The sequence below is a fragment of the Vicinamibacterales bacterium genome (assembly GCA_036504215.1).
Lineage (GTDB): Bacteria > Acidobacteriota > Vicinamibacteria > Vicinamibacterales > Fen-181 > FEN-299.
Window position 1 is genome coordinate 57,672 of the sequence record DASXVO010000040.1, and the last position, 57,671, is coordinate 115,342.

General features: G+C 67.6%; 47 protein-coding genes and 1 tRNA gene (2 of these 48 cut by a window edge). 22 read left to right on the top strand and 26 right to left on the bottom strand.

Translation table 11 applies throughout. The features are described from left to right. A protein-coding gene (locus VGK32_12265; GenBank protein HEY3382539.1) for a TonB-dependent receptor crosses the window boundary here: on the top strand, positions 1–2,225 show its 3' portion. 637 nt of this gene lie to the left of the window's left edge; only the last 2,225 of its 2,862 coding nucleotides appear in the window; the start codon falls outside the window, past its left edge; the stop codon is at positions 2,223–2,225. 72 nt (positions 2,226–2,297) lie between these two features. Then, on the top strand, positions 2,298–5,111 hold the full coding sequence (locus VGK32_12270) for a M14 metallopeptidase family protein (protein HEY3382540.1): 2,814 nt from the start codon (positions 2,298–2,300) through the stop codon (positions 5,109–5,111). 65 nt (positions 5,112–5,176) lie between these two features. On the opposite strand, the gene VGK32_12275 is transcribed toward VGK32_12270, so the two are convergent. After that, positions 5,177–6,901: a hypothetical protein gene (locus tag VGK32_12275; protein HEY3382541.1), complete on the bottom strand. Its 1,725-nt coding sequence runs from the start codon at positions 6,899–6,901 to the stop codon at positions 5,177–5,179. Between the two features lie 847 nt (positions 6,902–7,748). Here VGK32_12275 and VGK32_12280 point away from each other — a divergent pair. The 4 genes from VGK32_12280 to VGK32_12295 are packed head-to-tail and all read left to right on the top strand — an operon-like array spanning position 7,749 to position 14,174. Beyond that, complete coding sequence (locus tag VGK32_12280; protein ID HEY3382542.1) at positions 7,749–8,393, top strand: TetR family transcriptional regulator; 645 nt, start codon at positions 7,749–7,751, stop codon at positions 8,391–8,393. Positions 8,394–8,416: 23 nt separating this feature from the next. Continuing rightward, positions 8,417–9,586 (top strand): efflux RND transporter periplasmic adaptor subunit, encoded by a 1,170-nt coding sequence (locus tag VGK32_12285; protein ID HEY3382543.1) that lies wholly within the window; start codon positions 8,417–8,419, stop codon positions 9,584–9,586. A gap of 11 nt (positions 9,587–9,597) precedes the next feature. After that, the gene (locus VGK32_12290) at positions 9,598–12,780 is read left to right on the top strand and encodes an efflux RND transporter permease subunit (GenBank protein HEY3382544.1); all 3,183 of its coding nucleotides are present in this window, start codon (positions 9,598–9,600) and stop codon (positions 12,778–12,780) included. Positions 12,781–12,782: 2 nt separating this feature from the next. Continuing rightward, positions 12,783–14,174: an efflux transporter outer membrane subunit gene (locus VGK32_12295; GenBank protein ID HEY3382545.1), complete on the top strand. Its 1,392-nt coding sequence runs from the start codon at positions 12,783–12,785 to the stop codon at positions 14,172–14,174. Positions 14,175–14,262: 88 nt separating this feature from the next. Here the strand turns inward: VGK32_12295 and VGK32_12300 are convergent, their stop codons facing one another. Further along, complete coding sequence (locus VGK32_12300; GenBank protein ID HEY3382546.1) at positions 14,263–15,024, bottom strand: class III extradiol ring-cleavage dioxygenase; 762 nt, start codon at positions 15,022–15,024, stop codon at positions 14,263–14,265. Beyond that, positions 14,978–15,997: a LysR substrate-binding domain-containing protein gene (locus VGK32_12305; protein ID HEY3382547.1), complete on the bottom strand. Its 1,020-nt coding sequence runs from the start codon at positions 15,995–15,997 to the stop codon at positions 14,978–14,980. The genes VGK32_12300 and VGK32_12305 overlap by 47 nt, the downstream gene beginning before the upstream one ends. A 77-nt stretch (positions 15,998–16,074) precedes the next feature. Here VGK32_12305 and VGK32_12310 point away from each other — a divergent pair, with 77 nt between their 5' ends. Further along, a complete protein-coding gene (locus VGK32_12310; protein ID HEY3382548.1) occupies positions 16,075–17,061 on the top strand; it encodes a putative sulfate exporter family transporter in 987 nt (328 codons plus the stop codon). Positions 17,062–17,135: 74 nt separating this feature from the next. Then, complete coding sequence (locus tag VGK32_12315; protein ID HEY3382549.1) at positions 17,136–19,694, top strand: ABC transporter permease; 2,559 nt, start codon at positions 17,136–17,138, stop codon at positions 19,692–19,694. 47 nt (positions 19,695–19,741) lie between these two features. Here VGK32_12315 and VGK32_12320 read toward each other — a convergent pair whose 3' ends face one another. From VGK32_12320 to VGK32_12395, 16 genes are all read right to left on the bottom strand, one after another. Next, entirely contained in the window at positions 19,742–22,204 is a 2,463-nt protein-coding gene (locus VGK32_12320) for an ABC transporter permease (GenBank protein HEY3382550.1), read from the bottom strand. Between the two features lie 367 nt (positions 22,205–22,571). Then, on the bottom strand, positions 22,572–22,703 hold the full coding sequence (locus tag VGK32_12325; protein ID HEY3382551.1) for a hypothetical protein: 132 nt from the start codon (positions 22,701–22,703) through the stop codon (positions 22,572–22,574). Continuing rightward, positions 22,700–24,544 (bottom strand): ABC transporter ATP-binding protein, encoded by a 1,845-nt coding sequence (locus VGK32_12330; GenBank protein HEY3382552.1) that lies wholly within the window; start codon positions 24,542–24,544, stop codon positions 22,700–22,702. The genes VGK32_12325 and VGK32_12330 overlap by 4 nt, the downstream gene beginning before the upstream one ends. Beyond that, entirely contained in the window at positions 24,541–25,308 is a 768-nt protein-coding gene (locus tag VGK32_12335; GenBank protein ID HEY3382553.1) for an NTP transferase domain-containing protein, read from the bottom strand. Before VGK32_12335 ends, VGK32_12330 begins: the two co-directional genes overlap by 4 nt. Beyond that, entirely contained in the window at positions 25,280–26,725 is a 1,446-nt protein-coding gene (locus VGK32_12340; protein HEY3382554.1) for a glycosyltransferase family 4 protein, read from the bottom strand. The genes VGK32_12335 and VGK32_12340 overlap by 29 nt, the downstream gene beginning before the upstream one ends. Continuing rightward, positions 26,725–27,588 (bottom strand): CPBP family intramembrane glutamic endopeptidase, encoded by an 864-nt coding sequence (locus VGK32_12345; GenBank protein ID HEY3382555.1) that lies wholly within the window; start codon positions 27,586–27,588, stop codon positions 26,725–26,727. The genes VGK32_12340 and VGK32_12345 overlap by 1 nt, the downstream gene beginning before the upstream one ends. After that, positions 27,585–28,925: a DUF6365 family protein gene (locus VGK32_12350; protein HEY3382556.1), complete on the bottom strand. Its 1,341-nt coding sequence runs from the start codon at positions 28,923–28,925 to the stop codon at positions 27,585–27,587. The genes VGK32_12345 and VGK32_12350 overlap by 4 nt, the downstream gene beginning before the upstream one ends. Continuing rightward, positions 28,922–30,328, bottom strand: a complete 1,407-nt coding sequence (locus VGK32_12355; GenBank protein HEY3382557.1) for a radical SAM protein — start codon at positions 30,326–30,328, stop codon at positions 28,922–28,924. The genes VGK32_12350 and VGK32_12355 overlap by 4 nt, the downstream gene beginning before the upstream one ends. Then, complete coding sequence (locus tag VGK32_12360) at positions 30,325–31,806, bottom strand: radical SAM protein (GenBank protein ID HEY3382558.1); 1,482 nt, start codon at positions 31,804–31,806, stop codon at positions 30,325–30,327. Before VGK32_12360 ends, VGK32_12355 begins: the two co-directional genes overlap by 4 nt. 6 nt (positions 31,807–31,812) lie before the next feature. Then, positions 31,813–32,139, bottom strand: coding sequence for a hypothetical protein (locus VGK32_12365; protein HEY3382559.1), 327 nt, complete (start codon positions 32,137–32,139; stop codon positions 31,813–31,815). Then, entirely contained in the window at positions 32,114–33,106 is a 993-nt protein-coding gene (locus VGK32_12370; protein ID HEY3382560.1) for a radical SAM protein, read from the bottom strand. Before VGK32_12370 ends, VGK32_12365 begins: the two co-directional genes overlap by 26 nt. A gap of 10 nt (positions 33,107–33,116) precedes the next feature. Continuing rightward, positions 33,117–34,034: a radical SAM protein gene (locus VGK32_12375; GenBank protein HEY3382561.1), complete on the bottom strand. Its 918-nt coding sequence runs from the start codon at positions 34,032–34,034 to the stop codon at positions 33,117–33,119. A gap of 149 nt (positions 34,035–34,183) precedes the next feature. Beyond that, on the bottom strand, positions 34,184–34,702 hold the full coding sequence (locus tag VGK32_12380; protein ID HEY3382562.1) for a hypothetical protein: 519 nt from the start codon (positions 34,700–34,702) through the stop codon (positions 34,184–34,186). Positions 34,703–34,796: 94 nt separating this feature from the next. Beyond that, the gene (locus VGK32_12385) at positions 34,797–35,150 is read right to left on the bottom strand and encodes a hypothetical protein (GenBank protein HEY3382563.1); all 354 of its coding nucleotides are present in this window, start codon (positions 35,148–35,150) and stop codon (positions 34,797–34,799) included. Between the two features lie 158 nt (positions 35,151–35,308). Next, the gene (locus VGK32_12390) at positions 35,309–38,044 is read right to left on the bottom strand and encodes a protein kinase (protein HEY3382564.1); all 2,736 of its coding nucleotides are present in this window, start codon (positions 38,042–38,044) and stop codon (positions 35,309–35,311) included. After that, entirely contained in the window at positions 38,037–38,636 is a 600-nt protein-coding gene (locus VGK32_12395) for a sigma-70 family RNA polymerase sigma factor (GenBank protein ID HEY3382565.1), read from the bottom strand. The genes VGK32_12390 and VGK32_12395 overlap by 8 nt, the downstream gene beginning before the upstream one ends. 210 nt (positions 38,637–38,846) lie before the next feature. Between VGK32_12395 and VGK32_12400 the strand changes: the two genes are divergently transcribed. After that, on the top strand, positions 38,847–39,371 hold the full coding sequence (locus VGK32_12400; GenBank protein HEY3382566.1) for a hypothetical protein: 525 nt from the start codon (positions 38,847–38,849) through the stop codon (positions 39,369–39,371). 46 nt (positions 39,372–39,417) lie between these two features. Here VGK32_12400 and VGK32_12405 read toward each other — a convergent pair whose 3' ends face one another. Continuing rightward, positions 39,418–40,023 (bottom strand): GNAT family N-acetyltransferase, encoded by a 606-nt coding sequence (locus tag VGK32_12405; protein ID HEY3382567.1) that lies wholly within the window; start codon positions 40,021–40,023, stop codon positions 39,418–39,420. A gap of 179 nt (positions 40,024–40,202) precedes the next feature. On the opposite strand from VGK32_12405, the gene VGK32_12410 reads away from it, so the two are divergent. The 13 genes from VGK32_12410 (at position 40,203) to VGK32_12470 (ending at position 52,691) form a co-directional block, all read left to right on the top strand. Continuing rightward, entirely contained in the window at positions 40,203–41,078 is an 876-nt protein-coding gene (locus VGK32_12410; protein ID HEY3382568.1) for a nuclear transport factor 2 family protein, read from the top strand. Positions 41,079–41,194: 116 nt separating this feature from the next. Further along, positions 41,195–43,183 carry a CocE/NonD family hydrolase gene (locus VGK32_12415; protein HEY3382569.1) on the top strand — a complete coding sequence of 663 codons (1,989 nt, stop codon included), beginning with the start codon at positions 41,195–41,197 and terminating at the stop codon, positions 43,181–43,183. Between the two features lie 215 nt (positions 43,184–43,398). After that, positions 43,399–44,643, top strand: a complete 1,245-nt coding sequence (locus tag VGK32_12420; protein ID HEY3382570.1) for a PAS domain S-box protein — start codon at positions 43,399–43,401, stop codon at positions 44,641–44,643. Continuing rightward, a complete protein-coding gene (locus VGK32_12425) occupies positions 44,615–45,247 on the top strand; it encodes a response regulator transcription factor (GenBank protein HEY3382571.1) in 633 nt (210 codons plus the stop codon). The genes VGK32_12420 and VGK32_12425 overlap by 29 nt, the downstream gene beginning before the upstream one ends. A 132-nt stretch (positions 45,248–45,379) precedes the next feature. Beyond that, positions 45,380–45,859: a response regulator gene (locus VGK32_12430; protein ID HEY3382572.1), complete on the top strand. Its 480-nt coding sequence runs from the start codon at positions 45,380–45,382 to the stop codon at positions 45,857–45,859. A 41-nt stretch (positions 45,860–45,900) separates the two neighbouring features. Next, positions 45,901–47,274 carry a sigma-54 dependent transcriptional regulator gene (locus tag VGK32_12435; GenBank protein ID HEY3382573.1) on the top strand — a complete coding sequence of 458 codons (1,374 nt, stop codon included), beginning with the start codon at positions 45,901–45,903 and terminating at the stop codon, positions 47,272–47,274. An 81-nt stretch (positions 47,275–47,355) separates the two neighbouring features. After that, positions 47,356–47,778, top strand: a complete 423-nt coding sequence (gene nikR / locus VGK32_12440) for a nickel-responsive transcriptional regulator NikR (GenBank protein ID HEY3382574.1) — start codon at positions 47,356–47,358, stop codon at positions 47,776–47,778. A 14-nt stretch (positions 47,779–47,792) separates the two neighbouring features. Beyond that, positions 47,793–48,131, top strand: a complete 339-nt coding sequence (locus VGK32_12445; protein HEY3382575.1) for a DUF2007 domain-containing protein — start codon at positions 47,793–47,795, stop codon at positions 48,129–48,131. Then, positions 48,128–48,601, top strand: a complete 474-nt coding sequence (tadA, locus tag VGK32_12450; protein HEY3382576.1) for a tRNA adenosine(34) deaminase TadA — start codon at positions 48,128–48,130, stop codon at positions 48,599–48,601. The genes VGK32_12445 and tadA overlap by 4 nt, the downstream gene beginning before the upstream one ends. Positions 48,602–48,742: 141 nt before the next feature. After that, positions 48,743–50,782: a radical SAM protein gene (locus tag VGK32_12455; protein HEY3382577.1), complete on the top strand. Its 2,040-nt coding sequence runs from the start codon at positions 48,743–48,745 to the stop codon at positions 50,780–50,782. Continuing rightward, the gene (locus VGK32_12460; protein HEY3382578.1) at positions 50,779–51,195 is read left to right on the top strand and encodes an SPASM domain-containing protein; all 417 of its coding nucleotides are present in this window, start codon (positions 50,779–50,781) and stop codon (positions 51,193–51,195) included. Before VGK32_12455 ends, VGK32_12460 begins: the two co-directional genes overlap by 4 nt. 93 nt (positions 51,196–51,288) lie before the next feature. Next, positions 51,289–51,379 (top strand) — tRNA-Ser (locus tag VGK32_12465). A gap of 79 nt (positions 51,380–51,458) precedes the next feature. After that, entirely contained in the window at positions 51,459–52,691 is a 1,233-nt protein-coding gene (locus tag VGK32_12470) for a site-specific integrase (protein ID HEY3382579.1), read from the top strand. Here the strand turns inward: VGK32_12470 and VGK32_12475 are convergent. From VGK32_12475 to VGK32_12500, 6 genes are all read right to left on the bottom strand, one after another. Further along, a complete protein-coding gene (locus VGK32_12475) occupies positions 52,688–52,978 on the bottom strand; it encodes a hypothetical protein (protein ID HEY3382580.1) in 291 nt (96 codons plus the stop codon). The genes VGK32_12470 and VGK32_12475 overlap by 4 nt on opposite strands. Before the next feature lie 95 nt (positions 52,979–53,073). After that, on the bottom strand, positions 53,074–53,388 hold the full coding sequence (locus tag VGK32_12480; protein ID HEY3382581.1) for a hypothetical protein: 315 nt from the start codon (positions 53,386–53,388) through the stop codon (positions 53,074–53,076). 56 nt (positions 53,389–53,444) lie between these two features. Then, the gene (locus tag VGK32_12485) at positions 53,445–53,840 is read right to left on the bottom strand and encodes a hypothetical protein (GenBank protein ID HEY3382582.1); all 396 of its coding nucleotides are present in this window, start codon (positions 53,838–53,840) and stop codon (positions 53,445–53,447) included. Positions 53,841–54,292: 452 nt separating this feature from the next. Next, entirely contained in the window at positions 54,293–55,399 is a 1,107-nt protein-coding gene (locus VGK32_12490; protein HEY3382583.1) for a DUF932 domain-containing protein, read from the bottom strand. An 859-nt stretch (positions 55,400–56,258) separates the two neighbouring features. After that, positions 56,259–57,434, bottom strand: a complete 1,176-nt coding sequence (locus VGK32_12495; protein HEY3382584.1) for a hypothetical protein — start codon at positions 57,432–57,434, stop codon at positions 56,259–56,261. Next, a protein-coding gene (locus VGK32_12500; protein ID HEY3382585.1) for an SAVED domain-containing protein crosses the window boundary here: on the bottom strand, positions 57,431–57,671 show its 3' end. The gene runs 917 nt beyond the window's last position; 241 of the gene's 1,158 nt are visible here — the last part of the coding sequence; its start codon lies beyond the right edge, outside the window; it ends in the stop codon at positions 57,431–57,433. The genes VGK32_12495 and VGK32_12500 overlap by 4 nt, the downstream gene beginning before the upstream one ends.

Here is a 57,671-nt window from a genome sequence, read left to right on the forward strand (position 1 = left end):
ATGGCTCGGCGCAGGAGATCTCGGTTGACACCGCCGCGATGGGGGCGGACATCGGCGGCCCGGGCGGCGCGAACATCAACGTCGTGCCCAAGTCGGGCAGCAACCGGTTCGCGGGCTCGCTCTTCTACACGACCACCGGCACCGGCCTGGGCATGGGCCTGGTCGGTGACAACGTGGACGACGCGCTGCGCAATCAGGGGATCGCGCAGGGCACCCGGGTCAAGAAACTGCTCGATGTGAATGCCGACATCGGAGGCCCGATCAAGACCGATGCGATCTGGTTCTACCTCTCGGTGCGCCGGTACGACACGAAGGAACAGATCATCAATTACAAGAAGGACTTCGAAACGGGCCTCAGCAACTACCTGCTGAACACGACGTTCAGGTTGTCGACCAACAACAGCCTGTCGGTGTTCTGGACCTTCAACCGCAAGAGCCAGCCGAACCGCGGCGCGGCGGCGAACGTCCCGCCAGAGTCCACCTGGAAGCAGTTGTCGGACAAGAACCTCGAGAACGTGAACTGGAGGAACGTCCTCGGCCAGAACACGTTCACGGAGGTCTCGGCCAGCATGTTCCGGATGTACTGGCCGACGTGGTACTCCGACGAGTGGTACGCGTTGCCGAAACCGATCCCCCCGAGCTACGACACCACCACCGGGAACTACTGGGGAGCCCAATTCTCGGGGGAGCGTTTCCGTGACTCGCGCCGCCTGCAGGTGAACGGCGGCGTCACGCACTACGTCGACCAGTGGCTCGGCGCCAACCACCAGATGCGGGTTGGCTTCGAGAATTGGTACGGCTGGGGCAGCGACGGCCTCGACGTCTACAACGACACGGCCTACCGGTACCGCAACGGCGCGCCGTACGAGATCCGCGTCTTCAACACGCCGCTCTCGCAGCGGACGCACATGAAGAACATCTCGATCTTCGGCCAGGATCGCATGACGTTCGGGCGCTTCACGCTGAGCCTGGGCCTGCGATACGCCAGTTACGACGGCTTCCTGCCCGAGCAGACCGGCGGTGGCGGCGAATGGCCGGCGCTGTTTCCGCGGACGACGTATCCGAGGATCGACCCGGGGTTCACCTGGAGGACCTGGGCTCCGCGCACCGGGTTCATCTACAAGCTGACCGCCGACGGTCGAAACGTCATGAAGGTGAGCTACAACCGCTACTTCAATCACATGTACACGTGGCACTTCTCGGACGTCATCAACCCGAACGTCCTCCGGACGTCCGGGATGAACGTCTACACGTGGTCTGGCGATGCCAACGGGAATGGCCGCGTCGACCCGGGCGAGTACAACCCGAAGGCGAAGAGCGTGTTCAAGCCGAAGAACAACTCGATTGACCCGAGCTTCAACGCCCCGAAGAACGACGAGATCGTGCTCGGCTACCAGCGGGACCTGTCGCACAACATCGGGCTCACGGTGTCGTGGATCCAGCGGTGGTTCACCGACAGCTGGGCGGATGTGAACCAATTTCCAGACGGCGCCTACGACCCGCGGGCGTTCACAGATCCCGGGCCCGACCAGGTCCTCGGCACGGGTGACGACAAGTCGATCACGGTCTACGCCCTGAAGCCCCAGTACGTGGGCACGGAGGCCTATGTCCGGCAGAACGTGCCGGGGACGGTGACGTACAAGGGCCTCGAGTTGTCGATCAACAAGCGGATGGCCAACCGGTGGCAACTGCAGATGTCCTACGTCTGGTCCCGGCTGACTGGTCCGGTGTGGAGCGACAGTGGCGGCCGTGAGGCGTACGACCCGAACAACCCCAATCTCCAGACCAACATCGATGGGCGGGGGGTCTACGATCAGCCCCACGCATTCAAGGTGATTGGCAGCTACATGGCGCCGTGGGACATCAGCCTGGGCATCAACTACCAGGCGTTGAGCGGCTATCCCTACAATCGGCAGATCAGCGCGTCGCTGCCGCAGGGCGGCACCACCATTCGTCTGGATCCGCTCGGCACCTATCGCACGGATTTCTTCAACCTGTTGTCGGTGCGGGCCAACAAGAGGTTCACGCTCCCGGGCCGGGTCCGCGTCAGCGCGTTCGTCGAGTTCCACAACCTGCTGAACAGCAGCGCCGCGCAGTCCAAGTTCGAGACGAATCAGGCGTTCGCGTCGGCGGGCGCCTTCGACTACACGACGAGCTATTTCGGGAAGACGTCGGAGATCATCGCTCCACGCGTGATCAAGTTGGGAGCCAAGATCGAGTTCTAGTCCGGTACCATGCGCGGGGATCTCCGGCCGCGGAGGTCCCTGCGCCCCTTCTTCTCTCGAGAGGATCCTCCGATGACTACCAGGAGAATCGGGACGTGGCTGTCCGTGCCGCTGGCCGTCCTGCTGCTCGCCGCATCCGTCCAGACGCAGAGCCCGGCGCAAAGCGCAGCCATCCCCGCGATCGCGCCGCCGACATTCGGCCAGTACACCGTGGGCGACGACTACTTCCTCGCCAACTACACGCAGTTGCAGGAGTACTTCGCCAGACTCGCCAGCAAGTCCGACCGGATGAAAGTGGTCGAGATCGGGCGGACGGCGGAGGGACGCCCGATGATCATGGCGATCATCACCTCGCCGGAAAACCACAAGAACCTGGCGCGCTACAAGGCTATCTCGCAGCAGCTGGCCCGCGCCGAAGATCTGACCGACGAGCAGGCCCGCGTCCTGGCTGCCGAGGGCCGGGCCGTCGTCTGGATCGACGGTGGGCTCCACGCCACCGAGTGCATCAACGCCCAGGGTCTGTTCCTCTTCGCGCACCAGATGGTGACCCGGAACGACGCCGAGACCCGCCGAATCCTCGACAACGTCATCCTGCTGCTGGTGCCCGCCAATCCTGATGGCATGGAACTCCTCTCGAACTGGTACATGCGCGAGCCGGAACCGACGAAGCGCTCGACCTCGGGACTGCCTCGGCTGTACCAAAAGTACGTCGGCCACGACAACAACCGCGACTCCTACATCGCCAACCAACTCGAGACCGCCGCGATCAACCGCCAGATGTACGTGGAGTGGATCCCGCAGGTCATGTACAACCAGCACCAGTCCGGCCCGGCCGGGCAGGTGCTCTTCGTGCCGCCGTTCAGGGACCCGTTCAACTTCAACATGGATCCCCTCGTGCCGATGGGCATCGACCTGGTGAGCGCCTCCATCCACAACCGGTTCGTGACCGAGGGCAAGGGCGGCGCGGGGATGCGATCCGAGGCCTCCTATTCCACCTGGTACAACGGCGGAGAGCGGACGATGACCGGCTTCCACAACCAGATCGGGATCCTCACCGAGATCAACGGCAATCCCACGCCGATGGAGATCCCGCTCGTGCTGGACAAGCAGCTGCCGCACCAGGACCTGCCGTTGCCGATCCCGCCGCAGAAGGTCTGGTGCCAGCGGCAGGCGATCGACTACATCCTGTCCGCCAACCGCGCCATCCTCGATATCGCGTCGAGGTTGCGCGAGGACTTCCTGTTCCGGATCTACCGGATGGGGAAGAACTCCATCGAGCGCGGCAGCCGCGACACGTGGACGATCCAGCCCGCCTGGATCGACGAGGCGAAAGCGGCGGCGGCGAAGGAGAGGGCCGCGACGCCTGGTCGCGGGCGCCGCGGCTTCGAGGTGGCGACGGTGTCGTCGAAGTTCTACGACATGATGAGGACACCCGCGCGGCGCGATCCCCGGGCGTATATCATCCCGGCGGACCAGCCGGACGTCCCGACCGCCACCAAGTTCGTCAACGCGCTCATCAAGGGAGGCATCCAGATCCACAGGGCGACGGCGGACTTCGAGGTCGCCGGCAAGAAGTATGCGTCAGGCTCCTACGTCGTCAAGGCGGCGCAGGCATTCCGGCCGCACCTCCGCGACATGTTCGAGCCGCAGAATCATCCGAATGACTTCGTCTACCCGGGCGGGCCGCCGCGGGCGCCGTACGACGTGACCGGTTACACGCTGGCCACGCAGATGAACGTTCGGTTCGATCGGATCCTGGATGCGTTCGACGGGCCGTTCGCGGCGCTGCCGATGACGCCGATTGCTCTGGCTCCAGGCAAGGTCGTTCCCGCCAGGAGAACCGCGGGCTACCTGCTCAGCCATCGTCCGAACGACGCGTTCACGGCGACCAACCGGCTGCTGGCGGCCAACGAGGAGGTCTTCTGGCTGAGCACGCCGTTCACCATCAGCGGGAAGGCCTGGGAGGCCGGTACGATCTACGTCCCCGCCCGGCCGAAGACCAAGTCGCTCGTCGACAAGCTGGCCGCCGACCTCGGCCTGACGTTCGAAGGGGTGCCGGACGCGCCCACCGGGAATGCGCTCAAGCTGCGGCCGGTGCGCGTCGGGCTCTGGGATCAGTACGGCGGGTCGATGCCGTCCGGCTGGATCCGGTGGATGTTCGAGCAGGCCTTCCCCACCGCGTTCGAGGTCGTCTACCCACCGGCGCTCGACGCAGAAGACCTCTCCGCGAAGTACGACGTCATCATCCTCCCCACCGGGGCTGTGTCGGGGCCTGAGGGTGGAGGCGAACGGATGCCGTCCGTCGTGCCCGTCGAATTCGCGAACAGGGCCGGAAGCATCACGGTCGCCAAGACGCTGCCCCGGCTTAGAACGTTCGTCGAGAACGGCGGCACGCTCGTCCTCATCGGCAACTCGACGCGTCTCGCCTACGAACTCGGTCTGCCGGTGACCGACGCGCTCGTCGAGACCGTCAACGGCGTGGAGCGGCCGCTCGGGACCGAGAAGTTCTACGTGCCAGGATCCCTGTTGACCGCCGCGGTCGCCGTGACGAATCCGCTGGCGTACGGCCTGGACGGCAGCGTGGACGTCCTGTTCCTCGAGAGTCCCGCGTTCCGCCTGCAGCCGGACGCGGCGCTGAAGGGGATGCAGGCGGTGGCCTGGTTCCCGACGGGCGAACCGCTCGACAGCGGGTGGGCGTGGGGCCAACAGTATCTGAAGGGGACGGTGGCGATCGCCGAAGGGGCAATGGGAAAAGGGAAGGTGTGCCTGTTCGGCCCCGAGATTACCTTCCGGGGACAGCCGCACGGGACATTCAAGTTCCTGTTCAACGCCATCTACTACGGTGCGGCGAAGCCTGTCGTGCTGGGCCGCGGCGCCGCGCGATAGGGGGCAACGGATCGCGGGCTCCGTGGGGGTCGGGAACACGTTCGTCGGCGACGTCGGCGACGGGCCTATGATCCCGGCTGCACGGCGAAACTCCACGGAGCCGACGCCCCCGCTGGCGTTGTAACGCGCAGGCTGTAGTTGCCGGACGTCGCGAAACTCACGACGATCTGGAACAGCGTCGCCGTCACGTTCTGCACCTGCGACGGACTGAGTGTCGTCGTCGAACCGTTCGGCAACGTCAGCGCCACGGTCAGACCAGGCGCGAAGTTGCCGCCCGCGACCATGACGGTCTGGCTCGCGGTGCCCTGGACCGGCGAGCGGGGTGACAAGCCGATCACGACCGGCACCGCCGAGTCCGCCGCGATGACGGTGAACGACGATGCTTCCGAGGCCGGCCCGGACGGGTTGGACACCCGCAGGCTGTAACTGCCGACCTCCGACAGGACGGCGTAAATCTGGAACAGCGTGCTCGACGCGGCCTGGATCGCCGACCCAGCGAACGTCGCGGTCGCGCCGCTCGGGCTCGTCAGGACGGCTGTCAGGGTGCTCTGGAAACCCGTTCCCCTGACCGTGAGCAACTGGGCCACGGAACTCCGGGTCGGCGAACCGCTCGCGATGGGGCTCACGCTGGAAATCACCGGGCGTGGCACGTCGGGCGCCTTGACGGTGAATGTCCACGGCTCCGATGTCTGCCCGCCCGGGTTGACAACGCGCAGGCTGTAGCTGCCGGACTGCGCCAGCGTGACCATCGTCTGAAACACGGTAGACGACCCGAACGTGATGGCGGACGGACCGACGGTCGTCGTGGTGCCGTTCGGCAGCGTCACCGTCACGCTCAGCCCTGACTGCAGATTCGTACCCGCGACGTAGATCGGCTGCGGCGCCGTGCTCATCGTCGGCGAGGAAGGCGACAGCCCTGTCACGGCGGGCCGCACGGGCGGGTCGAGCGCGTTGACGGTGAACGCCCACGGCTCCGACGTCTGTCCGTCCGGGTTGACGACGCGCAGGCTGTAGCTGCCGGACTGCGTCAGCGTGACCATCGTCTGAAACACGGTAGACGACCCGAACGTGATGGCGGACGGACCGACGGTCGTCGTGGTGCCGTTCGGCAGCGTCACCGTGACGCTCAGCCCCGACTGGAAGTTCGTGCCCGCGACGTAGATCGGCTGCAGGGCCGTGCTCATCGTCAGCGAGGAGGGCGACACGCCCGTCACGGTTGGCCGGGCCGGTGTCTCGACGGCTCTGACCGTGAAAGCGAAGGGCTCGGACGCCTGACTCCCCGGGTTGACGACGCGGAGGCTCCAACTTCCTGCTTCCGCCAGTGTCACCACAACCTGGAACGTCGTGGCGGTCACGTTCTGCACGTTCCCGCCGCCGACCGTCGACGTCCCGCCGGGCCCGGTCAGCTCCACCGTGAGACCGGGGTGAAACTGCGAGCCGCCGACGTAGATCTTCTGGCTCGCGGTGCCTTGCGTTGGTGTGCCCGGTGAAATGCCGACAACCGCGGGGCGGGGCGACGTCGCTGGTGCCGCCGTGAGCGTGACGGGCGGCGACGGCAGCGAGGCGGGATTCGTCACCGACAGGCTGTACGTTCCGGCGTCTGGAACCATCACGTCGAGTTCGAACGACGTCTCGGTGAGATTCTTGATCGCGGTGCCCGAGAACGTACTCGTGTCGCCGGTGGACTTCGTGAGCAGCGCGGACAGGCCAGGCCTGAAATTTGAGCCTGCCACGAGGATGGTCTGATCAGTCAGGCTTGGCGCCAGCGACGCAGGCAGCAGACCGGTCACCGTTGGCGTCGTCGCAGTCGGCGACGCGGGCGGCGTTGCCGCGGTAACGGCGGTTGCGGAAGGACCCGCCGGATTCGAACTGCCGCACGCAGTCAGTACCAGCGAGAGAATGACTGCACATGTTGACGCGATTATCCTCGCGCCGCTCCGGGTGACCATCGTGATGCTCCTTCAGGGGGCGTGTACGCACGGTGGCTGGTCAGCAAGCCGCGTACCGTCGGACCGATCTGGCGGTGATGCGAGCCGTTGAGATCCGCCGCGGTGACTTCGGCGTTCTTATTGATCGCGTCCCGACACACGCGTCACCGCACACATGGTGCGGGGCGCACCGCGCGTGTCGGCATGACTGAAACGTGTGGATCTTCATGGGGCGGCGCACACAGCCGCGACGCGCTGCCGGAGTCGGCATGTGCGACGAGGACGACCGACTCGGTCCAGATGGTCAGAGAGACACGGTCGCCCCGAGGGGTGCTTCCGAGTCCGACAACTGACAATTCGTGTCCGGCTGAGTGACGGACTTTGTCGGACGACGGCGCGGGCTCGGGGTACGGCGTGGTTGCGTTCGAGTTCACGGCGTTCTCGGTGCGGCGACCGGAACCTCGCCGAAAGAACCTCCCGTCCGGGTCCGCCGGAGGCGGAGGCGTGTCCGGGCCGGCTGTGCGTGTGGGGACGAGGCTTCGCAGAATACCGGACAGAACCCGGAGATGGCAGACCCACGCCGACGCGATGGCCGGTACTGGCCGGCGATTGGATACCGGGGCAGGCCCTCGGGAAGCCCTGCGCCGGGCGCACGTTGACAGGTCGGCGTCTTCTCGACTATATTCATACGAGTGTTTGATACATACGTATGACGCTGAAACACACCGAACCGTCCCCGGGCACCCGCGAGCGGATCCTCGACACGGCCGAGCGGCTGTTTGCCGTGCACGGGTTCGCCGGAACGTCCGTCCGTGAGATCACGGATGCCGCGGAAGCCAACCTGGGCGCGGTCAACTACTACTTCCGCTCCAAGGAGAACCTCTACACCGAGGTCTTCATGCGTCGCGCGGCGCTCCTCAGAGGGCCGGTCGAGGCGGCCGGCCGGGAGGCCGCGGGCCTGGCGCGCACGAGCCCTGAGCGGGCGCTCCGGACCCTCGGTCGCGCCTTCATGGTTCCGCACGAGGACCACGGCGCTTCCCAGTACCTGATCGGGCTCTTCGCGCGGGAGGCCGTCGAGGCATGTCTGCCGCCGGGCCTCCTCGTGCGCGAGTTCCTCGTTCCGATCATCGAGACGACGACCGGCGTCCTGCGGCGCGCGTGGCCCAACCTGCCCGAGACCAAGGCGAGGGCATGCGCCCACTCGTTCTTCGCGCAACTCATGCACATCGTGAAGGGTGCCGGGCACGCCGCGACGCCCGTGGACGACCAGTTCGAGCATGCCGTGCGCTTCACGGTGGCGGCAGTCCGGCACATGGCGGGAGATCAGTCCGGCCCATCACGCCGCAACTCATAACCTGGACCCTCGTGGAGAGAGTAATGGAAAGGGAAAGACTCGTTGGCCTCCTGGCTGGCGCGGCGATGATCGCTGGTTGCGGGAAGGCGCCGACGCCCCCGCCATCCGGCCCCGTCGAAGTCGGAGTCGTCGCGATGCACGCCGAGCGTGTCGTGCTGACGACCGAGCTGCCGGGCAGGACGGCGGCGTACTTGATCGCCGAGGTACGGCCGCAGGTGAACGGCCTCATCCAGCAGCGAAAGTTCGTGGAAGGATCCAGCGTCCAGGCGGGCGCACTCCTCTACCAGATCGATCCGGCGCCGTACCAGGCGACGTTCGAGCAGTCGAAAGCCGCGCTCGCCGTTGCGGAGGCCAACCTGCCGCCGGTGCGGTCGCGCGCCGAGCGGCTGAAGGGACTCGTCGAAATCCGGGCTGTCGGCCAGCAGGATTACGATGAAGCCGCCGCCGCGGTCCTCCGGGCCGAGGCGGGCGTCGCTTCGGCTCGTGCCGCCGTGGAGAGCGCACGCATCAACCTCGCGTACACGCCGCTCAAGGCGCCAATCTCGGGTCGGACAGGCAAGTCGTCGGTGACGCCGGGCGCGCTCGTGACCGCCTACCAGCCGACGCCCCTCGTCACGATCCAGCAACTGGATCCCATCTACGTCGACGTGACGCAATCGAGCGCCGATCTGTTGCGCCTTCGTCGGAGTCTGGCGAGCGGGCCCTTGACGCGCTCCGGCCCGGTCGAGAGCAAGGTCAAGTTGTTGCTCGAGGACGGAACTCGGTATGCGCGCGAAGGCAGGCTCCAGTTCCGCGATGTCACGGTGGACCCGACGACGGGCTCGGTGGTCCTGCGCATGGTCTTCCCGAATCCCGATGCGCTGCTGCTTCCCGGCATGTTCGTCCGCGCGATCGTCGAGGAAGGCGTGCTCGGACAGGCCATCCTGGCACCCCAGCAGGGCGTGACCCGCGACGCCAAGGGAAACGCGAGCGCCCTGGTGGTGGACGCGTCGGGCAAGGTGGCCGTGCGGCCGATCGTCGTGGACCGGGCGATGGGCGACCGGTGGCTCGTGACCTCGGGCCTCGCCGACGGCGATCGCGTGATCGTCGAGGGACTCCAGCGGATCCGCCCGGGCGTTCTCGTGAAGGCCGTTCCGTTCTCCCCGGCGGGGGCGCGTGCGGAGAGACCAACCGCCGCCGCTCCTTCGAAGTAGGGGGACGCCATATGCTGTCCAGGTTCTTCCTCGATCGTCCGGTCTTCGCCTGGGTCATCGCGCTCGCGATGATGCTGGCGGGCGGCCTCGCCATCTACAGCCTGCCCATCTCGCAGTATCCACCGATCGCCCCCCCTTCAATCAGCATCCGCGCCATGTATCCTGGCGCCTCGGCCAAGACGGTCGAAGATAGCGTCGTCCAGATCATCGAGCAGAAGATGACGGGCCTCGACCGGATGCTGTACATGAGTTCCACGAGCGACTCGGCGGGATCCGCGGGGGTGACGCTCACCTTCGCCCCCGGCACCGATCCGGACCTGGCCTGGGCGAAGGTGCAGAACAAGCTGCAACTCGCGTTGCCCTCGCTGCCCGACGTGGTTCAGAGCCGGGGCCTGACCGTGAGCAAGTCCACCCGCAACTACCTCCTCCTGGTGGGTCTCACCTCCGACGATCCGGGCACGACCCAGCAGGACCTGAACGACTACGCCGTCTCGCAGATCGAGACCGTCGTTGCCCGCGTGCCAGGGGTGGGGGAAGTGGAGGTCATGGGGAGCGGGTACGCCATGCGGATCTGGCTCGATCCGGACCGGCTGACCAAGTACGGGATGACTCCGAGCGACGTGATCGCGGCCGTCCGGACCTACAACGTAGAGGTCTCCGCGGGCCAACTGGGCGGCGCCCCCGCCGTGCAGGGCCAGCGCCTGAACGCTTCGATCCTCGTCCAGTCGCTGCTGGTGACGCCGGAGGAGTTCGCGGCGATCCCCTTGCGGACCAACGCGGACGGGTCCGTCGTGCGGGTCAGTGACGTCGGCCGCACCGAACTCGGGACCGAACTGCCCGACATCAGGCCCCAGTACAACGGCCACCCGGCAGCCATGCTCGCGATCCGGCAGGAGGCAGGCGCGAACGCCCTCGACACCGCCGCCGGCATCAAGACGGCGATGGCCGACCTGTCGAAGTACTTTCCGTCGGGCATGAAGGTCGTCTACCCGATGGACACCACGCCGTTCGTGAAGGTGGCGATCGGCGAGGTCGTCAAGACCCTTCTCGAAGCGGTGGTCCTCGTCTTCTTCGTCATGTACTTGTTCCTCGGGAACCTCCGGGCGACGCTCATCCCCACGATCGCCGTGCCGGTCGTCATCCTCGGAACCTTCGGCGTCCTCAGTGCGCTCGGCTACTCGGTGAACATGCTGACCATGTTCGCCATGGTCCTCGCCATCGGCCTCCTCGTCGATGACGCCATCGTCGTTGTCGAGAACGTCGAGCGCGTGATGAGCGAAGAGGGCCTGCCCCCGCGAGAGGCCACGCGAAAGTCGATGGACGAGATTTCGAGCGCGCTCATCGGCATCGGTCTCGTCCTGGCGGCCGTGTTCGGGCCGATGATGTTCTTTCCCGGCTCGACCGGCGTCATCTACCGCCAGTTCTCGGTCACCGTCATCGCCTCCATGCTCCTGTCGGTCATGGTCGCTCTGATCCTGACGCCCGTCCTCTGTGCCTCGCTGCTGCGACCCGTGGCGAAGGGGCATGAGGCTGCAGAGACCGGTTTCCGCCTGTTGCGACCCTTCTTCCTCTGGTTCGACCGCGTGTTCTATCGCGCACGCGACTGGTACGAGGGCGCAGTCGGTCACATCCTCGCGAGGAAGATCCGCTACGGCGTCGTCTTCGTCGTGATCGCCGCCGGCATGGTGGTCCTCTTTTCGCGGATGCCTACCGGATACCTGCCCGACGAGGACCAGGGAATGCTGATGGGCATCATCCAGCTGCCGGTCGGCTCGACACTGGAGCAGACCGACGCGGTCATGGACGAGATTCGTCGCCACTTCATGGAGAACGAGAAGGACGCTGTCGATGCCTTCATGGGCGTCTCGGGCGTGGGCTCGGCTGGTCGCGGTCAGAACCAGGCGATGGCCTACATCAAGCTCAAGGACTGGGATCTCCGCAACACCGAGGGTCTGCGGGCGAAGGCCGTGGCGAGAAGGGCGATGATGGTCCTCTCGCGCATCAACGAAGCGAGTGTCTACATCGTGCCGCCGCCGCCCGTCACTGAACTCGGGAACGCGACCGGGTTCGATTTCATGCTGCAGGATCGGGGCGGGCTCGGGCACGAGCGGCTCTCGCAGGCGCGCGATCAGCTCCTCCAGATGGCCGCCAGAGACCCCCGCCTCGCCCGGGTGAGACCCAACGGGATGTCGGACGTGGCGCAGTACAAGCTGGACATCGACTGGGGAAAGGCCGGCACGCTCGGCGTCCCGATCAGCTCGGTGCAGAGCTACCTCGCCGCGGCGTTCGGCGGCTCGTACGTCAACGACTTCGTGCAGGGTGGGCGGGTCAAGCGCGTGTACGCCCAGGCCGACGCCCCCTTCCGCATGCTTCCGAGCGATCTCGACCGTCTCCAGGTCCGCAACAACCGGGGCGGTCTCGTCCCGCTGTCGGCGATCGCATCCGGCCGCTGGGTCTACGGCTCGCCGCGTCTCGAACGCTACAACGGCGTCCCCGCGATGAACATCCAGGGTGAACCCGCACCCGGGTACAGTTCCGGGGACGCCATGAACGCGATGGAGAAACTCACCACGAAACTCCCGGCAGGGGTCGCCTTCCAGTGGACGGGTCTCTCGTACCAGGAGCGCATGGCCGAGTCGCAGGCCGGGCTCCTCTACGCGTTCTCCGTCCTCGTCATCTTCCTGGTGCTCGCCGCACTCTACGAGAGCTGGACGGTGCCGATTGCGATCCTGCTCGCGCTTCCGCTCGGCGTCATCGGCGGTGTCGCGGCTTCCAGCCTTCGTGGGTTGCCAAGCGACGTCTACTTCCAGATCGGCCTGCTGACGGTGCTCGGCCTCACCACGAAGAACGCCATCCTCATCGTGCAGTTCGCTCAGGGCCATCTCGAACAGGGGATGGGCCTTGTCGAGGCGACGATCCAGGGGGCGAGACTCCGCCTCCGCCCGATCGTCATGACCTCGCTCGCCTTCGGTTTCGGCGTCTTGCCCCTGGCCATCGCCCGGGGAGCTGGGGCGGGCGCCCAGGCGGCCATTGGCACGAGCGTCCTCGGCGGAATGGTCACCGCGACGTTCCTGGCGATCTTCTTCATTCCGCTGTTCTACGTATTCGTGGTCAAGGTGTTCGGCAGGAAGGCGAAGGAGACGCCGGCGAAGTCAGCCGCTCCGGGCGCCGCACCTTCACCGGAGGGTCTCTGATCATGCCTCGATGCCGCGCGTATCTCCTCTGCGGAGCGGTGCTGGCCCTCGGTGGCTGCTCGCTCGCTCCGAAGTACGCCCGCCCCGCCGCTCCGGTTCCGCCCACCCTTCCGAGCGCCGGGATGGTGGCCGGTGCGCCCCAGGTGACGGAGGTTCCCTGGCGGGAGTTCTTCACGGACGGACGGCTCCGGGCGGTGGTCGAGAAAGCCCTCGCCAACAACCGTGACCTGCGAATTGCCACGCTCAACATCGAGCGGGCGAGGGCCCTGTACCGCGTGCAGCGTGCCGATCTCTTCCCAACGGTTGCCGTCGCCGCCAACGCGTCGAACCAGCACATTCCGAGCAAGGTCTCAGGCACCGCCGACGGGTACACGGCGACACAGTACACGGTGGCCCTTGGCGTGTCCGCCTGGGAGATCGACGTGTTCGGCCGCGTCCGCAGCCTCGAGGCGGCGGCCCTCGAGCAGTACCTCGCCACCGAGCAGGCGGGCCGCGCGGCGCAGATGGCCGTCGTCGCCGCCGTCGCGCACGCCTACCTCACGCGGGCGGCGGATGAGGACGGCCTCCGGCTCGCCACGGGGACCCTCGAGGCGCAGCAGGCATCCCTCGCCCTCATCCAGAAGACGCGCGATCTCGGCATCGCCTCCGACCTCGAGCTCAGCCAGGTGCGAAGCCAGGTCGAGGCGGCGCGCGCCGACATCGCCCGCTATACGTCGTACCTGGCCGTGGACCTGAATGCCCTCCAGGTCCTCGTCGGTACCTCGGTCGGTCCCGATCTCCTGCCCGCCAGCCTGTCGGCCGTGAGTCCGCCACGCCCGATCTCGGCCGGCGTCTCCTCCGACGTGCTCCTTCGCCGGCCGGACATCCTCATGGCCGAACACCAACTCCGTTCGGCGAACGCGAACATCGGCGCCGTGCGTGCCGCGTTCTTCCCCCGCATCGCCCTGACGATGGGTGTGGGATCGGCAAGCGCAGAGCTGACATCACTGCTGGGCGCCGGGACAGGCATCTGGAGCTTCGCCCCGCAGCTCGTGCAGCCGCTCTTCACCGCGGGCGCGACGAAGGCGAGGCTCGAGGCGTCGAAGGTGGATCGCGAGATCGCCGTCGCGCGCTACGAGCAGGAGATTCAGCAGGCCTTCGCCGAGGTCTCGAACGCGCTGACGCTCCGCCGGACTCTCGTGAGCCAGCGGGAAGCGCAGGAGGCGCTTGTCTTGTCCCTCGAAGAGACGCTTCGCCTGTCCGATGCCCGCTACAAGGCGGGCCTCGACGGCTACCTCGGCGTGCTCGTCGCTCAGCGGGCGCTCATCGCGGCGCAGCAGGCGCTGGTCGCCGTGAGGTTCGCCGAGCAGGCCAACCTCGTCACGCTCTACAAGGTCCTGGGCGGAGGGGTGTGAGCGGCCAGCGTGCGCTCCTGCTCCACACCGTGGCGCCTGGCATCCTGCGCGAGGAGCTCGGCCGACGGCAACAATGTCCGGGCACGCGTCAGCCGAACTGGACCGACCTCTTGGTGAATGCCCCATCCATCCACCAGCCCGTGATGGGAAACGACGTCCGCGGCGGCTCGTCGGCCACTGCGCCGGCCGCGACGAGAAGCGGCGCGTAGTGCTCCCACGTCGGGAGGGCCGTCCGGGCCGCAGGCGCGCGGACCTGGAAGTCCATCAGCGCGTCCACGTCGAAGCGCGAGAGCGCGTCGGCTGCCCAGGCATCGAACTCCTTCGCCCATTGAGGGATGCCGGGGCGGAACGCGTACCGCATGTTGTGCGTCAGGAATCCGCTGCCGAACACGAGCGTCCCTTCGTCGCGAAGCGGCGCGAGCGCCTGACCGAGCCTGAAGAGTTCCTGAGCGTCGAGGCCAGGCATCGACACCTGCAGCACGGGGACATCGGCGTCCGGGTACATGGCCACGAGGGGGACGTAGGCGCCGTGGTCGAGCCCTCGGTCCGGATCGTCGGCCACAGCGATGTCTTTCTGATGCAGGAGGGCGCGGACGCGCGTGGCGAGCTCGGGCGCGCCCGGAGCGGGGTATTGGGTCAGATAGTACCGCTCGGGGAACCCCGAGAAGTCGTAGATCAGGGGCACCGCCCGGGTCGCGCCGAGCGAGGTTGGACGCTCCTCCCAGTGGGCCGAGACCATGAGAACGTCCTTCGGGCGTGGCATCGCCTTCGCCCATGAGGCGAGTTCAGCCATCCACGCTTCGTCATCGAGCAGGACGGGCGCCCCGTGCGCCGCGAAGATGACGGGCATCCGACCGACCGATCCGCTCCACCTGGTTTCCATGCACTCTCCCTCCTGCAAGATCGACGACGAGCATGTCGGCGTCGCTGCCCGAGCGCCGCTTGACCGCCGCCTCGAGCAGCACGAGGAAGGCGCCGACCGCCTTCGAGACGCTTCGGTCCCGGGCCTGGACCAGATGTAACGACCGGCGCATGCGGCAATCACGAAGCCGAAGACCGACCAGACGCCGATCGTGCAGCTCCTGCTGGATGGTCAGGGCCGAGACGAATGCCACGCCGACGCCAGCCGCCACCGACCGCTTGATCGCCTCGGTGCTCCCCAGGTTCATCATCGGCCGCACCACCACGCCCTTCCGGCCGAGCGCCTCCTCGATGACCTCGCGCGTGCCCGAACCCTGCTCGCGCATCAGTAGCGGCTCGGTGCAGAACTGGCGGAGGGTGATGGGTCTTGCGGACGCGAACGGGTGCCCGGCAGGAACGATCGGCACCAGCTCGTCCACGAGGAACACACGGGCCTCCAGTTCCGGCCAGTGGACGAAGCCCTCTGTCACGGCGACGTCCACCCGGTGCTCCGTCAGGTATTGCTGGATCACGTGCGTGTTCGATACTTCCATGTGCAGGTCGACCTGCGGGTAGCGCCGCCTGAACCGCGCCAGGATCTCCGGCAGGAAATAGACGCCGATGCTCGTGCTGGCTCCGATGGTGAGGCTGCCGCGCTTCAGCCCCTGCAGCTCGGCGACCGCTCGATCGGCCTGATCGGCCAGGGCGAAGAGTCGGCGGGCGTAACCGGCCAGCAGTTCGCCGGCGGCGGTCAGCCGAACGCCCTTTGGCAGCCGATCGACGAGGGGTGCGCCGACGGCGCGTTCGAGGAGCTGCAACTGCTTCGACACGGCGGGCTGGCTGATCCGGAGCCGCTCTCCGGCCCGCGTCACGTTGCCTTCGCGTGCGACCGCATCGAAGATCGCGAGGTGGTTCAGGTTCATGGCATAACTTCAGATTATCACCGCAATCAGCATTATGCATTGGAATTATGTCTGAAGCATCCGCTACAGTGCAAGACATGGCTGCCGCACGCCGTTCGATCGTGACGAAGATCCTCTTCCCGCTGGCGGTTCTCTTCGCGCTGACACCGTTCGCGTCGCCCGGAATCGCGCTGGCCGTCGGCCTCGCAATCGCCCTGAGCGCCGGCAATCCCTGGCCGGCCGCGACCCGCCGGATCAGCCGGCCGCTCCTTCAGGTGTCCGTCGTGTTCCTCGGATTCGGCACCAATCTCATCGCGGTGCTGGCCGCCGCGCGTCACGGCGCGCCGATCGCCATGGCGACGATTGCCTTCACCTTCCTGCTTGGTGCCGTCCTCCGGCGCCTGCTGCGCCTTCAGCAATCGACCGCCATGCTGCTCGCCGCGGGCACGGCCATCTGCGGAGGGTCTGCCATCGCGGCCGTGGCCCTCGCCACGGCGGCCGCCGAAGCGGAGGTCTCGGTGGCGCTCGGAACGGTCTTCCTGTTGAACGCGGTGGCGCTCTACGCCTTCCCCCCGTTGGGCCACGCGCTCGGCCTGTCGCAGGTGCAATTCGGCACCTGGGCCGGCATCGGCATCCACGACGTGTCCTCCGTGGTCGCGGCGGGTTCAGCCTATGGGCAGGTCGCACTCGAGACCGCCACCATCGTCAAGCTCTCGCGCACGCTGTGGATCGTCCCGGTGGCGCTGGTGGCGCGGTTTGCCGTGCTTCGTGGCGAGGAGAGAGCCGCGGGCGCCGACGCGCCGGCGTCCTCATCGCCGCGGCGTCGGATTGCGATCCCGTGGTTCGTGGGGTTCTTCCTGATCGCCTCAATCGCAGCCACGTTCATCCAGCCGGTTCACGATCTGGCGCCATTCCTCCTGGCGCTGGCGAAGGCGGGCATGACCGTCACGCTGCTGCTGATCGGGATGAGCCTGTCACGTTCGTCGCTGCGCGCGGTCGGCCTCAGGCCCTTGCTGCACGGCGTCACCCTGTGGCTGGCCATCAGCGTCATGGCACTCGCGGCCGTGCGTTGGGCGGGGATCTGAGGGCTGGACCAACTAGCCGCAGTCCTGGGGCAGCGCGGCAACCCTCCGGACGCTCGTGCCGTCTAACGATTCACATGACGAGCCTTGCGAGTTCGATCCGCTACGCCATCCGTCAATTCCGGCTGTCGCCCGTCTTCACGGCTGCGGCTGTGCTGACGCTGGCCCTGGGCATCGGCGGTACCACGGCGATATTCACGCTGGTCCACGCCATCATGCTGCGCTCGCTGCCGGTCTCCGACCCGGCACGGCTGTACAGGATCGGCGACGGCGACGACTGCTGCGTCGAGGGCGGACCCCAGGACCGCTGGGGCCTGTTCTCCTTTCCGCTCTACGAGCGGCTCGAGGCCGAGGCGCCGGAATTCGAAGAAGTGACCGCGTTCCAGGCCGGCGGAGCGCGAGTGAGCGTGCGCCGCCAGGGCGTCGACCACGCAGCTCGACCGCTGCGGTCCGAGTACGTGACCGGACGCTACTTCTCGACGCTTGGGATCGGCGCGTTCGGTGGGCGTGTGTTCACGACTGCCGACGACAGGCCGTCGGCACCACCCGTTGCCGTGCTCAGCCATCACGCGTGGCAGGCCACGTACGGCGCCGACCCGTCGGTTGTAGGATCCACGTTCGTCATCGAAGGCCACCCGTTCACGGTGATTGGCGTGGCGCCACCGGGGTTCTTCGGCGAGACGCTGCGGCCAAATCCGCCCGATCTCTGGCTCCCGCTGCAGCAGGAGCCGCTCATCGACGGCGACGGCGCGTTGCTGCATCAGTCCGTCTCCGCCTGGCTGCGCGTCATCGGCCGCCTGAAACCTGGCGCGTCTACCGACGGCATGGCTTCGCGCCTGACCGGAGTGCTCCGCCGGTGGATGCGATACGACTCCGGCTATCCCTCCAACTGGATGCCGGACGTGATCCGCATGCTCCCCAAACAGGCGATCGCCGTCGTCCCGGCGGGTGCAGGCGTCGGCGTCATGAAGGAGCAGTACGGACGCAGCCTGCAGATCCTGCTGGCTGTCTGTGGCCTCGTGCTCCTCGTGGCGTGTGCGAACGTCGCAAACCTGCTGCTGGCCCGCGCCGCCGCCCGCCGCGGACAGACGGCCCTACGTCTCGCGATTGGCGCGACCGGGCGGCAGATTGTCGCGCAGGCGCTCGTCGAAAGCGTGCTCCTTGCGTTGGCGGGCGGGCTGGTTGGCCTCGCGGTGGCTGTCGGCGCTGCCCGCCTGCTGCTCGCGCTCGCCTTCCCCAGCGCCCGCTTTCTCCCGATTGGCGTTCGGCCGTCGTTCGTTGTGCTGGTCTTCGCCTTCGGCCTGGCGCTCGTGACCGGTGTCGCGTTCGGTGCCGCTCCCGCCTGGTTTGCGACGCGCACGAACCCGATCGACGCGCTGCGCAGACTGGGTCGAAGCAGTGGCGACCGCTCGTCGCTCGCCCGGACCGGGCTGCTCGTCGTGCAGGCGATGCTGTCGGTCGTGCTCGTGGCGGGCGCGACGATGCTGGCGAGGAGCCTCGCGAACCTGGAACAGCAGGATTTCGGCTTTCGGGTATCGCAACGCGTGGTCGTGTCCCTGAACAGACCGCCCGCGACCTACTCGCTTCCGCGCCTGACCGCGCTCTACCGCGAGATCGAGCTGCGCCTCAATCGTCTACCCGGCGTGCAAGGCTCGGGGTTGGCGCTCTACAATCCGCTCACCGACAACTGGGGCGAGATGATTCTCGTTTCGGGCCATCCGCCGCCGAAGATGGATGGGCAGTCGGGTGCGTCGTGGGATCGGGTGAGCGCCAACTACCTCCAGAATCTCGGCATGCCAATCGTGCGCGGCCGGCACTTCCGTGCTGCCGACAACGAAACGGGAGCGCTCGTAGCCGTCGTGAACGAGGCGTTCGTGAAGCGGTTCTTCAAGGACGGCGAAGATCCGCTCGGTCAGCACTTCGGGCTCGACCTGCCCGAGAACGCGGGCACGTTCGAGATCATCGGGGTGGTGCGCGACGCGAAATTCGCGGGGTTCGCGCTCGACGGGCCGGCGCGTCCGATGTTCTACGTGCCGCTCACCCAGAACGTCCCCTACAAGGACGATCTCATGGCACGAGTCGAGCTGCAGTCCCACTTCGTCGGCGGGATCATGCTGGTGACGAATGCCTCGCCCGGCGCGCTCGAACCGGTGCTGACCAGGACGCTGGCGGAGGTGGACCCGAACCTGACGATCATCAGCGTGAGGACCCTTCAGCAGCAGGTCGACCTCTCGTTCGATCAGGAGCGCGCGGTGGCGAGCCTCGCCGGCTTGTTCGGGATCGTTGCCCTGCTACTGGCCGCTGTCGGGCTGTACGGCGTGACGGCCTACACCGTCGCCCAGCGGACGGGCGAGATGGGCATCCGCATGGCGCTCGGCGCCGGCCGGGGCAAGGTGATTGGGTTGGTGCTCGGTTCCGCGTTCAAGCGCGTCGGGGTGGGGCTCGCCCTGGGCCTGCCGCTGGCCGTCGGCGCCGGACGGCTCATCTCCGCGCAGCTCTACGGTGTGTCGTTCTGGGACCCGATCGCGCTGGCGCTCGCCGTCGCATCCCTTGCCGCGTGCGCGTTGGTCGCGGCGATCGTCCCGGCCGGCCGCGCCGCGGCCGTTTCGCCGATGACTGCGCTCAGAACGGAGTAGCGCCAGCCCAGCCTCGCCCGCACATTGACCTCGACGCTGCGCCGCGACTACTCCTGTCGAAGCGCGAGGGCAGGGTGAAGACGGGCAGCGCGGAGCGCCGGCACATAGCAGGCAACGACGCCCGTGACGATCAGGACGAACGTCGTCGCGGCGAGCACGACGGGGTCGTAGGGTGCCACGCCGAACAGCAGGCCGCGCGCCAGGCGGGCGAACACGCCGGACACGACGAGACCCGCGGCCGCGCCGCCCATCACGACCACCACGCCCTCGCGCAGCACGACGCGGAGAACCTGCAGGCGTGTGGCGCCGAGCGCGACCCGGATGCCGATCTCTCGAGTGCGGCGAGCCACCGAAAATGCGGCCACGCCGTAGACACCAACGGCTGCGAGCGCCATGGCGAGCAGCGCCATGACGCCGAGGACCGAGGCGGCGAGCCGGACCGGCATGATCGAGACGCCGACCTGATCCTCGAGCGATCGTACGTCGAAGATCGGCACGTCGCGATCGATTGAGCCGAGTCGCGCAACGATCGACCGCGCCATGACGTGCGGATTCCCGTCCGCCCGCACGTGAAGGACCACTGAGGAGACGTTGTGCTGGCCGAGCGGCAGGTAGACATATGGCGTCGGCTCCTCGTTGACCGTCACGTACTTTCCGGTTCCCGCCACCCCGATCACCTCGAGCCAATCGGGCGCCCGCTCGAGCCGGATGCGCCGGCCGATGGGATCCCGCCCGGGCCAGTATCGGGCTGCAAACGTCTGGTTGACGATTGCCACAGTGGGAGAACCTCCGCGGCTCTCCGGGCCGAACGATCGGCCCCGCAGGATCGGAATTCGCATCGTATCGAAGTGCTCGGACGTGACGATGTTGTACGCGACATCCGGCGCGCCGTCGCGGTCCTGGCGGTCGCCGACAACCACCTGTTGGCGCTCAGACACGACGCCGAGTGGGACGAACTGCGCGAGGCTCGCGCTCCGCACGCCGGGCAGCGTGGCCATCGTCGTCATGACACGGTCGTAGAACTCACGGGTCTTCGATGCGCTCCCGTACCGCGACCCTGGTTCCACGCTGAGAATCAGCACGCCGCGAGGATCGAACCCGAGGTCGAGACGCTCCGCCTGCTGAAGGCTCCTCAACACGAGGCCGGCGGTGGCCGAGAGCAGGACGCCGGCGGCCACCTGCGCGGCCACGAAAGTCTGACGCACGCGCCGCCGCCGCCGCACGGATCCCGCCTGTCCCTTGAGCACGGCGGCCGGCCGGAGGCCAGAACTGGACCAGGCTGGTGCCAGGCCGACGAGAATGCCAGTCCCGATCACGAGCAACACGGCGACGCTGAGCACCATGCGATCCATGGATGCGTCGACGCCGACGGGAACGGAGGCCGGAGGGCGAAACGCGGACAGCGCCCCGGTGAGCCACTGAGACAGCGCGAGGCCGACGAGGCCGCCGCCGACCGACAGGAGCAGGCTCTCGACGAGGACCTGCCGGACGATCTGCCAGCGCGTCGCGCCGAGCGCCAGCCGCATCGCCATCTCCCCTGCGCGGGCCGCGGATTGCGCGAGCATCAGGTTCGCCACGTTCACGCACGCGACGAGCAGCACGAGCAGGACCACGAGCGCCAACAGCGTCATGAAGGCGACCACCGGCGCGCGAGCCGCCGGGAAGATGCGGAACTGGCTCTCGGACAAGATGCTGACCACGCGGGCCCGGCCATTCGCATCTCGCCACGTGTCGGGGTGATCCTGGTACAACCGCCCAGCAATCGTCCAGAACTCAGCCCGAGCCTTGGACACCGGGACGCCGGCCCCCAAACGGCCCAGCAGGAGCAGCGTCCGCGTGCCGCGCACCTTCGTCCACCCTGTTGTCCGGAGTTCGGGCGGCATCAGTGCGCTCGACTGCAGGATCGGAATCCAGACATCGACGATCAGGCCCCGCAGCGTGCCACGGAACGACGGAGGAGCAACGCCGGTGACCACGAAGGGGTGCCCGTTGAGCTGTACCGTGCGGCCCACGATGGCCGTCTCGGCCCCGTATTTCCGCTTCCAGTACCCATGACTGATGACGGCGGTCGCCGTTGGCGCGTCCTCGCGATCGTCGTCGGGAACCAACGTGCGGCCCAGCATCGCGTTGACGCCAACCGTCTGGAAGTAGTTTCCGCTGACGAGCTCCGCAAACACGCGTTCGCTCTCGCCGCCGCCTCGCATGGTGACCGCCATCGGGGAGGAGGCGGCCAGTCCCGACAGCGACCTCGTGCGGTCACGGAAGTCGCAGTAGTCCGGGTACGAGTTGGGCCCGTAGAACAGAGCGCCGTCACGGCCGCTCGTGTAGACGCCGACGACGCGTTCCGGCTGGTGGAACGGGAGAGGCCGAAACAGGAGCGCGTCGATGAAGCTGAAGACGCTCAGGCTCGCGCCGATGCCGAGGCCGATCGACAGAATGGCGACGAGTGTCGCGCCCCTGTGTCGAACCATCGTTCGCGCGCTGATCCGCAGTTCCCGCCACCATTCCATGGTGCCCTCCGATCGGCAGGTCGCTCAACTATCCGTCGCGTCGCGTTCGCTCGCGCCGTATCTCGTCGCCGAGTTCGCCGAGGGCCGGCTCGGTGACGTGATTCCAGGTCCACCCCGTTGCACGACCGAGCGAGGCACAGGGCGGGTCGGGATCCGTGAGAATCCGGGACGCCGTGATCAATCCGCGATTGACTTCCATTGTTCACCTCCATCGCTGCGCAACGGCCCCCGTCCGATCGGGGGCTGCGCCGGGTGGCGCGTCGTCGGGACCTCCACCCGGCGTCGGTGATCGCACGCCTCGATCGATGGCGCCGGCCCAGGTCGAGGGCCGGCGCATCGTCATCTTGTCCGTCTGGCTCTCGCCGGACTAGGTCGCCTCGGCTTCCTTCGTGTGGCTGTGCTCGAAGTCCCACCCTGCGTAGTAGCACAGTGACGCGCAGCCGGGGTCCGGCTCTGGTCTGATCGACGAGGCGGTGATCAACCCTTCGTTCTTCTTCATCGTGACCTCCAGTCTCCGAGGTGATGCGCGGCCGGTCGAGGGCCGCGCGGGGTGGTGGGGCAGCCGAAAGACCGCCCCGGGTGCAGTGGACGATTCCCTTCGCCAAGCCGGGCGTGTGCGGCTGCGAAGAGCTGGCTGTGGATCGCCGGCGCGGAAGGGCGGAACGACTCGTCGACGTCGGCCTCCACAAACGGAACGCGCAAGTCGCAGACCCGGTCCGCAATCGCCACGACCGCCGGGTCGTGCGAGATGACGATTGCGGTGCGGCCGCGCAGGTAGCTGTCCAGGTGTGCCAGGACCGCGGTCGCGGTCTGCTCGTCGAGCCCCTTGGTTGGCTCGTCGAGCAGCACGATCGGCGCGTCTTTGAGCATCGCGCGGGCGATGCCCAACCGGAGTCTCTGGCCGTTCGACAGGGCGATTCCGCCCTCGCCGATTCGGGTGTCGAGACCGCGAGGCAGTGCGCGGATGAACTCGCTGGCACACGCGAGCGAGACAGCCTCCTCGATCTGTTGACTCGATGCGCTCCGCCTCGCGAGGCGGAGGTTCTCTTCGACCGTGCCGCTCAGCAGGTACGGATCTTCGAACACCACGGCGAGATGAGATCGGTACTGTGCGATGTCGAGCTGGCGCACGTCGATTCCGCCCAGCAGGATGCGCCCGCTCTCCGGATCGTAGAACCGCAGGAGCAGGCGTAGCACGGTCGACTTGCCGCAGCCGCTCGCGCCGACGATCGCGAGCCGCTCCCCCTGGTCGACGTGAAAGGAGAGCCGGTCGAGGACGGGGGGGCCGGAAGGATAGCGGAAGACGATCGACTCGGCACAGAGGTCGAACCGGTGCGGAACCGGCCCCACCCCGGTGCGGCGTTCACCGGGGAGGTTCCGCAGCTCCACCAGCCGCCGAAGTGAAACGAGTGCGCTCTGCACGTCGACGTTCTGGCTCAGCACAGCCTGAAGCGGAGAGAAGACGTAGCTGATGAACGCCTGGAAGGCGACCAGTTGACCGACCGACATGCGGCCGGCCAGACACTCGGCGGCCCCGAACCACAAGACGACGAACGGCGCAACGGTGCTGACCAGGTACGTCGAGCGCCGGGCCGCTGCCGACGTCATCTCCTCGCGGACGACCGTGTTCACCATATGGAGGAGTTGCGACCTCTGGCGCAAACGGCCGTCCCACTCGGCCCCGAACGCCTTGACGACGGGCACCCTCGCCAGCACTTCCTGAAGCCCCCACCCGACCTGCGCGCGGGCGTCCTGCGCGAGCTGCGCGCAGGCGCGAATCCTCCGGTTGAACACGATGATGGTCAGGGCGAACGCCGGCAGCGTGGCCAGGCACACGAGAGCGAGCTTCCAGGACAGCAGCGTCAGGCTGAGGGCTCCGCCCACGAGCAGAATCGCACTCTGGAGGATGCCGAGCAGCGGGCCGGCCAGGATGGCGTTGAGGCGAACCAGATCGGCACGCACGCGGGACGCCAGGAACCCCGGCGGGTGATTCTCGAGCGCGATCAACGATGCGCGCTGCAGCCGCTCGAGGATCTCCAGATGGAAGCTCCCGAGAACGTGCTCGCGCAGCATGACGACGACCAGCGTGTGCGCCATCGTCACGATCGCGTTGAACGCCAGGATCGCGAACAGGCCGACGACCACGATGGAGAACAGGGAGAGGTCCCGCGCTTTCACGAGGCGATCGACGATCACCATCGTCAGGAACGGGAGCGGGAGCTGCACGGCAACGGTCAGCAGCATCGTTGCGGCGGCCAGCCACAGGCGCCGTCGATGCGGCGCGACGAAGCGCCAGAAGGTCCTGAGATCGGATCGCTCCTGGAGTCCGAGTTGCGTCACGACACCCTCGCCCGCGCGGCCAGCCGCGCCTCGCACCACGCCAGGTCTTCCGGCGTGGTCAGGTTGACGTCGAAGGTCGAGACGCACTCCGCGCGCACGCGGGCACCGCGGTCGATCAGGGTCTGGATGGCGTCGGTGATGCCGAGTTCGCCGTTCGCGGCGCGGGGCGTCCGTTCGAGCGCCTCGAAGATGGCCGGAGTGAACGAGTAGACGCCGCATCCCTTGAGCCCGGTCTCCCCCATCGGGGGCTTCTCGATGACCCGCGTCACGCGCCGGTCAGGGCCGAGCACCACCCGGAAGTTGCGGTGGAACCGCATGGGATCGCGTTCCTCGACGATGGCGACGACGGCGTCGCTCGTACCGTCGAGCACGGGGTCCAGCAAGCGGGACCCTCGAGCGGGCACGAAGAAGATGTCACCGAGGAACAGCGCAAAGGGACCCCTCACGTGCGGCTGGAGACAGAGAACCGCATCACCCGATCCGCGTGTGCTCGACTGTTCGATGACTTCGATCGTGCCGGGCTCCGGCCGGACGACCGACAGGTAGTCAATCACGCGCTCCCTTCCGCAGCCGAGGACCAGCAGCACCCGGGAGATCCCGAGCCCGTGCATCGCGTCGAGCTGGTGGAGGAGCACCGGACGACCGCCCACCGGAAGCAGCGTCTTGGGCAGGCCGCGGAACGCCCCATTCATCCGGCTGCCTCGGCCTGCGGCGATGATCGCGCCGGTCAGCGCGTCACGAGCAGAAGAAGTCGCGGTAGCCATCGTGAAGCACCTTCCAACTGAAGTGCGCGACCATGTAGTCGCGGTGATCGACGAACTCGTCCGAGTCGAGAAGCCCCAGGATCTTCCGGCCCATCTCCGGCAGGTCCTGGCACAGGTGGACCAATGGGGCGCCATCGACGCGCGATCGTTGCCAGTGATACGACGGCAGGTCGAGGTTGACGCACGTCATGCCGCAGGCCAGCGCTTCCGCCGTGACGTAGGAGTAGAAGTCGGCGATCGACGGCAGGACGTGAATCCGGCACCGGGAGTACTCGGCGACCACATCGTCGCCCTCGCGACGTCCCGCGAACTCGACGTGATTCGTCAGGCCGAGCCGTTCGATCGCCGCCCGAAGGCAACCGATTTCCTGCCGCTCGACCGGCGCAGACGACTCGATGTCGCCCACGAGCCGCAGTCGTAGTGCCGGACGGTGGTCCACCATCCCCCGGAAGGTCTCGAGGAACGCCCGCACGCCCTTGTTCGCTGTCAGGCGACCGACGAACAGCAGCGTCTCCTTGTCACGTTCGACGGGAAGCGGCCTGAACCGATCGGTGTCGACGGGGTACGGAAGCTGTACCAGCTTCTGCCGCGGAATGCCCCACGCCAACGCGTGCCGGTAGTCGGGCTCCTGCAACACGAGCAGCTTGCCGATGCGTTCGGCGTCGTACCAGCACCGGTCGCCGCCACGAAGGCCTGGCGGCTGGAAGAAGGACGGCACGAGCAGCCACTGCCGCGATGGGAAGAACTCGACCACGTCCTGAGCGAGGACCTGCGGGTAGAAGTAGGTGACGATGGCGTCGGCGTTCGACTGCTGAAGCGCGCCGAACAGATCGGAGGATCCGACCGTGTAGTTGCAGAGCGCCTCGGCGTCGCCAGCACCAGCCGCACCGAATGTTGCCACCCGCCGCCGAAGCCGGCACACGTCGGTCCACCGGGGAACCGTGAAGCGCGCGACCGGAACCCCGTCGATGACCGCGTGCGCCGGCAGGTCCGGGCGCCTGTCGTAGGTGAAGACGAGGTGTTCGAGCGGCTCGGACAGGTGAGCGCAGATGTCCGCGATCTGGCGCTGCGTGCCGGACAGGTGGGGCAGATAATCGGACGTCACGTGGACGATGCGCTTCTTTGGCCTCCGCGCGACGAGGACTTTCGACCGAACCATCGCGGACAGTGTCCGAGGGCTCTGCAGCGTGTCCGGTCGAAGCTCGCCGTTTTCGACCCTCACGCCCAGTGCGTCCTCGAGGTCGGTGAGCAGCCCGCACACGCCGTCGGCCGTGATGCCCAGGACGCCGAAGGGTGAATCGAACCACGGTGGCGGCGCCGGCAGCTCGTTCTCCCGTCCCGCGGCCAGCCTCATGGCGTGCTCGATGCCGCCAGCGTCCGGGACGGTCGCCGCGGTGAGAGAACCGTCCACGCGCATCACGCGGCCTCCCGCACCGGTGCCGCCCAACCGCCCTGGCGCCGGGCGAGCATCAGCAGGCCAGCCGCGACGACGAGCAGGAAGAGCGCCGTCACGATTTTGAAAACCACCAGCTCGAGGTGACTGCCGAGGTGATAGTTGAAGGTGAACACCCGGGATACCTCGAACGCCGGAACGCGGTAGAAATAGATGCCGTCGCCCCAGAAGTCCCACCCGGCGTGAATGCCGATCGCCAACCACAGCGACCGGGTCACGATCACCGCGAGCGCGAGGACCACGCCGAGCAGGAAGAGATTGAGGAGCACGAGAACGCCCACGCCCTTGAACGCATGGATGAGGCTGTAGAGCACCGAGGAGGCGACGACGGCCACCGGAACCGCGCGATAGCCTCGGAGGAGCCGCGTCAGCACGTACCCGCGGAAGAGCAGTTCCTCGCCGAGTCCGATGCCCAGGTTGATGACGACCCCGAGGCCCACGCCCACGGCGGCCAGTTGCACCGGGAGTCCGGTGATTGTCACGCGGCGAAGATCGGTCCAACCCGCAGCATGGTGCACCGCGCCGATGCCGCCGACCGCCACGCCCGCCACCACGAACCCAATCGCGAGCGCCCGAACGAGCCTCGCATCCCGCACGACGCCCAGGTTGTTCAGGCCTTCGCGGTGGACGAAGTGCTGGTAGGCCGCGACGAACAGGAGAGTGAACGGCAGGATGAACCAGATGCCCACGACCCGCGTATGGGTGAGCAGCGCGACCGGAATGACGCAGACGAGGGACAGCACGAGGAACGATACGAGGAAGATCAGGACCTCGCAGAGCGGTGCGAACAACGGCCAGACGCGTGACCGGATGGTGGGTTGATTCACGACATGACCTCCTGGGCACGAGCGAGGATGCGCTCGGAGATGGCGGCGGCGCCCGGCAGGCGCGTCAACTCGGCGCAGTACGCCGCCTGGTGTTCCCGGAGTTCCCGCCGAACCGATTCGTCGCAGAGCAGCCGCTGGAGCGCACACGTCGTCGCGCCCTCGTCGAAGAGTTCGAGGCGTTCGAACGTACGTGCGTACCGATTGCCGTCGAACAGCGGCCGCAGCTCCTCGAGCCAACCGAGCGGGAAGACCGCCGACGGGAAGATCGACCCGGGCGCCTCGCGCTCGATGGATCGAACCAGGCCCTCGACGTGCGCCGACAGGGGGAAGGGCGAGTCGAACGCCACGCCGTCGGCGGCAGGGCGGGCAGAGACGCTGTTGACGAAGGCGGCCGCGGGAACTCCGGCGATGACCGCGCGCGTCACCGTCGCCGACGTGACGTTGTCGGCGATGACGAGATCGCTGGTGCGCACGAGGTCATCGACCACGCTCACGGGCAGGCCAGAGCGGTACTGCAGGGTGACCTGGCCCGAGGTCTCGACGCGGTCCTCGAGTTCGCCGCTGACGAACACGAGTCGAACGGGAACCAGGCACGCGGAGAAGTACCGGGCGAGCAGGCGCGGGTAGTAGCGCATGTACGGGATGCCAAGCGTCGTGCACAACTGGATCGCCCAACTCCCCACCGGCACGAGCACGAGGCGCTCGTGGACCGGGAGGCCGAGCCGACAGCGAACTTGATCCGTGCGCTCGCCGGGCGACCCGGCGCCGCCGGAGAGGTTGAACTTGAAGATCCGGTCGTCGGGGTCGATCCGGGGGTCGTGCAGCGGGCACGGCCGGACGATCGCGGCGATCCGGTCTGGAAGCGGCTGGATCTCACAGATCTTCGTCCTCGGTCGCGGTCCTTTCGGTGCGCCGGGGTCTCCGGCCTTGGGCGCCTCGAACCGGCGCAGACACTCGATCGTGATCCTCCGCAGCCGAGGGTGCAGCATGAGGTGGTCGAAGGTCGCGACGGGGCACGAGAGATCGAACAGCCAGTTGTTCGACCAGACATGGGCGACATCCGCCGACTCGTTGAGGTAGTAGTCGGACGTGATGATCAGGGACGGGGAGATCTCGCGGGCGGCGAGATTCAGCGCCCGCTGGTTCGCCGTCCGATCGTCGGAGAGCGGCGCGACCTTCCATCCTCCCTGCCGGAGGAAGTCCGCTGCGAACGGGAACGCCGCGAACCTGACGTTCCAGCCGTTCGCCGTCAGATCCGCCGCGAAGCGCGCGGCGGTGTAGGTCTCGCCGAGGCTCTTCTGGCGAGCTGTCACGAAGAGCGCCGAAGGCGTGGTCACGGTGTCACCCCCTGGGTCCGGGGCGCAGCGGCCGCGGGGAGACACGGCGAATCGCCGGCTGCAGACCGGTACTCGTCCTGGAGAGGTCCGTGGTGGCGCCAGACGGACTTGTAGAAGGCGCAATATGGGTCGCGCGCGTAGATATTTCCGGAGGCGCTCTCGGCGTGGGCCATGCAGCCGCCCGCACAGAAGTAGCGGCACTCGCAGCCGGCGCACCCCGGCACGCGATCGACGGTGCGGTCGAGGTACGCGCGCTTCGCCTCGGTCGAGGTCAGCACACGCTCGAGTTCCGCGTCATCGAGCGCGCTCACGCGTCCGAGACAGTGCCGAGCGTCGGTGAGGTTCGGGCACGGATGGATGGCGCCGTCCGCGTGGATTGCGATGATGCGATCGAGCCGGCAGTCGGTGCGGACGCGGGTCATCGCCAGCTGACCGTCGTCGGCATCCGCGCCGCCCGCCGCCAGACGTTTGGCGACCGCCCGCTGGTGCAGCGCGAACATGTCGGCGCACGAGGTGGTGAGGCGGTCTCGATTGCAGAGTCCGCGGCCGGTCGGCACGAAGAAGCCGAATGACACGTCGGCGCCAAAGGCGGCCGCGACATCCACCACGTCCTCGAGGTGTTCGTGGTTCAGTCGCGTGACGGTCGGGTTGATCGACACGCGCGCCATCGGGAAACCGTTCGCGCGCAGCGTCTCGAGCCCGCGGATCGTCCTCGCGAACGTGCCCGCTCCGCGAATCCGGTCGTTCAGATCGGCCGTGGCGCCGTCGAGGCTGATGTTGAGGGAGTCGACGCGCGCCGCAAGCATGCCGGCGACGGCGCCGGTGAGCAGCGTCCCGTTGGTGACCAGGGTGATCGATCCGAACCTGGAGCGGGCGGTCGCGAGGATGTCTTCGATGTCCCGCCGGAGGAGCGGCTCGCCCCCGGTGACGATGAGGCGGGTGAACCGGCACCGCGCCGCGACGTCGAGAAGGCGGTGGATCGCGGGCAGGTCGAGAACGTCCGGTCCCGTCCGCTGGTCGGCGTCCATGTAGCAGGTGATGCACGAGAGGTTGCAGCGCGACGTGACGTGAAGGTGCAACGCGCGTGGCGCTGGCTCCGCCATGCCGGCAGCGCCTGGTGCCGTAACCTCAGCGGCGCTCTCTCGAACGAAGCCGTGTTCGCGCAGGTAGGCCACCGTATCCCGGATCGCCTCGGGAGAGAACCGAGAAGCCGGTGTGCCGACGCCGGCTGATGTCGGATGGCCGCCAGCGACGACGGAGCGGACGGCCTCGAGCCCCTCGCGAGGCATGCGGACCCATGTCCCCGCGGGAACGTTCAGCACGAGTGCCTGCGTCGCCTTGGCGATCACGTGGGTGCCCGGGGTGAACTCCAACGGTGTCAGGTCGCCTCGAGCCGGTGTCATGGCAGATACTCCTCGGCCATTGCGAAATCGACCGCGCCGCCGAACACGCGCCTCAGGTTGAGCCAACTGCTCGCCGCCGGGGTGTACCCCGCAGCGATGCGGGGCAGCACCAGCCGAAGGAACTGACAGAGCGACGACGCGCGGCGGCCGCCCGCCTCGGCCGAGGCAACGTCCGCGGCGCATCCGCCCTTGCAGAAGTAGCGAACCGCACATCGGGCGCAGCCCGGCCGTTCATCGACGCCAGCGACCGCGGGTTCGAGACTCCGCCGGGAGAGCGAGTCGGCGTCCGTCAACAGGTTGCCGAGGCGGTAGGGTGAAGACTGCAGCCCGTCGCAGGGGAAGATCGTCCCATCGCAGTCGACGAGCACCGAACCTGCGCCGGCGCCGCAGCTCACGCCGGCGCGAGACATGTAGCGATCGCAGAAGGCGTTGAACGACGCGGACGCAACCTCGTAGTACTCCGCCAGCATCCAGACACGCATGTACGTCGTCAGCAGTTCCGCGGCCGTGACGCCGCTTCCATTCCCTGCGAGCCCGGCGCGTCCTCGAGCGACCACGGGCGTCAGCTCGAGCGACAGGCGGAGTCTGCCGGCGAGTTTCACGAGGTTGGGCACGTCGCGGAGGTTCTGCCGCATGATGACGGCTTTGATGCCGAGAGCCGGACCGCCGAGCGCTTGGAGCCGGAGAATGCCGTCGATCGTCCGCTGGAAGGTCCCGGCCCCACGAATCGCGTCGTGCACCTCGGGCCGCGACCCGTCCAGGCTCACGCAGACGCGAGCCACGCGAGCCGCGATGGCCTGGCAACGGGCCGCGTCGAGGAGCGTGCCGTTGGTGGCCACACCGACGCGCGCCACGTTTCGGGCCGCGCACTGGAGAACCTCCGCGAAACGCGCGTGCAGCAGCGGCTCGCCGCCGAACAACACGAGGTCGGCGACGCCAGCGCGCGCCATCCGCTCGACGAGCGCGTACAGCTGGGCCGCCGGCGGGTCGAACGATCGCGCCGGCGGCCGCTCGTCCGCCCAGCCCGTCGAGTCCGCATCACCGCGGACCGCGTCTCGAGCCGGCCCGGCGCACACGCCGCAATGCGCGCAGCGCAGGTTGCAGCGGCGAGTCACGTTGAGCATCGCCGCTCTCACCGGCGCGGCGCACGGCAAGGTCGCGGGTCCGCAGGCTTTGTCCCCGGCAGGCCGTGCGAAGCCGCCGAGCAGCAGCGTGTCAATCAGGCGGCGCCGCTGCTCCGACGAGGCGTCCGCAGCCTGGACGTCGAGGCTGCCCGGCTCGCCTCGCCACATCTGTCGAGTGAACCGGGCACCGGCGCCAGACAGTCGTATCCAGTTGCCGCCCCGTGAGTTCACCAGCAGTGTGGTCCGGCGCGCCTGAATCAGCCGGGTCGCCGCGTCCCATTCGAGCGGCGGCGCCGAGGACAGGATCTGGCTCCGCGCGTTGGTGACGGTGGGAGGGATCAGTGCGGCCCGCATATGCACTCAATGCTCCTCGTTGCCACGGCGGGCACCGGCACCGCCTGCGAGGACGCGCCGGCGCCGCGCGAAGACGAATGCAAGGAATACCGTGAGCGCGGCGATCCACGTCAGCACCGCCACGACCGGGGTGAACTCCTCCGGGCCGATCCGTCCGACCGCGATCCTGACGAACCACAGGAGACCCAGGATTATGACGAGCGCCGCGAGCGTGCCCCTGAACAGCGCGCGCTGATAGCGTGCCTCGAGGCCGTCGGGCACGCCGCTACCGCACGACGGGCAGGTCCGCGTTGCAGCCGTTCCCACATCACGCCCGCACGTTGGACAGAACATCGCATTGCTCCTGCAGACCGCCGGACGCCCGGGGGATTCGCGGCGCCGGACCAGGCCACGTGGAAAACGGTTCGAGATCGGCGTGACCGAACAATTGGTGGTAGTTCGTGTACACGCCCCCGCACGCGGTCCTCGCCGCGCAGCCCGCGCAAGGCGGGGCCAGGCGCTTGCCGGTAGCATTCAGACAGTCGTCGTAGTCGTCGATGACCTGCCCGTAGAAGAGCATCCGCTCCTTGCGCGTCCGCCACCACTCGACGCAGAGGCGCTCGTGCGGGCGGACCGCGCAGAATGGAAATCCCTCGAGCACGGCGTGCTGGCCGATCTCGTCGCAGTACCGGATCGTCTCGTCGAGGACGGGGAGGAGCTCGGAGTACGGCACAGCCAGGTTGCGAAGCCCGCTTGCCGCGAGGCCCGCCGGGCACAGCCCCGCCAGGTTCACGGTGTCGACGCCAGCACGCGAGAGGACGCCGGCGATCGCGCGCAGGTCCTGGTAGTTCTGTTGCACACAGACCGTGGCGGACTGCACGCCCTGCCCCAGGCGCTTGACGTTGTCGATGCCTTGCATCGCTTCGTCGAAGCTCCCCGGCACGGTCGTCAGTCCGTCGTGCACCGCCGCGTTCGGGCCATGTACCGAGATGACGAAGAAGGACACACCCAAATCAACGAGACGCTTCGCGTAGTCCGCATCGGCGAGACGGCGCGCGTTGGTGAACATGATTACCGTGGGGTAGCCGTACTGCCGGATCCGACGCAGTAGCTCGACGAGTGGCTCGTAGACGGTGGGCTCACCGCCGATGACGCACACCGCTTCGTACCCGCGGCCGGTGTGCTCGCGCAGAAACGCGTCGAGGGCCGGCAGGGGAACGGTCTCCGGCGGACGGCCGAGCGGGTCGGTCGTGCAGAACCGGCAACGGTTCGTGCAGCGTCGCGTCACGTGGAGCGTGATGAAGTACTGGGGAAGTCGCATGATCCTCCCCCTATGCCGCACCGGCAACCTGCGGCTGGAACTCGTCCCAGCCGTGCAGCTGGACGTAGGGTCGGTAGACGCCGCCGCACTCGCCGGTCAGCGCGCACGCCGCGCAGGAGGCCCCCTTCGTCTTGCACGTGGACGCGACGTACGCGTCGTGGTTCTGCCAGATGACGCCGTGGATGAGGCAGGTGATCTGGTGCCCGTGCCTATCGTCGCGCGCCAGGCAGAGATGCGCGAGTTCCGGCGCGGCGCACGACGGGAATCCCTCGAGCGTGGCGACCACGCCGCGGTCGAGCGCGACGCGGACGGCGGCGACGACGTGCGGCGCGATGCGGTCGAATCGGGGCATGAGAGCCGCCCCGGCCGCCGCCGCGCGCCCGGCCGGCATCAGGCTCGAGATGTTGACGTGCGAGGCACCCGCCGCGATCACCCGCTCGACGGTCGCCGCCAGGAGGCTGAAATTGCGCGTCGTCACGACGGTGTTCGTTCGCACCGCGCAGCCCAGCGCCGCCGCATGCTCTATGCCGCGAAGCGCCCGAGAGAGGCCGCCGGGAACGCCGCACAGATCGTCGTGGATGTCGGCGGTGGGCCCGTGGACCGAGACGATGAAGAGCGAGACGCCCGCGGCGGCGAGCCGCTCGACGAAGGCACGGTCGGCAAGCGCCCAACCGTTGGTTTGAAGCGATACCGACGGATAGCCGAACGCCCGCACGCTGGCGAGGACGTCGAACAGATCGCGGCGCAGTGTCGGTTCACCCCCGTGCAGGTTGACTCGTTCGAATCCCTGGTCACGGTTCGACTCGAGGAAGACCTCGATATCAGCCGCGGCGACGTCCCCGCCCTCTCGCACCAGTCGATCGCCCCACACGCAGAACTGGCAGCGGAAGTTGCAGCGATCGGTGACGTGGATGCTCAGCTCTCTCATGACGTGCCTGTGTCCATCACGATGACCGGCGGAAGGCCGTTCGACCTTCCGCATCGGGTCCGTTGCCGGGAGAACGGGCGATCGGCCCGTTTCGTACACCACGTCGCGATGCCCGCCACGCCTCGGCCGCTCCTCCCGTGGGAACCCGGCTACAGGTCCGAGCCGTAGGGCATGCACCAGGTGCCGGCTCGGAGAGGCTCGCCTTCACCCTGCGCGCGACCGCGGCTCTGTCGCCGCCCGTGGATGGTGCAGTACCGTTCGACGTCCTTGGCCGCCCGACGTGCGGCGTCGCTGTCGATCTCCGGGCGGAACCCGGAGTGGCGGACGGCCCGATCCCCGAGCAGGAAACCCACGTTGATGACCGTCTGCCGATCGAGGAGCCAGCGGTTGCCGAACCGATGCAGTGCCCCGAGGAAGCGTTCGCGATAGTGCTGGCGAAGCCAGATGACCGCCTCGCGCCGAACGGACTTCCGGTCGCCCACCGCCTGGCCGAATGCCAGGAAGCAGTCCTCGAGAATGTAGTCAACGGCCTCTTCGCGGGTTCGTCGCTCGGCCGAGGCGGCATCGGCGATGCGCTGGCTCGCCACGTCGGCGACAATGCCGCGCTCTTCGTCCGGCATTCGAAGTCCAGGGGGCACGTACGTGAGCAACGGGTCTCGGACGGACATCTCTCCCCTCCTTGCTACGTTTCGCAGCGTTCTGATACCACTCTCCGCGAGACGGGTGACCTGAGCGTGGCGTCGCGATTCCCGGCGGACGTCGTCAGGATTCCGGGCGTGCGCCAGCAGGTGTGTGTCCCGCGCCCAACCCCCGCATTCGGCACCCCGCTTCGACTTCAGCCGACGCCGTCATCGCCGCCTTCAGGTCCACGTTCGGTCGGTCACCCGCATGGACGCGAGCCCGCTCGCCGAGGAACCTCCCCACGCCGTGCAGTCGATCACGGTCGGCCTCCCAACAGTTCCCGAGATCGGTCATCGCGTAGAGGAAGAAGCGGCGGTATCTCTGACGCCACCACACGATCGCGTCGTAGTCGACCCGCTTGCGTCGTCCGAGCGCGCGGCCAGCGGCGAGAAAGCAGTCGGCAAGTACGAAGTCAACTTCCTGCTCTGCGTCCATGTGGGCCTCGCATTGTTTCAGCGGTTGTTGCGACCGTCGATGCGAGAACGCCAATCCGGGCCACCTCGTACACCACCCCGGACCGGACGATCGCTCAGGCGTCGCCGGCTCTTGCGTGGAATGCCGAGGCGCCGTCGGCCGGCGGCGTCCCGTCGATGTCAATACCGTGCTTGGATGGTGGCGCGAAGACGCTGGCAGGTCTCCCGGAACTCGGCCGCGGTCGACGGACGCGCGCGAGGGTCACGCGCCAACGCCCGGCCCAGGAACTCCGCCACGGCGGACGGGCAATCGACGGCATACGTCCGGACGTCGGGCGGGGCGGACTGCCGCACGCGCTGAACGACCGCGTGAGCCGACGCGGCAGCGAACGGATTGCGCCCGGCCAGCGCCTCATACAGCAAGACGGCCAGGCTCCACAGGTCGACCAATGGGTCCGGTGGGAACCCGGCGAACGCCTCAGGCGACAAGTACGTGAGGGTTCCGGCGAGGTGCTGCGACCACTCGTTCTCAGCCCCGGCGGCCACGCGGTCGGTCGCCGCTGCCGCGCGCGCCTCGGTGCCGATGTCGGCCAGGCCGAAGTCGAGGAGCTTTGGCACGCCGTCTTTCGTGAAACCGACGTTGCTCGGTTTGACGTCGCGGTGCAGCACCCCGGACAGATGCAGCCGTTCGAGCACGTCCGCAAGGGCGACGGCCAGGTCGATGGCTTCGGCCGGCAAGAGCGGACGCCGCCGGAGCCGGTCGGCCAGCGTGCCCCCGTCCAGGTACTCCATCACCAAAATCAGTGTCGATCGCCATCGTTCGGTGCCGTGGATGAGCGCCAGGTTCGGGTGTTGAAGCATCGCCATGGCGCGCGCCTCTCGCTGGAGGACGGCCACACGCTCGGGGGCAAGGCGCGCTACGGCCTTCAGGGCGACCCTGCGGTCCAGGACGACGTCCACCGCTTCGTACACGACGCCCATGCCGCCCGTGCCGATCAACCGATTCACATGGAACTTCCCGTGCAGGAATTGCGGGAGCGCCGCGGTGCTTGTGCCGCCCCCGCATCGACAGAGACGGGTGAGCGACGGAAGCACGGCTTTACAGGCGGAGCACAGGGCCGCGGGCTCGTCGCTCCAGTCCCCCGGTTCGTCTGCGTTGAACCGAACGGCATCGCGACCCCGGCCATGTCGCTGATCGCTCAGGCGCCAGTTCTCGACGACGATGGCCGCGTGGCCGGCCATCAGACTCAAGACCACCTGGTCCTCGGCGTCGTACGGCAACTCGGTACGCCGTTCGGTCAGCGCCAACACGCCGGTCGGCCGCTGCCCCCACCACACGAGCGGCACCAGCAGTTGCACGGCACTCTCGACGAGCCACGCCCGGTCGTCGGGAGGCAGCAAGTCGAAGAGCGGGCTGCGTTCGTCGCCGGCAACGCGGATCACTTGTGCGGAGGCGATCAGCAGGCGGCCCAGTGTCGATCTCGCGGAGAGTGACGGCGTGTCCTCCTCCACGGAGACGAAGCGTTCCGCCTTCTCATCGAGCAGGAGCACGGCAACCCGCCGCGGGTGCAGGGCGCGCTCGACTTCTCGGGCCAGCGTCGTCGAGATGTCCCGAACGCCTCGCGCCTTTCGCAGTTCTCCGTCGAGGGCCGCGATGATCCGTGGGAAGTCCGGGCTGCTGCGCAGAAAGAGCCGGTCGATGGCCCGGAGGAGTCGCTGACGGGCTGCAAACAGCACGAGGCCCAGCCCCAGCACCGGAGCGAGCGGCGAGAGCACGAGGGTCGAAACCAGGACGTAGACGGTCTCGTGCCGACGCATGACCACGTAGAGGCAGAGATACGCCAGCGGAACCGCGGACAGCAACAACACGGCCTTCCGCGCCGCCGCGTACCGGGTCGCCCGTCGAATGAGCGGCTTGAGGTCCATCACACGGTGCACGAGGACCGCGTACGCGGTCGCCGGCACGATGGAGAGCAGGAACAGGTAGACGACGACGCCGAAGGCTGGACGATGCGTGGGATCTTCGATGAACGGCGTGAACGGCGACCCGAGAACGACCACCAGAATGGGTGTGAAGCCGACGACGAGCGCCCCGGTGAGGAAGCCGCTCCGGCGCCGCTCCTCCCGCGAATCGAACCGCGACCGCCACAGGAGGAACAGAAGGGCGGGTGCACCCACGCTGAAGAGCACCACCCAGTACCAGCTTCGGGTGGGTTCGAGGCGATCGCCGAACACCAGCAGCGCCGCATGCTGAGTCGGTCCGTAGAGGAGACCGAGGTTGACGAGCGCCAGCGCCACGCCGACGGCGAAGGCGACGGCGGTAAACCGCCGGGAGACCCGCAGGTGAACAGGGTTGGTCGCCGTGTTGGGGAAGGCCGAGACGAAGCGCCACAGCGCGTACGAGAGGAACGCATCGGCCGCCGTGTGCGTCAGAAGCGTCGTCAGCCGCTCGAGTTCGGGCCAACGATCGGCCAGTCCGACGAGACGGTCGGCGAAGGCGGAGGCAATGACGAGAAACAGCCGGCCGAGGCTGCGCGCACGCTGATCGCCGCTGCCTGCCTGTGTCAGGACCACGGCGGCGATGCCGAACGTGGCGAGGCAGGCCACGTGCGGCCAGACGGACCGGGACAACGCTCCGTCGATGACGGCACTCGTGATCGCCGCCCCCGTGCCGAATGCGACCTTGACAGCCGCAACGATCAGGACGAGCGTGAACGTGAACGAAACCAGGCGATGTTCGGCGGGCCTGGGCAGGGGCTCGACGGGCCGGGCGGCCGCGGCAAGCGACGCCACGGTCTTGAAGTGGCGGACACGGGCACGCTCCGACTCGGTGGCGGCGGCCTCGGCCTCGGCCCAGTCGACGGGCCTTCCGTCGGCGATCGCTTCGGCAATCGACGCGAGCCGGTCCTCAGCCATCCTCCATCTCCCGGGCAAGGCGTTCGAGCGCGCGCCGCACCGCGAGTCTGGCCGCTTCCGCCGTCGGCTTGTCGAGGACGAGAGCGAGTTGTTCGTAGCTGTATCCGAGCTCGAGGCGTGCCACGATCGACTGGCGGTCGGCGGGCCGGAGACGCATCACGGCGCGCCGATACAAATCCTGCTGCTCCCGGTCGATCGCGAGAGCGAGCGGGGATTTCCCCGAGTTCGAGGGCTCCTCCTCGAGTTCCGCATGTCTCGGGCGCCGGCCCGCCTGCCTGAACTGGTCCCGAATCCGATTGACCAGCGACCGCCGCAGGTACCCGATCAGCGCACCGTCGCGCTGCGGTTCGAATGCAGGAAGGCGCCTGAGCGTCTGGAGGACCGTTTCCTGCACGAGGTCCTCGGTGTCGACTGCATCCCTCGCCCAGGTCGGCACGCGCCGACGGGCCCACGCATGCAGACGCGGCAAGTAGCGCGCGAAGAGCACTTCGAGCGCGCGGGCCTCACCGCGTCGCGCACGATCGAGGAGTTCGTTGGAGTTGGCTCCGGTGAGCGTCGGACGGGACGGAGGTGTCGCCGGCGCTTGGCTCATAGTCTGCCCCCACGTGGCGAATTCAGCGCAGCGAAGGCGGCATCCGACAGGCGCCGCTCAATCCTAACAGAGGTTCGGACCGTGCGTCGGGCCACCGATCCGAAGTTGTGCAAAGACGACGGCTTGTACGAACGGACGCCGATCGCCGTTCTCCCATGTGGAGGCTCGGGAACCACCGAGAAGGCCCGACCGACCGGAAGAAGGCAGACGATGGAGCCAGTGTTCGTGCCGATGCAGTGGATGGTCGCCGTGGCGGCGGCCGGCGGAGTGCTGAACGCCGTCGTCTCCCACGACGTGCACCTCTGGCCCGCGATGACCACGGACATTCCCGGTGTCCGCATCGCACGGCCCGGACTCCTGCTGTGCGGGGCGGTTGGTGCGCTTCCGGGGGCCCTGCTCGCGCTGGCCGTGCCCCTCCTCCCCGCCAGCGGGGCGTGGCCCGTTCGGCTTCCCATCCTGCTGGGCGCCGTCGTGAGCTTCGGCTTCATCGCCGCCAGGTGGCTCACCAACGAAACCGACAAACGACTGCTGAAGGCGGCCTTGTGTACGGCGTGCGAGGCGCCCGCCGCCCTGCCCGACGCCATTCACGCCATACGAGCCGCCCGGCCCCGTGTGGCCTACGAACTCGCGTGCCGGCTGAGGCCGCGAACGCTGCCGCTCGATCGTTTCGTGGAGGCCGTCCCGTGCGGTCCGCCGAGACGCGACTCGGCGACGATGCCAGGAACACCGTCATGAAGCGGTAGAAACTCCGCCCCCGAACCTTCGCGATGAAGAAACACCCTCAGGGGCGCGGCGTCCTGACCATGCACCACACGTGTGGCGCGGTCCCCGCTCGAATCTCACTTCGGACCGAGAAGCCCAGGCGCGCGTAGAAGGAAACGGACCGGGCCTCCGATGTCTCGAGATAGGCGAGCACCTTCTCGCTGTCGCACACGTCGAGGCCAGGTTCGAGAACGGCGCGCCCTCGCCCTTGGCCCTGCGCGTGGATCTCGGTGCCGACGGCGGCCAGGTGCCAATGCTGCTCGATCGGCCGGTGCTCGTGCAGCGCACGCTCCAAGGTGATTCTGCGCCGCTCGGCTCCGCCGGCCATCGAGACGAGCACGCGCAGCCAGCGTTCGGCCGGGCCCTGCAGTTCGGCGGTGGCCCCGGGCGGAAACCACACGCCAACGGCGGTCCTGTCAGCCAGGCACCAGACGCGGCCCCGGTCGAACCCGGCGTTCAACGCCGCCACAAACCACAGGTGTGACGCGACGGCCCGCACATACCGATTCGGGAACAACCACGTCTGGGCCGGCTCGTTCCCGAACGCGCGTCTCAACACTCGTGCGAGAACCGCACGGTCTGATGGCTTGGCCCGGACGACTGACAGTTCGCCACTCGTCTTCATTGCGTCCCCAGCGCAGCGCGCGCGACGTCACGTCGCCCGACACACAAAGAGCCCTGTTGCAGCGGAGGGATTGTGCCACACCCTTGGACGGGGAGCGCGACACGAGACGGCTGCGGCCGGCTCGCGTGGGTGCAACAATCGTCGACCGCCGGCAAATTACCGGCCAGGAGGCTCGCGGTATGCGGAGTGTGATGTCGCTGGCGTGCGCGGTTGCCATGGCCGCTGTCGTAACAGGCCAGGGGCGGGAAGACGGGCTGGTGTCGCTCGCAGACGCCGAACGGGCCTTCGCGAAGCTCAGCGTCCGGACGAGCCAGCGCGAGGCCTTTCTCGCCAACTTCGCCGACGAAGGAGTCTGGTTCGATCCCGGCCCCTCCAACACGAAGGCCGCGCTGGCGAAATCCGCCGCGCCGACCTCGGCGCGAAAGCGGAGCCTCGACTGGGAACCTGTGACGGGCGACATCGCGCTCTCGAGTGAACTCGGGTACACGACCGGGCCCTACACGCTCACCGAAGACGGGAAGACGATCGCCGAGGGATGGTTCTTCTCCGTCTGGCGGAGGCCGTCCGGCGGGCAGTGGAAGGTCGTGGCCGACTTCGGGATTCCTGTCGCGTCGGGCAGCACGCTCCGGCCGCGCGAGTTCAAGGCGGCCGAAGTGCACGGCGTGCGCCCGGCTGGCCTGGTGGGGGAGGACGCCGCGAAGACCGAGATCGAAACGGCCGAACGGGAGTTCGCCGAGCGGGCAGGCCGCGACGGCCTGCAGGCGGCCTGCCGAGACAGAGGCACCGACGATCTCCGCCTCTACCGACCGAACGACGCGCCGCTCGTCGGGCGCCTCGCGGCCGCGGCGTCGATGCCGTCCCTGCCGACGCGTCTTCAGTGGCAGCCGTCGCACGTCTCGGTCTCGACGGCGGGAGACCTCGCCTACTCCTACGGCGCGTACGCGATCGGCAGTGACTCCGGCGGCACTGCCACGAAGGGGTTCTACCTTCACGTCTGGAAGCGACGGCCCGAAGGCTGGCGGCTGGCCGTGGACGTGACCAACGTGGAGCGCTAGCCGCACCGAGTGACACGCCGCTCGTTCCGTGCCCGCGAACCCGGACCCGAACAGCGCGGCGGCGACCGTCCTCCTGGATCTCGTAGTAATGTAGGGTCTACTCCAGGAGGTCAGCCGTGTCCTATCCTCGCGCCTCGTTCGCCCGATTCTTTGGCCCGGTCCTCGCCGTCCTGCTGGCCGGCGCGATGCCGCTGGCACAGAGTGGGCCGCAGCGGCCCGCCACGTATCCCGGCCTGCCGGGCGAGACGCCGGAGAAGCTCCAGCTTCTGACCGCCGGCTTCGACTACGCCAGGCGCGACGTGATGATCCCGATGCGCGACGGCGTGAAGCTGCACACGGTCATCCTCGTGCCGAACGGGGCGAAAGGGGCGCCCATCCTTCTCACCCGAACGCCCTACGATGCGACGGCACTGACGAGCCACGCCGACAGCGCTCACCTGGGCACGATTCTCTCCGGCTACGACAACGCGACCGACGTGATCGTCGAGGGCGGGTACATCCGTGCCGTCCAGGACGTTCGCGGCAAGTACGGGTCCGAGGGCGACTACGTGATGAACCGCCCGCTGCACGGTCCGCAGAATCCGACGCCGGTCGATCACGCCACCGACACGTTCGACACGATCGACTGGCTCGTGAAGAACGTGCCCGAGACCAACGGCAAGGTGGGCATCCTGGGCATCTCGTACGACGGATTCCTGCCGCTGATGGCGCTCGTCAACCCGCACCCGGCGCTCAAGGTGGCCGTGCCGATGAACCCGATGGTCGACGGCTGGATGGGAGACGACTGGTTCCACAACGGTGCGTTCCGCCAGCAGAACATGCCGTACATCTACACGCAGGAGGCGACGCGCAGGTCAGAGGTGAAGTGGTGGACCAGCCACTTCGACGACTACGACACGTACATGCAGGCCGGATCGGCGGGCGAACTGGGGCGGCGGCGCGGCCTGGAACAGGTCGGCTTCTGGCGCAAGCTGCTCGAGCACCCGGCCTACGACGCGTTCTGGCGCGACCAGGCCATGGACAAGATCCTCGCCGCGCTCCCGCTGAACGTCCCCGTCATGCTCGTGCACAGCCTGTGGGATCAGGAGGACATCTACGGCGCGATCGCGGTGTACAAGGCGATCGAGCCGAAGGACACGAACAACGACAAGGTGTTCCTGGTCATGGGCCCGTGGTTCCACGCGCAGGAGATCGGCGATGGGAGCGCGCTCGGAGCGATCAGGTTCGGCGCCGACACGGCGCTCGCGTTTCGACAGCAGACGCTGGCTCCCTTTCTGGCGCAGTACCTGAAGGACGGCGCACCGAAGGCGGACGTCGCGCCGGTCACCGCGTTCGAGACCGGCACCAACACCTGGCGCCGCCTGCCAGCGTGGCCGGCGGGCTGCTCGAACGGGTGCGGGATCGAGTCGAAGCCGCTGTACCTCGGAGCCGGCCTCACGGCCGCGTTCGCGGCGCCGAAGCCCGGGGATGCGCCGTTCGACGAGTACGTATCCGACCCGGCCAAGCCCGTGCCGTATCGCGCACGCCCGGTGCCGCCGAGCAGCGGCGCGGCCTGGTCGGAGTGGCTCGTCGGCGACCAGCGCGAAGCGTCGGGGCGTCCCGACGTGCTCGCGTTCGTCTCGGAGACGCTGACGGCACCCGTGAAGATCAGCGGGCAGCCGGTTGCCAACCTCGTCGCCGCGACGAGCGGCACCGATTCGGACTGGGTCGTGAAGGTGATCGACCTCTATCCCGACGAGGTGGCCGGCCAGCCGGCGATGGGCGGGTACCAGTTGATGGTGTCGGCCGACATCTTCCGCGGCCGATACCGCGAGAGCTTCGACACGCCCCGGGCCATCGCCGCCGACACGCCGCTCGTGTACCGGTTCGCGCTGCCGACGGCGAACCACGTCTTCCGGCCCGGCCACCGGATCATGGTTCAAGTGCAGTCCAGCTGGTTCCCGCTGTACGACCGAAATCCCCAGACCTTCGTCCCGAGCATCTTCTGGGCGAAGCCGGCCGACTACCGGAAGGCGACACAACGGATCTACCACGCGCCGGGCCAGGCCAGCTTCGTGGAACTGCCGGTCGTCGTCACCCACCTCCCTTTCGCAACACGTAACTGATGCACGGGCACGTTGCCGCCCGAGATGGCGCACCGAAGAAACTGCCTGCATTGGCGGTCAGTCGCGCCACCAGCACCCCGGCTTCCCGCTGGAATGGAATTTGCCCCGGTTCGCCCTTGGACCGGTGTTAGAACGCGCCCGCAACCTGCGGGACGAGCGCCGGGCCCCACTCTGGCAAACTAATGAGCAGCGCCGGTCCGTCTCCGGACGTACGCATGCGACTGGCGGTCCTGCTGGCGCTGGCGGTCCTTCCAGGCATTGTGCCGATCGTGTGGTGGTCCGACGGGATGCTGGTTCGCTGTCTCGCGACATTCGGCCTGGTCGCCCTGCCAACGGTTGTGGTCGTGTTCCGGCAGAGCGAACGGCTGTTCGTGCGAGAGTGGCAGCGGGCGCACGACGCGACGGACCGGCGCGTGGAGGAACGGGCGGAGGAGGCGCTCCGGACGCTGTCGCGCGTGATCGAGCAGACGGACGACAGCGTCTTCGTGACCGACCGGGACGGCGTCATCCAGTACGTGAACCCATCCTTCGAGCGGCTGACTGGATACTCGCGACAGGAAGCCATCGGTGCCACGCCGCGGCTCTTCAAGTCCGATGCGCACGAGGCCCGGTTCTTCGTCGATCTGTGGCAACGGCTCCTCGCCGGCTCCACGGTGCGAGAGGTCTTCACCAACAGGAGGAAGGACGGTCGCCTCTATTACGAGGACCAGACTGTATCGCCAGTTCGCGATGCGGCCGGCCGGATCACGCAGTTCGTTTCGACCGGACGCGACATCACCGAACGCAAGCGGACCGACGCCGCGCTCCGCCGGCTGAACAACAGTCTCGAGCACGAAGCCAGCCGAATAGCGGGCGCCCTGCACGACGAGGCCGGCCAGTTCCTGACCGTTGCGCACATCACGCTGGCGGACGTGGCCCGGACGCTGCCCCCGGCCGCCCGCGAACGGCTCCAGGAGGTGCGTCAGAATCTCGAGCAGATCGAAGACCAGCTCCGTCGGCTCTCACACGAGTTGCGGCCTCGGATATTGGACGACCTCGGCCTCGTCGAAGCGCTGAGATTCCTCGCCGAGGGCGTGAGCGGACGAACGGGCATCCCGATCACCGTGGAGGCCTCCGTCAACGGCCCGTGTCCTTCGCCAGTCGCCACCGCAATCTACAGGATGGTGCAGGAGGCGCTGAACAACATCACCAGGCACGCACGGGCGACGAGGGGATCGGTCGTGCTGAAGCAGGAGGGAGAGAAGATCGCCTGTTCGGTCGATGACGACGGCGTGGGCTTCGACGCCGTGGGCCACGGCTCGAACGGTCACCCGGGCCTGGGACTGCTCGGCATTCAGGGCCGTCTCGAGGCGCTTGGCGCGCAGTTGACGATCCGTTCCGCTCCCGGGGCCGGGACCGAGTTGCTCACGACGATTCAACTGGAGAGATCCGATGCCGCTCCGAATTCTCCTGGCGGATGATCACCGAATCGTTCGCCAGGGCCTGAGAGCCTTGCTGGAGCGGGAAGGGTTCGCTGTGGTCGGGGAGGCAGCGGACGGGCAGGAGGCGGTGCGTCTCGCAGACGCGCTCGACCCCGACGTCTCGGTGCTCGATCTGGTGATGCCCCTGCTCAACGGCCTCGATGCGAGCCGCGAGGTCGTGAGGAACCGCGCAGAATCGCGCATCATCCTGCTCACGATGCACGCCGAAGAGCATCAGGTCGTGGCCGCGCTCCGCGCCGGGGTTCGGGGCTACGTGCTGAAGTCGCAGGCGGCGGAAGACCTGGTTCAGGCGATCAAGGAAGTGGCCCTGGGCGAGATCTACCTGAGCCCGAAGGTCTCACGTGTCTTCATCGAAGGGTACCTGGCCCGTTCCGAAGAGCCGCCGGAGCCGCTGGCGCCACGCGAACGTCAGGTGCTGCAGCTCATCGCCGAGGGCAACACGTCGAAAGAGGTCGCGGGCCTGCTTGGCGTGAGCGTCAAGACCGCGGAGTCCTACCGCACGCGGATCATGGAGAAGCTCGACATCCACGAGACGGCCGGGCTGGTCCGATACGCAATCCGTCGCGGCCTCATTCAGCCGTAGCAGGCCGGCATTCCCGCCGGTCCTGTTGGTCCTCCCCCTCCGGGAAACCCCTCCCGCTCTCCCCGGTGTTCACCGACTTGGCGCTGGCTTCCCCGCAGCCTATTCTCGACCGACGCGCACAAGGAGCACGACATGCCGCTCAGGATTCTCCTGGCTGCCGAGTTCGGACCGGTGCGGCGGAGCCTGGAGACACTCCTCGAGCAGAACGAGGTCGATGTCGTGGGCCAGGCGGCGGACGGTCCGGGCATCGTCGCATTGGCCCGGGTGCTTCGACCCGACGTCGCCATCCTGGACCTCTGCCTCAGCAGGGAAGAGACGCTCACGCTGGCGGACGACATCCGCGGAACGTCCGGGGCCACGCGGGTGATCCTCGTGCAGGGCGATCCGTTCGATGGCGACGTCCATGCCGTCTTCGGTGCCGGCATTTCAGGGGTCGTACTCAGAGCCAAGGTCGCCGACGACCTGGTGCGGGCGATCCGCGACGTCGGACGCGGAGAGTACTTCCTCAGCCCGTGCGCATCTCGCGCCCTCGTGCAGGCCCATCTGAAGCCGAGGCTGGCCGCCGCGCCACCCTGCGGACGCGGGTCGCGGCCCCATGGGATTACGAACTGACGATCGAAGCTCATCGAACAGCGTCGGGAGGCGCCGGCGTCATGGCCCACGGTGGTTCAATCCTGGTTGTCGACGACGAAGAGCCGATGGTACGCATGCTGGGTCTCGCACTGCGCGAGGAAGGGCACGACGTGGTCGAGACCACGAGCCCGCGACACGCGAAACGGCTGCTGCTCGAGCGCCAGTTCGACGTTTTCGTCGTGGACAACATCATGCCCGAGTTCACAGGCCTCGACCTGATCAAGGACCTGGTCCAATCGGTGCCGGACGCGGAGCGCCCGCAGATTCTCCTGATGACCGGCCAGCCGACCATCGAAGGCGCGATCGACGCCGTGAAATCAGGGGTGCTCGACTACCTGCAGAAGCCGTTCGACATCGAACACCTGCTCGCGATGGCCGCGCACGCGCTGGAGGTTCGGGAGATGCGCGCGCAGAATCGCCTGCTGCTGGCCGAGCGCGACGAGGAGTTCGACAACTACGGGATGGTCGGCCGGAGCCGCGCGATTCGGGAGGTGCTGGCCTGCGTGCGGATGGTGGCGGCCTCGAAGAGCACGGTCCTCATCACCGGCGAGACCGGCACCGGCAAGGAGTGCGTGGCACGCGCCATCCACGCGCAGAGCCTGCAGCGAGTCCGCCCGCTCATCAAGGTGAACTGTGCGGCCATCCCCGACAACCTGCTCGAGTCGGAGCTGTTCGGCTACGTGCGCGGTGCATTCACCGGGGCGATGACGAGCAAGCGGGGCAAATTCGCGCTCGCCGACCGCAGCTCGATCTTCCTCGACGAGATCGGGACGATGAGTCCGCTCCTCCAGCCGAAGATCCTGCGCGTCCTGCAGGAACGCGAGTTCGAGCCTCTCGGGTCGGAGCGAAGCGAGCAGGTGGATGTCCGCCTGATTGCCGCGACCAATCGTGACCTCACCCGCATGGTGGCCGAAGGCCAGTTTCTCGAGGACCTCTACTACCGGCTGAACGTGATTCCGCTGCACATCCCGCCGCTGCGCGAGCGCCCGGAGGACATCCCGATTCTGGTGGAGCACTTCCTTCGGAAACATGCCACGCACGTCGGCAGGCCGATCGAACGGGTGGAGGACCGGGCGCTGGAGCTGCTCTGCAGGCACAAGTGGCCGGGCAACGTGCGGGAGCTCGAGAACATGGTCGAACGCGCACTCGTGCTCTCGACGGGCCCGGTTCTGCTCGCCAGCGGCCTCTCGAGCCTTGGCGTCGCGGCGCCGGCACAGGCCCCATCGCTGCCTTCCGCGAGGCTCACGGACAACGTCGCCTGGGCGGAACGCGAGACGATTCGGCAGGCGCTCATCGCCACGCACGGGATGAAGAAGCACGCCGCCGACATGGTCGGCATCAGTCCGCGCGCCCTCACCTACTACCTCGGAAAGCACAAGCTGCTGGACGCCTGAGCCCCGGGCGCGTGCCGCGCAGGTTCGGGCGGCCTCCTGGCGATCTGGCGGGAGATCGGGCGCGTGGGCGATAATCGGCGCATGGCAGATCTCAGTCGTATCGGTGTGGCCATCGATTCGGAGTTGCTCGCCGACTTCGATACGCTGATTACCAAGCGCGGCTACGGCAGCCGGTCCGAAGCGTTCCGCGACCTCATTCGCGACGCGCTCATCAACCAGGCCGCAGGCGCCGACGACGCGCCCGTTGTCGGAACGATTACGCTCGTCTACGATCATCGCCAGCGCATGTTGAGCGATCGGCTCAACGCGGCGCAGCACGAGTTCCACCACGAGATGCTCTCCACGCTGCACGTGCACCTCGATCACGAGCATTGCCTCGAGGTCGTGGTCGTGCGCGGCCGGGCCGGACAGGTCCGTCGTGTCGCGGACACGCTCATCAGCATGAAGGGTGTGACGCACGGCCGGCTGACGCTGACCAGTCCGACCCAGAACCTGCCGGGCTGATAGAATCCTTGCAGATGCCTCGACGTCAGTGGGTGATTGTCTATGCCGGTGGCACCGCGGACGCCACGGTCCTGCGCGACCTTCTCGAAGGCAGCGGCGTGTCGGCCATGCTGGCCGACGAGGTCATGGGGACCATGGCGCCGTTCGTGATCGCGGCGGGCAATGCGCCCGCGGTGAAAGTGCTCGTGCCGGAGGACCAACTGGACGATGCCCGGGACGTCGTGGTGGACTTCGCGGTCAGCTCGAAGGCGATCGGACGGATCGAGGGAGCACCGTGGCGGTGCCGTCGCTGTGGCGAAGAGAACGAGCCCCAGTTCGACACCTGCTGGAACTGCCAGGCGGAGAAGGCGTGAGTTTCGACCCCGATTTCATGCGTGAAGCGCTGCAGCAGGCGCTGAGGGCGGCTGCGGCCGGCGAGGTGCCGGTCGGGGCCGTCGTCGTCCTCGACGGCCGGGTGGTCGGCGCCGGGTTCAACCATCCGATCGGCAGCCACGACCCGACGGCGCACGCGGAGATCGTGGCGATTCGAGCGGCCGCAGCGGCCGTCGGCAACTACCGTCTGACCGGCGCGACGCTCTACGTCACCGTCGAACCGTGCATGATGTGCGTGGGCGCCATGGTCCACGCGCGAATCGGCACACTGGTCTTCGGCGCGCCCGAGCCGAAGAGCGGCGCGATTGCCTCCGCGCAGAGCGCCCACCTGTCGCCGGGCCTCAACCACGTGTTCAGCGTCGTCTCCGGCGTCCTCGAGGACGAGTGCCGCGCGGTCATGCGGACGTTCTTCTCGGACAGACGGCAGAGCCGGACTCCCACCGCGCGTTGACACCGGTCCGAGCCGGTGGCTACCATGACCCTTCTGGACATGCCAACACAGCCTGCGCTGACATACGGCGACGGATGGTTCGCCGAAGAACGCTACCAGTCTCGCCCGTTCCGTTGGATGACACGGGTGGGACGCTGCCGGATGACCGGCCTGGCAGCGTCCGGGCCCGCGCTCCTGCGCGTCACCGGGGGTGTCTGGGGCAACGACGCGGTCCCGCCGGTGCTGTCGGTGACGGTCAACGGCCGCCCCGCCGGTGCCACCGCCGTCAGCGCGGACGTCGGGAACTGCCTGTTTCAGATCGAATCGTCGGACGAGCTCGAGATCGAGCTGACGCTCGACCGGACGTTCTTTGTGCCCGGCGACGAGCGCGCGCTCGGCATGATGGTTCGGGCCGTCGACGTGCTTACGGCAGAACAGCTCGAGCAATCGATCGACGCCGAGGGCTGGTTCGAGTGGGAGCACCACGAGTACTTTCCGTTCCGGTGGATGGGCCTGACGTCGCGGATGCTGCTGCCGGCGCCGCTGCGCGCACGCGGACGGTTCGCGCAGGTCCCGTTGTCGGGTGATTGCCCGGACGGGGAGCAGGTGTTGACGGTTCTGGGTGGCGACGATGTGCTCGCGACTTTGCCAGTCCTGCGCGGCTGGCACGTGTACGACGTGTCGCTCGTGCCCGAGGGCTGCGCGAAGGAGCAGATTCCCCCAGAGTCGTTGACGCTCACGTTCCGTCTCAACACGCTGTGGCCCGTGGATCGGCATCCCGACGATCCCCGCGCGCTCGGGATTCGCGTCGGCCCACTCGAGGTCCACGACGATCGCCATCGCCACCAGTACGTGAAGCTGTTCCACGCGGCGGCGACGAGCCGTGGCGTGGCGGGAGAGGCCGGCGACGTGCTCTCGGCTGCGGGTTTGGTGCGGGGTGTACCGCGTGAAGCTGCCGAGGCCAGCCCGTACCGCGGCCTGCCGATCGACGGTGACGGCTGGTTCTGGGTGGAGTTCGACGACAACGGGCCGTTCCGCTGGATGCGCAGCGAGGGACAACTGCGGATCACCGACCAGGTGCGACAAGGCAACCGGTACTGCGTGCTCCCGATCTTCTCGTCGTTCCGGAACCTCACGCAGGAAGTGACGATCCTCGCCGACGGCCGCCCGCTCCGGACGATCGCGCTGCTCAAGGCCTGGAACTCCTACAGCGTCGAGTTGCCCCCGCCGACCGGGCAGGATCTCATCCTCACCCTCCGGTTGAACAAGATTCCGCCGGTCGTCAGCCACGATCGCGATCCGCGGCCGCTCGGCGTGCGCCTCAGCGATATTTCGTTCCACGACGATCCCGCACGCCACGACCGGGCCTGGTTCATGGCCGCGAACGCGGCGAAGAACCAGCAGGAACTGCGCGACGGCGCGACCACGCTGTCGTCGTTCCCGTTGATGCTCGGCATCGATCTCTACGGCAAGTGCAATATCAAGCCGGCGTGCGTGTACTGCCTCTGGGACCCGATGAAGGCGCTCGAGGGCGAGCACGTCAACGCGGTCATCGACGACCGCACGCTCGAGAACTACGGCGACTTCTTCCGCGGCCCCAAGCAGCTCGTCAACTGTTCGTTCGGCGAGCCGCTGCTCCACCCGCGCTTCGAACAGGTGCTCGAGTTCATGACGTCCCACGGCAAGATGGCCGAGATCTCGAGCAACGGCCAGGCTTTCAACGCGCGCACCGTCCGTGCGCTCGAGGGGAAGCCGGTCTATCTCTACGTCTCGCTCGATTCGGCCACGCCGGAAACCTACGCGCGGCTGCGCAACGATCACTGGCACGAGATCGTCACGGGATTGCTGTTCCTGCGCGACGCGAGACGCCGGGGCCACGGCTGGCCGCGGCTCAATCTCGTCTTCATGCCGATGCGCGCGAACCGGCAGGATGTCGAGATGTACTTCAAGCTGTGCGAGTTGGTGGAAGCCGATCAGCTCGTGCTGAGGCCGCTGCTGTATCTCGAGGCGCCCGACATCCAGCGCGACCGCGGCGGCTACCACTTCGACTACGAGCAGGAACTGCTGGACCGCGAGGAACTGGCTCGCATCTTCACCGAGTGCGGCGTCTACGCGAAGCAGTACGAGGTGCGCGTGATCAGCCAGTTCGACTTCGGGAAGATCGAGGCGCCGGCCATCGGCGAGGGGAGGGTGCACGGGTGACCTACCGGCAGGACACCGCCGGCGTGGCGCGCGCCAAGGAACTGGCCGCGGAGGAACTGGGCGTCGCGCGCGAGTACCTCTGCCGCGAACCGTGGGAGAGCTACTACATCCTCAGGCGCGGCATCCTGCCGTGCTGTCACGGCTCCCAGCCGATCGCGCCGATGACCGAATGGGCGACCGCGTGGAACTCGCCGCAGATCCAGGAAATCCGCCGCTACCTCGCCGAGGGCAGGCTGAGCCCGTATTGCCTCGACAGCTTGGGCTGCCCGGTGGTGCAGCGATACTTGGAGGAGCAGAAGCGCAAGGCGCTCATTCCCGCGCTCGCGCCATCGACGCGCCCGCCGCTGCTGCGGTTCGTCAACCGGATGCTCGGCGGCGTGCCGGCGCGGTTGTACCGGGCGATCCGCCGGTAGAGAAGGGGCAAAGGCGGGCCCGCCACGACCGAGTGGGACGGGCGTCCCGCTCGTCCTCATGCTAGAATTGGAAACTACCTGTTGGCGGCATGCGGAGAGGTACCGAAGTGGTCGTAACGGGGGCGCCTCGAAAGCGTCTTGTCGCGTAAGCGGCACGTGGGTTCGAATCCCACCCTCTCCGCCATATTAAAATCAACAACTTACAGCCATTCGGCTTCGCCAGCGTGCAATAGCGTGCTACGCTGTCTTGAGGCGAAGCACCCATGGCATTGACGCTCTACCGTCGCCACCGGCTCGAATGTGAGGCGGCCCACCCGGAGGATTCCCGCTCAGGCGACTGGGAGGAACACCGGAAGGGCTGGAAACGCTGCAACTGCGGCATTCACCTCTCGGGCTCGCTCGGCGGCAACTTCTCGCGCAAGGCCGCGGGCACCCCCGATTGGGAGAAGGCGCGGCAGATCGCCGACGTGTACGAGAAGGCGGACTCGTGGACCGGCACGAAGGTGGCCCCGGCCGTTCTCGAACCTGCTCCCGAGAAGCCCCGCATGACGATCGCGGACGCCTGCGGCCTGTTCATTACGAGTCGCGAGTCGGCCGGCCTCGCGCCCGCGACGCTGCGGAAGTACCACACGTTCACCAAACAGATCACCGCCTATGCCGACAGCCAGGGCTACATCATGCTCGACCAGATCACGGCTGCGGATATCGACCTGTTTTGGTCGGCCTGGAAGCTCGGGGCGCGCGCCAAGGGCAAGCGGCTGACGACGCTACGGGCGTTCTTCCGGTTCTGCCTGAACCGGAAGTGGATTCCCGAATCGCCCGTCAGTTCGGATATCAAGCCGCCCGTGGGCTCGAGCAAGGCTGCCAACAAGGCCCCCTTCACCGACGACGAACTGCAGCGCATCATCGACGCCTGCGACCAGGTGACCGTCGAGTGGAAGAACGAAACCGGTGTGGGCGCCTGGACCGGCGAGGACTTGAAGGACCTGATCTGGCTGATGGTCTACACGGGCTTCCGGATTTCCGATGCGACGTTCTTCGACATCAAGCGCCTGAAGGGAAATCAGGTCTTCATCAGGGCCACGAAGAACGGTGGCGACGTGTTCGCGTACATCCCTGACTGGTTGCGGGACCGCTTGCTGGCGAGAGCCGAGCGCAGTGGCACCCGACCATTCATCGTCGCACGATCCGTGCGCCTCGAGACGGTCACCAATATTTGGCGGAGACGACTGGCGAAAGCCTTCGAAGCCGCCGGACCGTTCGAGGAGCCCGCCACGCCGCACCGCTTCCGGCACACGTTCGCGCGCATTCTCTTGCAGCGGGGCGTATCGGTCGCGGATGTGGCCGACCTGATCGGCGACGATGAGAAGACGGTGCGCGAGCACTATGCGCGCTGGGTGCCTGAACGGCAAGCCAGACTGACGACGATTCTGAAGGATTCGTTTCAAGGTCTGCCGACACCCAGATTGACCGTTCTCCACGGCGGACGACATTAGCGACCATTGAGCAGACGGGTGTGGATCCGCACGGCGACCGATTCAGGCACCGAATACACCGTGTGCGCTTTCTTGCGGCCCAGCCGGATCTTGATCACGTCCTGTTCGTCCTTCACGAGCAGCCGCACGGTCTCCCGACCAAGCTTCCACAAATCGGCGAGTTCTCCGATCCGGTAGTGGCGCTCGAACGCCTGGCCCTCGGGGGCCGCTGGCTCCCTGCTCCTCGTGGGCGCCGCGGCATTCCGGGTGTCTTGGCCGCCGACAGGATAGTGCTCGGTGAATGGCATCGGACCGCACCCCGCGCTTCACCCGTGAACCTCGGCCCCGTTTTCCCCCCGTCCCGGGTACCGCCCGAAGGCGGTACCCGGGGGAGCTGTGTGACCTACGACGCGGCCTCAGTGGCTGTCTCCTCGTACTCGGCGTAGGCCCTCAGTACGAGATCCCGCATGCGTTCCTGCGCCGCGGCGTCGACGATGGGGCGGAGCAGCGCAAAGCTGCGGCGCTCCCCGTTGACGCTGTACTGGCGCGCCGGGAAGGTGACGTTCCGACCGCCGTTGTTGCGGCGCTCCCAGATCCCGAAGCCGATCAGCTTCAGGCCGTCAAGCGGTCCGCTGGCGAAGTGCAGTTCGGCATCCGCCAGCTTTCCCGGCGGGTTGCCCTTGTCGTTGGCGACGATCTTGACGACGATTCCGTCCATGGTCTGACCTCCTCGTGAAGCCCGCCGCACAGGCGGGCGGTTGTGGAACGTCCGGGTTACTCCGCCGTCGTCCGCGGGTCCTCCTCGCCGTCGATTCCGGGATCGACCGGCGTTTGGAGGCGCTGCCAGAGCCAGTGCTGCAGCGATGTCAGGCCGACCAGCACGGGGTCGGCCGGGGCGAGGATGTGGTGATTCCCGCGGCAGCGGGCGCGCTGCCACGCGAGTTCGCCCGCATCGACCAGGACCAGGCGAGCGCGACTCCGCCCGCTCCCGTTGGTGTGGTCGATGTCGGCCGCTGCGAACCCGGCGAGATCCGACAGCATCGATGCGTAGAGCGTGACCGTCGACGGGCTGTCGAGCGCCGCAGGCGCGGTGGTCACGAACGCGTGGTACAAGCGGCTCTGTCGGCCGATCGTGATGCCGATGCTCGGCGTCGTCGCGATGTCACGCACGGTGTGCCTCCTTTCTGTCGCGTTTGGGTTGATGTCCGCGGGCTGAACCCCTCGGGCATCACGTATTGGCCGAATCCGGGCGAGATCGCCGGAGCCGTCAAGGCCGCCAGCCCCGCGTCGCGGGGTCGGAGCGAAGCGGAGAGCCTTGACGGGCCGGCGGCGAGCCCGAGAATCAGGAACGTGATGTCCGAGGTGCGCACGGGCAAGTGGTCGCAGGCGGCCGCGCCATGGCCGTCCGCGAAGGGTCGTCTGGGTCGTCTGGCGAACGTGCATTCGACTGAAGACGCGCACACAGACCTCCGGCGAAAGGCCGCTGGCTCTGGAGCGTGCGGCAGGTCACTTCGCGACCAGGCGGTCGCGGACGGTGCGGGTGGCCTGGGCCGATCCCGCGTGATGGCGATTGTCGAAACGGGGAGCCGCGGGGGGATGTGCCCGCGCGGCGGCCACCATGGTCAGTTGACCGTGGTGAGGAGGCGGCTGGCGGCGCGGTCGAGGGCGAAGCGTCCATCCTGCCAGGACGTGCGTTGGCTGAGTCGCGTCAGCCCCTGCACGTAGCCCCAGACCGAACGGGGATTCGTCTCGTGTCGTTCCGCCAAGTCGTACGCCTCCGCGGCCTGCTTGTGCGACAGATCGATCCGTCGCATGGCCGCGTCAACCACCGCCTCGCGCGTGGCGCCCAGTTCCTGGGTGGTGGCCCCGAGGAGCAGGGAGCGGTCACGGGCGGTGTCCGCGTCGAGGGCCGCGCGCACGCCTTCGAGCGAAGACGTCCACGCGTCCTGGATCGACGCGCCCACGTGGCGGCGCCGGAAGCCGGCCACGTACTGGAAACCCCAGATGAGGTGATTCGCGCAGACCGCGCGGAACAAGAACACATCCAAGGTCAGGGCGGCGGCGCCCACGTCACTGTTCCGGAGGATGAACCCGCGGAACAGTCCGGCGTGGGACTCATCGGTCGGGTCGTCGAGATCGCGGTTGCCGTCCACGAGGAACAGGAACATGTCTCGATCTCCCAGGTAGGCGCCGGACGGAACGCGTTCGGCGCCGTACTCGCCGTCCTTGTAGCCGAGCGGGAGGTGCCAGGCCGGGCGCAGGGCCATGAGGTCGAGCACCCGGCTGGCCAGCTCGTCGTGGTGGACCCGTGCGTAGCGCGATGATGTGATCGCGTGCACCGTCCACGGGGCGGCACAGTCCGCGAGGAGCTGGTGCTCGTCGCGGCGTTGCCGCTGCAGCCCGACGTTGATCGCGCTGGACGCGATCGTGGCGGGCAGCGTCCGGAGGTACTTCGGGGGCGCGCCGGCGATCGTGGCGAGCTGCTCGAAGCTCCAATGGGTCAAGGCGGCGGAGCGACCGGACGCGTCGTGCAGCACGAGCGCGTCATTCGCCACTGCCTCGGTCCTAAACGCGGGGGTCTCGATGGTGCGCTCCTCGAGGCGGTTGCGCCGAGCGCAAGCCGCCGCGTGGAGCGCCGCGACGCTGTCGTACCGTTCATCGGCTGGGCGCGTGGCCCATTCGCGATGGGCGGTGTGCGCGGCGACAGCGGACACACCAATCCCGTTCATGGGGTGTTCCTTTCGACATGGCCCTGAGGGCGATGGGTGGAAACTGGCTCCACGTCGGGCGACGTGGAGGGGCGGCCGGATTGGCCACAGACGTGATGATCTAAACGTAGGCGCGCAGGCGCGCCATGTCAAGCACAGCCCTGGCGCAGCCACGCCCGGCCTGGGAGAGCTGACACGACGGCGCTAAGAGGAAGTCGCGCTCCTCGTGCGGCGTACTCTCAACTGCTGGCCGAGCCGACGAAACCAACACCGGCCGAGCTGCTTACGGAGAACATTCAAACGCCGGTTGTGGCACTTGCCCAGGCGAAGACCTGTCCCGCACGGGCACAACTCCTTGTTGGCTTGCCGTCTCCGCATTGACGCCAGACGAACATAGTCGCGGACCAGATCTTCGCGGGGCGCGCCGAAGATGACGGTTAAGTCCTGCAGAATGCCCGCGGTCCCGTGGCGCAACTCTCCGAATGGGAGAACGCCATTCCGCCGGCGATGCGAGTGGCCGTAGAGATACGGCACGACGCAGCGTTTAACGAAGCGCAGGAGCGATGGGGACTCAGCGAGAACTAGGCGTAAGCGTGTGGGCGAGCCGAGGCAGAGGGAGCCGTCGTCGAGCTTGTGAAACGATGGTGGAATTCTGCCCCCGGTCTCGGCCACCTTCGGCACCGACCGGGGATAACCGACGGGCACCGTGAGTCTGACGTTGTAGGCGTCCGCGATCTGCTCGCCATTCGGAGCCTCCGCCACGAACGTCAGCTCCCCGGCTATGGTCAATTCGCTTGAAGAACAGGGAACGAGTCGAAGCCCGGGGTACGTCTCGAGCAGATCCTGCACGCACCAGGATGCGAATTGCGCCCGCAGAGCACTAGTCACGCTGCCCCCAAGGGCGTGGTGGGCTCGTCACATACACGACGGGCGTTGAGGCCGGAGTCTGAGGATGTGCCGTTTCAACCCGTTCGAACCGCTTCCGCTCATCTTCGGTGAGGTCGACGTGGAACGTCCGACGAACGTCGGTGGCGACACCCTTGCCCCCAATCGAGCGGGCGAGCCGCGCCACGTCCACCTTCGCTTGGGTGTGCCACGCCCAGAAGTTGTCCTCAAGGCTCGGGTCTCGTGCCCACTTGTCTGCGTAATCCTCAGCCGGGTCTGCGGGATTGGGCACGCGCGGCCGGAGGTCTCGGACGAATCGCGGCATACCGGTGAGAATCTGCTCGAGCGCCAGGAACAAGTCGGCTTCCCCACCATAGGCGTGAGTAGCCAGATTCGTTATGACCATCGAGATTGGCGCCTTGTCGCGAGCCTTTTCGAACATCACATCCCGGTGCCGCTTGAGGAGCTGAATGCTACGCTGCAACGGCGTCTTCCATTCGTACGGCGGGACATCCTCAACCGAGGCGTACACGCTCGCCTCGAGAAGTCTCTTGATTCGATCGGTCGCCACAGGGCGCGTGCGCCCCTCGAACCATGCTGCAAAGCCATCAGGATTGCTGCTCAGGAGCGCGGTCGTGATCTGGTCGTACAAGGGATGACGCCGGTCGGTAATTGCCACGGCTTGAGCTGCGAGATCGTAGGGGACCCCTCTCAGCGCGATCATCCGAATGACACCTGGTTCTTCCGGAAGGCACGGGAGGCTGTCGAGGTGAAATCGAACCTCGTCAGCGTAGGGCAGGCGCCAGCATCGGTGCTTCTCCTCAACCGGCTGGAGGATGCCGTGGGCTTCGGCGTAGTCGCGGATCTCGGCTCCGTAGAGCTCCTTCAGTTGTCGCTGGGTCATAGCGGTCTTCGAGGCGGCGAGGATCGTCACGTGGTCGAGGTCGTAGTCGTCGTGTGGGTTGATGGGACGGACCACGGTGCCGTACCTGAAGGAGCCCTGTGGTCGGACTTGAGGCTCGAACGCTGCGACGCGTGACTCGGCACGGCTGAGCCAGTCTCCCAGTGACCGATGCCGGGCGGCGGCCTTTTCGTAGTAGGACCTCGGAATGTCGAGGTACTCTGCGATCGTGTCTAGCAGCGGCGTGGCGAGCGGGACGTCGGCGATCATTGGCACTCTCCTTCAGGAACAGACAAGACGGGGACAAAACCGCCGCGGTCGTTCACTTGGTCATAGACAAGCCAAGGCATGTCCGCCTTCGGCATGCGCGTACGGCCGAGCTCGACCGCGGCGGAGACGGGCGCCACGGGAAAGACGTGCAACACGGTTCGCTGACCGTGAGCCATCTTGATCTGGTCGAAGAGGAGCCGCAGTTGCGAACGCAGTTCAGAAAGTTGGTGGCGCGAC

Excerpts from the sequence above, each read along its gene's own strand:
- VGK32_12270 (HEY3382540.1), top strand. The coding sequence starts at position 2,298 with ATGACTACCAGGAGAATCGGGACGTGGCTGTCCGTGCCGCTGGCCGTC.
- VGK32_12280 (HEY3382542.1), top strand. The coding sequence starts at position 7,749 with ATGACGCTGAAACACACCGAACCGTCCCCGGGCACCCGCGAGCGGATC.
- VGK32_12285 (HEY3382543.1), top strand. The coding sequence starts at position 8,417 with ATGGAAAGGGAAAGACTCGTTGGCCTCCTGGCTGGCGCGGCGATGATC.
- VGK32_12290 (HEY3382544.1), top strand. The coding sequence starts at position 9,598 with ATGCTGTCCAGGTTCTTCCTCGATCGTCCGGTCTTCGCCTGGGTCATC.
- VGK32_12295 (HEY3382545.1), top strand. The coding sequence starts at position 12,783 with ATGCCTCGATGCCGCGCGTATCTCCTCTGCGGAGCGGTGCTGGCCCTC.
- VGK32_12300 (HEY3382546.1), bottom strand. The coding sequence starts at position 15,024 with ATGCCCGTCATCTTCGCGGCGCACGGGGCGCCCGTCCTGCTCGATGAC.
- VGK32_12305 (HEY3382547.1), bottom strand. The coding sequence starts at position 15,997 with ATGAACCTGAACCACCTCGCGATCTTCGATGCGGTCGCACGCGAAGGC.
- VGK32_12310 (HEY3382548.1), top strand. The coding sequence starts at position 16,075 with ATGGCTGCCGCACGCCGTTCGATCGTGACGAAGATCCTCTTCCCGCTG.
- VGK32_12315 (HEY3382549.1), top strand. The coding sequence starts at position 17,136 with ATGACGAGCCTTGCGAGTTCGATCCGCTACGCCATCCGTCAATTCCGG.
- VGK32_12320 (HEY3382550.1), bottom strand. The coding sequence starts at position 22,204 with ATGGAATGGTGGCGGGAACTGCGGATCAGCGCGCGAACGATGGTTCGA.
- VGK32_12325 (HEY3382551.1), bottom strand. The coding sequence starts at position 22,703 with ATGAAGAAGAACGAAGGGTTGATCACCGCCTCGTCGATCAGACCAGAG.
- VGK32_12335 (HEY3382553.1), bottom strand. The coding sequence starts at position 25,308 with ATGGCTACCGCGACTTCTTCTGCTCGTGACGCGCTGACCGGCGCGATC.
- VGK32_12340 (HEY3382554.1), bottom strand. The coding sequence starts at position 26,725 with ATGCGCGTGGACGGTTCTCTCACCGCGGCGACCGTCCCGGACGCTGGC.
- VGK32_12355 (HEY3382557.1), bottom strand. The coding sequence starts at position 30,328 with ATGACACCGGCTCGAGGCGACCTGACACCGTTGGAGTTCACCCCGGGC.
- VGK32_12360 (HEY3382558.1), bottom strand. The coding sequence starts at position 31,806 with ATGCGGGCCGCACTGATCCCTCCCACCGTCACCAACGCGCGGAGCCAG.
- VGK32_12365 (HEY3382559.1), bottom strand. The coding sequence starts at position 32,139 with ATGTTCTGTCCAACGTGCGGGCGTGATGTGGGAACGGCTGCAACGCGG.
- VGK32_12370 (HEY3382560.1), bottom strand. The coding sequence starts at position 33,106 with ATGCGACTTCCCCAGTACTTCATCACGCTCCACGTGACGCGACGCTGC.
- VGK32_12375 (HEY3382561.1), bottom strand. The coding sequence starts at position 34,034 with ATGAGAGAGCTGAGCATCCACGTCACCGATCGCTGCAACTTCCGCTGC.
- VGK32_12380 (HEY3382562.1), bottom strand. The coding sequence starts at position 34,702 with ATGTCCGTCCGAGACCCGTTGCTCACGTACGTGCCCCCTGGACTTCGA.
- VGK32_12385 (HEY3382563.1), bottom strand. The coding sequence starts at position 35,150 with ATGGACGCAGAGCAGGAAGTTGACTTCGTACTTGCCGACTGCTTTCTC.
- VGK32_12390 (HEY3382564.1), bottom strand. The coding sequence starts at position 38,044 with ATGGCTGAGGACCGGCTCGCGTCGATTGCCGAAGCGATCGCCGACGGA.
- VGK32_12395 (HEY3382565.1), bottom strand. The coding sequence starts at position 38,636 with ATGAGCCAAGCGCCGGCGACACCTCCGTCCCGTCCGACGCTCACCGGA.
- VGK32_12400 (HEY3382566.1), top strand. The coding sequence starts at position 38,847 with ATGGAGCCAGTGTTCGTGCCGATGCAGTGGATGGTCGCCGTGGCGGCG.
- VGK32_12405 (HEY3382567.1), bottom strand. The coding sequence starts at position 40,023 with ATGAAGACGAGTGGCGAACTGTCAGTCGTCCGGGCCAAGCCATCAGAC.
- VGK32_12410 (HEY3382568.1), top strand. The coding sequence starts at position 40,203 with ATGCGGAGTGTGATGTCGCTGGCGTGCGCGGTTGCCATGGCCGCTGTC.
- VGK32_12420 (HEY3382570.1), top strand. The coding sequence starts at position 43,399 with ATGCGACTGGCGGTCCTGCTGGCGCTGGCGGTCCTTCCAGGCATTGTG.
- VGK32_12425 (HEY3382571.1), top strand. The coding sequence starts at position 44,615 with ATGCCGCTCCGAATTCTCCTGGCGGATGATCACCGAATCGTTCGCCAG.
- VGK32_12430 (HEY3382572.1), top strand. The coding sequence starts at position 45,380 with ATGCCGCTCAGGATTCTCCTGGCTGCCGAGTTCGGACCGGTGCGGCGG.
- VGK32_12435 (HEY3382573.1), top strand. The coding sequence starts at position 45,901 with ATGGCCCACGGTGGTTCAATCCTGGTTGTCGACGACGAAGAGCCGATG.
- nikR (HEY3382574.1), top strand. The coding sequence starts at position 47,356 with ATGGCAGATCTCAGTCGTATCGGTGTGGCCATCGATTCGGAGTTGCTC.
- VGK32_12445 (HEY3382575.1), top strand. The coding sequence starts at position 47,793 with ATGCCTCGACGTCAGTGGGTGATTGTCTATGCCGGTGGCACCGCGGAC.
- VGK32_12455 (HEY3382577.1), top strand. The coding sequence starts at position 48,743 with ATGACCGGCCTGGCAGCGTCCGGGCCCGCGCTCCTGCGCGTCACCGGG.
- VGK32_12470 (HEY3382579.1), top strand. The coding sequence starts at position 51,459 with ATGGCATTGACGCTCTACCGTCGCCACCGGCTCGAATGTGAGGCGGCC.
- VGK32_12475 (HEY3382580.1), bottom strand. The coding sequence starts at position 52,978 with ATGCCATTCACCGAGCACTATCCTGTCGGCGGCCAAGACACCCGGAAT.
- VGK32_12480 (HEY3382581.1), bottom strand. The coding sequence starts at position 53,388 with ATGGACGGAATCGTCGTCAAGATCGTCGCCAACGACAAGGGCAACCCG.
- VGK32_12490 (HEY3382583.1), bottom strand. The coding sequence starts at position 55,399 with ATGAACGGGATTGGTGTGTCCGCTGTCGCCGCGCACACCGCCCATCGC.
- VGK32_12495 (HEY3382584.1), bottom strand. The coding sequence starts at position 57,434 with ATGATCGCCGACGTCCCGCTCGCCACGCCGCTGCTAGACACGATCGCA.